Source organism: Granulicella paludicola (genome assembly GCF_025685545.1).
Lineage (GTDB): Bacteria > Acidobacteriota > Terriglobia > Terriglobales > Acidobacteriaceae > Granulicella > Granulicella paludicola.
The window spans coordinates 920,422-978,092 of the sequence record NZ_JAGSYC010000026.1 but is presented as its reverse complement, the minus strand read 5'-3'; the positions used below and the strand labels follow the sequence as shown (position 1 = coordinate 978,092).

Annotated in this window: 47 protein-coding genes (2 of these 47 only partly in view); 22 read left to right on the top strand and 25 right to left on the bottom strand. The window is 61.0% G+C overall.

The window, feature by feature from the left end; genetic code table 11:
* On the bottom strand, positions 1-564 hold the start of the coding sequence (locus tag OHL14_RS19665; RefSeq protein WP_263381076.1) for an SGNH/GDSL hydrolase family protein. 678 nt of this gene lie to the left of the window's left edge; 564 of the gene's 1,242 nt are visible here — the first part of the coding sequence; it begins with the start codon at positions 562-564; its stop codon lies off the left edge, out of view.
* 19 nt (positions 565-583) lie between these two features.
* Between OHL14_RS19665 and OHL14_RS19660 the strand changes: the two genes are divergently transcribed.
* The 13 genes from OHL14_RS19660 (at position 584) to OHL14_RS19600 (ending at position 19,653) form a co-directional block, all read left to right on the top strand.
* The gene (locus tag OHL14_RS19660; protein ID WP_396271435.1) at positions 584-2,029 is read left to right on the top strand and encodes a TldD/PmbA family protein; all 1,446 of its coding nucleotides are present in this window, start codon (positions 584-586) and stop codon (positions 2,027-2,029) included.
* A gap of 40 nt (positions 2,030-2,069) precedes the next feature.
* Positions 2,070-3,614, top strand: a complete 1,545-nt coding sequence (locus OHL14_RS19655; RefSeq protein ID WP_263381074.1) for an N-acyl-D-amino-acid deacylase family protein — start codon at positions 2,070-2,072, stop codon at positions 3,612-3,614.
* Positions 3,615-3,751: 137 nt separating this feature from the next.
* A complete protein-coding gene (locus OHL14_RS19650; RefSeq protein WP_263381073.1) occupies positions 3,752-4,816 on the top strand; it encodes an SDR family oxidoreductase in 1,065 nt (354 codons plus the stop codon).
* Between the two features lie 74 nt (positions 4,817-4,890).
* Positions 4,891-6,510 carry an excinuclease ABC subunit C gene (locus OHL14_RS19645; protein ID WP_263381072.1) on the top strand — a complete coding sequence of 540 codons (1,620 nt, stop codon included), beginning with the start codon at positions 4,891-4,893 and terminating at the stop codon, positions 6,508-6,510.
* A gap of 34 nt (positions 6,511-6,544) precedes the next feature.
* Positions 6,545-8,320 (top strand): glycosyltransferase family 39 protein, encoded by a 1,776-nt coding sequence (locus tag OHL14_RS19640; protein ID WP_263381071.1) that lies wholly within the window; start codon positions 6,545-6,547, stop codon positions 8,318-8,320.
* Between the two features lie 87 nt (positions 8,321-8,407).
* On the top strand, positions 8,408-9,085 hold the full coding sequence (locus tag OHL14_RS19635; protein WP_263381070.1) for an RNA polymerase sigma factor: 678 nt from the start codon (positions 8,408-8,410) through the stop codon (positions 9,083-9,085).
* Positions 9,082-9,843 (top strand): zf-HC2 domain-containing protein, encoded by a 762-nt coding sequence (locus OHL14_RS19630; protein ID WP_263381069.1) that lies wholly within the window; start codon positions 9,082-9,084, stop codon positions 9,841-9,843. The genes OHL14_RS19635 and OHL14_RS19630 overlap by 4 nt, the downstream gene beginning before the upstream one ends.
* Positions 9,844-9,895: 52 nt before the next feature.
* Positions 9,896-10,480, top strand: a complete 585-nt coding sequence (locus tag OHL14_RS19625) for an OmpH family outer membrane protein (protein WP_263381068.1) — start codon at positions 9,896-9,898, stop codon at positions 10,478-10,480.
* A gap of 55 nt (positions 10,481-10,535) precedes the next feature.
* Positions 10,536-11,210, top strand: a complete 675-nt coding sequence (rpe, locus tag OHL14_RS19620; RefSeq protein ID WP_263381067.1) for a ribulose-phosphate 3-epimerase — start codon at positions 10,536-10,538, stop codon at positions 11,208-11,210.
* A 111-nt stretch (positions 11,211-11,321) separates the two neighbouring features.
* Positions 11,322-13,106, top strand: a complete 1,785-nt coding sequence (gene bamD / locus OHL14_RS19615) for an outer membrane protein assembly factor BamD (RefSeq protein WP_263381066.1) — start codon at positions 11,322-11,324, stop codon at positions 13,104-13,106.
* Positions 13,107-13,237: 131 nt separating this feature from the next.
* Complete coding sequence (locus OHL14_RS19610; RefSeq protein WP_263381065.1) at positions 13,238-16,240, top strand: valine--tRNA ligase; 3,003 nt, start codon at positions 13,238-13,240, stop codon at positions 16,238-16,240.
* 251 nt (positions 16,241-16,491) lie between these two features.
* Positions 16,492-17,118 carry a peptide-methionine (S)-S-oxide reductase MsrA gene (msrA, locus tag OHL14_RS19605; protein WP_263381064.1) on the top strand — a complete coding sequence of 209 codons (627 nt, stop codon included), beginning with the start codon at positions 16,492-16,494 and terminating at the stop codon, positions 17,116-17,118.
* 123 nt (positions 17,119-17,241) lie between these two features.
* Positions 17,242-19,653, top strand: coding sequence for a patatin-like phospholipase family protein (locus tag OHL14_RS19600; protein WP_263381063.1), 2,412 nt, complete (start codon positions 17,242-17,244; stop codon positions 19,651-19,653).
* A 67-nt stretch (positions 19,654-19,720) separates the two neighbouring features.
* On the opposite strand, the gene OHL14_RS19595 is transcribed toward OHL14_RS19600, so the two are convergent.
* The 3 genes from OHL14_RS19595 to OHL14_RS19585 form a co-directional block, all read right to left on the bottom strand.
* Positions 19,721-20,476, bottom strand: coding sequence for a metallophosphoesterase family protein (locus OHL14_RS19595; RefSeq protein ID WP_263381062.1), 756 nt, complete (start codon positions 20,474-20,476; stop codon positions 19,721-19,723).
* A gap of 84 nt (positions 20,477-20,560) precedes the next feature.
* The gene (locus OHL14_RS19590; RefSeq protein ID WP_263381061.1) at positions 20,561-21,445 is read right to left on the bottom strand and encodes an ATP-binding cassette domain-containing protein; all 885 of its coding nucleotides are present in this window, start codon (positions 21,443-21,445) and stop codon (positions 20,561-20,563) included.
* Positions 21,446-21,463: 18 nt separating this feature from the next.
* Positions 21,464-23,050 (bottom strand): nucleoporin FG repeat-containing protein, encoded by a 1,587-nt coding sequence (locus OHL14_RS19585; protein WP_263381060.1) that lies wholly within the window; start codon positions 23,048-23,050, stop codon positions 21,464-21,466.
* 124 nt (positions 23,051-23,174) lie between these two features.
* Here OHL14_RS19585 and OHL14_RS19580 point away from each other — a divergent pair, with 124 nt between their 5' ends.
* A complete protein-coding gene (locus tag OHL14_RS19580) occupies positions 23,175-24,239 on the top strand; it encodes an LLM class flavin-dependent oxidoreductase (RefSeq protein ID WP_263381059.1) in 1,065 nt (354 codons plus the stop codon).
* Between the two features lie 404 nt (positions 24,240-24,643).
* Here OHL14_RS19580 and OHL14_RS19575 read toward each other — a convergent pair whose 3' ends face one another.
* From OHL14_RS19575 to OHL14_RS19565, 3 genes are all read right to left on the bottom strand, one after another.
* Complete coding sequence (locus OHL14_RS19575) at positions 24,644-25,180, bottom strand: cupin domain-containing protein (RefSeq protein ID WP_263381058.1); 537 nt, start codon at positions 25,178-25,180, stop codon at positions 24,644-24,646.
* A gap of 62 nt (positions 25,181-25,242) precedes the next feature.
* Entirely contained in the window at positions 25,243-25,692 is a 450-nt protein-coding gene (locus OHL14_RS19570) for a DUF1772 domain-containing protein (protein ID WP_263381057.1), read from the bottom strand.
* A gap of 53 nt (positions 25,693-25,745) precedes the next feature.
* The gene (locus tag OHL14_RS19565) at positions 25,746-26,126 is read right to left on the bottom strand and encodes a DUF4267 domain-containing protein (RefSeq protein ID WP_263381056.1); all 381 of its coding nucleotides are present in this window, start codon (positions 26,124-26,126) and stop codon (positions 25,746-25,748) included.
* A gap of 125 nt (positions 26,127-26,251) precedes the next feature.
* Between OHL14_RS19565 and OHL14_RS19560 the strand changes: the two genes are divergently transcribed.
* Positions 26,252-26,842: a TetR/AcrR family transcriptional regulator gene (locus tag OHL14_RS19560; protein ID WP_263381055.1), complete on the top strand. Its 591-nt coding sequence runs from the start codon at positions 26,252-26,254 to the stop codon at positions 26,840-26,842.
* A gap of 312 nt (positions 26,843-27,154) precedes the next feature.
* The gene (locus tag OHL14_RS19555) at positions 27,155-28,459 is read left to right on the top strand and encodes a geranylgeranyl reductase family protein (protein ID WP_263381054.1); all 1,305 of its coding nucleotides are present in this window, start codon (positions 27,155-27,157) and stop codon (positions 28,457-28,459) included.
* Positions 28,460-28,749: 290 nt separating this feature from the next.
* Here the strand turns inward: OHL14_RS19555 and OHL14_RS19550 are convergent, their stop codons facing one another.
* The 3 genes from OHL14_RS19550 to OHL14_RS19540 form a co-directional block, all read right to left on the bottom strand.
* Positions 28,750-29,742: a rhodanese-like domain-containing protein gene (locus OHL14_RS19550; protein ID WP_263381053.1), complete on the bottom strand. Its 993-nt coding sequence runs from the start codon at positions 29,740-29,742 to the stop codon at positions 28,750-28,752.
* Positions 29,743-29,845: 103 nt separating this feature from the next.
* A complete protein-coding gene (locus OHL14_RS19545; protein WP_263381052.1) occupies positions 29,846-32,998 on the bottom strand; it encodes a porin family protein in 3,153 nt (1,050 codons plus the stop codon).
* 198 nt (positions 32,999-33,196) lie between these two features.
* Positions 33,197-36,601, bottom strand: coding sequence for a TonB-dependent receptor (locus OHL14_RS19540; RefSeq protein WP_263381051.1), 3,405 nt, complete (start codon positions 36,599-36,601; stop codon positions 33,197-33,199).
* Positions 36,602-37,010: 409 nt separating this feature from the next.
* On the opposite strand from OHL14_RS19540, the gene obgE reads away from it, so the two are divergent.
* Positions 37,011-38,156, top strand: a complete 1,146-nt coding sequence (obgE, locus tag OHL14_RS19535) for a GTPase ObgE (RefSeq protein ID WP_263381050.1) — start codon at positions 37,011-37,013, stop codon at positions 38,154-38,156.
* A 92-nt stretch (positions 38,157-38,248) separates the two neighbouring features.
* Here obgE and OHL14_RS19530 read toward each other — a convergent pair whose 3' ends face one another.
* From OHL14_RS19530 to trpB, 10 genes are all read right to left on the bottom strand, one after another.
* Positions 38,249-38,755 (bottom strand): DUF4142 domain-containing protein, encoded by a 507-nt coding sequence (locus OHL14_RS19530; protein WP_263381049.1) that lies wholly within the window; start codon positions 38,753-38,755, stop codon positions 38,249-38,251.
* Between the two features lie 337 nt (positions 38,756-39,092).
* Positions 39,093-39,977 carry a prephenate dehydrogenase gene (locus OHL14_RS19525; RefSeq protein WP_263381048.1) on the bottom strand — a complete coding sequence of 295 codons (885 nt, stop codon included), beginning with the start codon at positions 39,975-39,977 and terminating at the stop codon, positions 39,093-39,095.
* Positions 39,974-41,335 carry a glutamate-5-semialdehyde dehydrogenase gene (locus tag OHL14_RS19520; RefSeq protein ID WP_263381047.1) on the bottom strand — a complete coding sequence of 454 codons (1,362 nt, stop codon included), beginning with the start codon at positions 41,333-41,335 and terminating at the stop codon, positions 39,974-39,976. The genes OHL14_RS19525 and OHL14_RS19520 overlap by 4 nt, the downstream gene beginning before the upstream one ends.
* Complete coding sequence (proB, locus tag OHL14_RS19515; RefSeq protein WP_263381046.1) at positions 41,332-42,162, bottom strand: glutamate 5-kinase; 831 nt, start codon at positions 42,160-42,162, stop codon at positions 41,332-41,334. Before proB ends, OHL14_RS19520 begins: the two co-directional genes overlap by 4 nt.
* 24 nt (positions 42,163-42,186) lie before the next feature.
* Positions 42,187-42,903 (bottom strand): endonuclease/exonuclease/phosphatase family protein, encoded by a 717-nt coding sequence (locus tag OHL14_RS19510; RefSeq protein ID WP_263381045.1) that lies wholly within the window; start codon positions 42,901-42,903, stop codon positions 42,187-42,189.
* 114 nt (positions 42,904-43,017) lie between these two features.
* Positions 43,018-44,061, bottom strand: a complete 1,044-nt coding sequence (gene aroF / locus OHL14_RS19505) for a 3-deoxy-7-phosphoheptulonate synthase (RefSeq protein ID WP_263381044.1) — start codon at positions 44,059-44,061, stop codon at positions 43,018-43,020.
* Positions 44,062-44,091: 30 nt separating this feature from the next.
* The gene (pheA, locus tag OHL14_RS19500) at positions 44,092-44,349 is read right to left on the bottom strand and encodes a chorismate mutase (protein ID WP_263381043.1); all 258 of its coding nucleotides are present in this window, start codon (positions 44,347-44,349) and stop codon (positions 44,092-44,094) included.
* Between the two features lie 96 nt (positions 44,350-44,445).
* A complete protein-coding gene (trpA, locus tag OHL14_RS19495) occupies positions 44,446-45,213 on the bottom strand; it encodes a tryptophan synthase subunit alpha (RefSeq protein WP_263381042.1) in 768 nt (255 codons plus the stop codon).
* Positions 45,214-45,216: 3 nt separating this feature from the next.
* Positions 45,217-45,624 carry a hypothetical protein gene (locus OHL14_RS19490; protein WP_263381041.1) on the bottom strand — a complete coding sequence of 136 codons (408 nt, stop codon included), beginning with the start codon at positions 45,622-45,624 and terminating at the stop codon, positions 45,217-45,219.
* Positions 45,621-46,832, bottom strand: coding sequence for a tryptophan synthase subunit beta (gene trpB, locus OHL14_RS19485; protein WP_263381163.1), 1,212 nt, complete (start codon positions 46,830-46,832; stop codon positions 45,621-45,623). The genes OHL14_RS19490 and trpB overlap by 4 nt, the downstream gene beginning before the upstream one ends.
* Before the next feature lie 547 nt (positions 46,833-47,379).
* Between trpB and OHL14_RS19480 the strand changes: the two genes are divergently transcribed.
* Positions 47,380-47,550: a hypothetical protein gene (locus tag OHL14_RS19480; RefSeq protein ID WP_263381040.1), complete on the top strand. Its 171-nt coding sequence runs from the start codon at positions 47,380-47,382 to the stop codon at positions 47,548-47,550.
* 67 nt (positions 47,551-47,617) lie between these two features.
* Here the strand turns inward: OHL14_RS19480 and OHL14_RS19475 are convergent, their stop codons facing one another.
* Genes OHL14_RS19475 through trpC form a run of 3 tightly spaced genes read right to left on the bottom strand, consistent with a single transcriptional unit; the run spans position 47,618 to position 49,809 of the window.
* Entirely contained in the window at positions 47,618-48,226 is a 609-nt protein-coding gene (locus OHL14_RS19475; RefSeq protein WP_263381039.1) for a histidine phosphatase family protein, read from the bottom strand.
* A 48-nt stretch (positions 48,227-48,274) separates the two neighbouring features.
* Positions 48,275-48,964: a phosphoribosylanthranilate isomerase gene (locus tag OHL14_RS19470; protein WP_263381038.1), complete on the bottom strand. Its 690-nt coding sequence runs from the start codon at positions 48,962-48,964 to the stop codon at positions 48,275-48,277.
* A 41-nt stretch (positions 48,965-49,005) separates the two neighbouring features.
* Positions 49,006-49,809: an indole-3-glycerol phosphate synthase TrpC gene (trpC, locus tag OHL14_RS19465; RefSeq protein ID WP_396271434.1), complete on the bottom strand. Its 804-nt coding sequence runs from the start codon at positions 49,807-49,809 to the stop codon at positions 49,006-49,008.
* 189 nt (positions 49,810-49,998) lie between these two features.
* Between trpC and OHL14_RS19460 the strand changes: the two genes are divergently transcribed.
* Both OHL14_RS19460 and OHL14_RS19455 read left to right on the top strand, forming a co-directional pair.
* A complete protein-coding gene (locus OHL14_RS19460; RefSeq protein WP_263381036.1) occupies positions 49,999-50,475 on the top strand; it encodes a DUF6916 family protein in 477 nt (158 codons plus the stop codon).
* A gap of 55 nt (positions 50,476-50,530) precedes the next feature.
* Complete coding sequence (locus OHL14_RS19455) at positions 50,531-51,139, top strand: TMEM175 family protein (RefSeq protein WP_263381035.1); 609 nt, start codon at positions 50,531-50,533, stop codon at positions 51,137-51,139.
* A gap of 33 nt (positions 51,140-51,172) precedes the next feature.
* Here the strand turns inward: OHL14_RS19455 and acnA are convergent, their stop codons facing one another.
* Positions 51,173-54,067, bottom strand: a complete 2,895-nt coding sequence (acnA, locus tag OHL14_RS19450) for an aconitate hydratase (protein ID WP_263381034.1) — start codon at positions 54,065-54,067, stop codon at positions 51,173-51,175.
* Between the two features lie 438 nt (positions 54,068-54,505).
* On the opposite strand from acnA, the gene OHL14_RS19445 reads away from it, so the two are divergent.
* Both OHL14_RS19445 and OHL14_RS19440 read left to right on the top strand, forming a co-directional pair.
* On the top strand, positions 54,506-55,738 hold the full coding sequence (locus OHL14_RS19445) for a YXWGXW repeat-containing protein (RefSeq protein WP_263381033.1): 1,233 nt from the start codon (positions 54,506-54,508) through the stop codon (positions 55,736-55,738).
* Between the two features lie 169 nt (positions 55,739-55,907).
* Complete coding sequence (locus OHL14_RS19440; RefSeq protein ID WP_263381032.1) at positions 55,908-57,497, top strand: YXWGXW repeat-containing protein; 1,590 nt, start codon at positions 55,908-55,910, stop codon at positions 57,495-57,497.
* A 90-nt stretch (positions 57,498-57,587) separates the two neighbouring features.
* Here the strand turns inward: OHL14_RS19440 and OHL14_RS19435 are convergent, their stop codons facing one another.
* Positions 57,588-57,671: the end of an Nramp family divalent metal transporter gene (locus tag OHL14_RS19435; RefSeq protein ID WP_263381031.1), read on the bottom strand. 1,338 nt of this gene lie beyond the right edge of the window; 84 of the gene's 1,422 nt are visible here — the last part of the coding sequence; its start codon lies beyond the right edge, outside the window — the gene reads right to left on this strand; it ends in the stop codon at positions 57,588-57,590.

Here is a 57,671-nt window from a genome sequence, read left to right as displayed (position 1 = left end):
GGTCAGCGACGCCGTCAGCGCCTGGCTCCAGTTCGCTAGGCATCCCGCGCCGCCCCCGCAGAAGTGCGCGTCGTTCGTGCCGATGAGTACCGTATATAACTGCCCCTGCCCCAACACAGGCTCTGCATTCGGATACACCCACAGCCGAGCCATGTCCGCTGCCATGTCTCCGCCGCGGCATAAATTCTTCGCTACGCCGCCCACCTCTGCATCCAGCAGCGTCGCATATCCCTCATTCGAATACATGTACCCCGCGCCGTCGTTCGGCAGCGCATAGTACCCACAGGTAATCGAATCACCGAAGTTTGTGACCTCTGCGACTCCCGGCGCAGCCGCAGGCGGCGGCGTAGTCGTGGTCGTAGTGGTTGTCGTCGTGGTCGTCGTCGAGGGCGTTCCCGAAGTGGGGGTCGTCGACTCGGTCGAGCCGCCGAGAACCAGCGGGTTCACCTTAGTCCCGCAACCGCTTATCGCGCCTGCCAGCGACCACACCGCGACGACTACAATCAACCTGAGCAGACCGTTACTGAGACCCTGTGCCGACCAACGCCCTCGACCGTAACGCATCGTAAACCTCACTGGAGACCTGTTGAAGACTGCAACCTCTCACGCCCCGGCCCCTGCGAATCGCGAACTCCTCAGCCTCTCCGAAGAAGCCGTCGCCCTCGCCCTGCGTGCCGGTGCCGCCGATGCCGAAGCCGTCGCGTTTGAGTCCGACGACTTCGCTGTAAATGTTCGTCTCGGCCAGGTCGAACAGCTCACCGAATCCGGTTCGCGCGCCCTGGGCCTGCGTGTTTTTTTTCACGCAGCCGAAGGAGGTCAACGCACAGCGAGCACCTCCACCTCCGATCTCTCCTCCGACGGCATCGCAAAACTCGTCAGTGGAGCAGTGGAACTCGCCAAAGTCACCGGGGCTGATCCCTTTGCAGGACTTCCCCAGGCTGACCTCTTCGGTAGTCTCGATATCGACAACCTCGCGCTGTACTTTAGCGATGTCGATGAAATTCCTCCTGCCGAGCGCATCGAGATCGCTCGCCGTTGTGAGGCCGCAGCTCTGGGCTTCGACGCTCGTATTCAAAACACCTCCGGCGCGCACTTCGATGTCTCCACCGCCCAGCGTGTCATGGTCAACTCTCGCGGCTTCTCCGGGTCCTACCGCCGCAGCTACTGCGGCTTCTCGGTGACCCCCATCGCGCAGGATGCCGACGGCGCCATGCAGCGCGACTACTGGTACTCATCCGCTCGTTCTTCCAAACTGCTTGCCTCACCGGAAGAGGTAGGCCGCATCGCTGCCGAGCGCGCCCTCCGCCGTCTCGGCGCTCGCCGCGTTCCCACGCAGAAGTGCCCCGTCGTCTTCTCCGCCGACATCGCCCGCAGCCTGATGCACAACCTCATCAGCGCCGCCGATGGCGACTCCATCTACCGCAACGCCAGCATGTTCGCAGGCAAGCTCGGCGAGCAGGTCGCCGGTGAAAACATCACCATGGTCGACGATGGCACCATGGTCTTCGACCACATTCTCCCCGACGGCAGCACCCTCCGAACCGGCGGCTTCGGCACCTCGCCCTTTGACGGCGACGGCCTGCCCATCCGTCGCACGGTCATCATCGAAAACGGCATTTTGAAGAACCTGATGCTGAACACCTACACCGGCCGCAAGCTCAACATGCCCTCCACCGGCAAAGCCTCGCGCGGCCTCGCCGGAGCCCCCGGCATCGGCGGCGGCAACTACTTCCTCCAACCCGGCATGCTCACACCGGAACAGATCATCGCGGACATCCCCAACGGCCTTTACGTCCTCAGCACCATGGGCTTCGGCGTCAACCTCGTCACCGGAGATTACTCGCAGGGTGCCAGCGGCCTCTGGATCGAGAACGGCGAACTCGCCTACCCGGTCGAAGAGATCACGATCGCCGGAAACCTGAAGGATATGTTCCGCAACGTCTCCGCCATCGGCAACGACCTGGAATTTCTCAGCTCCGGCGCCGTCCCCACCGTCCGCATTGAAGGCATGACGATCGCTGGCAGCTAGAATCTTCTTACTCATCTGAATCTGTAAGGAGACCCACCGCGTGAAGCCCCGTCATCTCTGCCTCGCAGCAGCCCTCGTCGCCTCGTCGCTCCTTCACGCGCAACATCTCGATCTCCTCCTTCGCAACGGCACCGTCATCGACGGCTCCGGCGCACCCGCGCTGAACACCGACATCGGCATCTCCGGCGATCGCATCATCTTCATCGGAGCTTGCGACAAAAAGCCAAAGACCTGCCAGGCCACCCGCACTCTCGATGCCACCGGCCTCATCATCGCTCCCGGCTTCATCGACCCCCACACGCACACCGCGAGCGACCTCTCCGACCCGAAGCGCGCACAGAACACTCCGTATCTCATGCAGGGCGTCACCACCGTCGCCACCGGCAACGACGGCGACAGCCCCACCGACATCGGCGCGACCCTCTCCAAATGGCATCAGCAGGGCATCGGCACCAACGCCGTTCTCTTCATCGGTCAGGGCACCGTCCGCAGCGAAGTGATGCAGATGTCCGACGCAGCGCCGACACCCGCACAGCTCAACCGCATGAAGGCACTCGTCGACACCGCCATGAACGAAGGTGCCATCGGCATCTCCACCGGCCTCTACTACGCGCCAGGCAGCTACTCCTCCACCGAAGAGGTCATCGCGCTGTCCAAGATCGTCGCCCAGCAGGGCGGCATCTACGACACACACATGCGCGACGAGAGCAGCTACACCATCGGCCTGCTCGCCAGCGTGAAAGAAACAATCCGCATCTCCCGCGAAGCCCACATCCCCGTCATGATCTCGCACATCAAGGCCCTCGGAGCGGACGTCTGGGGACAGAGCTCTGAGGTCATCGCTCTTATCGACGCGGCGCGCAACGAAGGCCTCAACGTCACCGCCAGCCAGTACCCATATACGGCCTCCGGCACCAGTGTTACCGCTTCGCTCGTCCCGCGCTGGGCTGAGACCGATGGCAAGCTCCTGCAGAACGTCGCCGACCCCGCTCTGCATGATCGCCTCTACAAAGAGATGAACGAAAACCTCGTCCGTCGCGGCGGTGCCGACACGCTGCTCATGACCTCAGCCAAAGACAAATCCATCGTCGGCAAGAACCTCGCGCAGATCGCCACCGAGCGCCACATCGATCCCATCACAGCCGCGATTCAGATCATCCAGGCAGGCGGCTCCAATGTCGCCAGCTTCAACATGAAGGAGGCCGACATCACCGCCTTCATGCGCCAGCCCTGGATGATGACCTGCTCGGACGGCTCGCCCGGCCACCCGCGCAAGTACGGCACCTTCCCCAGGAAAATCCACGAGTATGTCTACGAAAAGCACACCATCTCCCTCGAAGCGGCCATCCGCAGCAGCACCTCGCTGACCGCTGAAACACTCGGTCTCAAGGACCGTGGTCTCCTCAAGCCCGGCTACTTCGCCGACGTCGTCGTCTTCGATCCCGCCACCTTCAAGGACAACTCCACCTACGAACAGCCCACCCTTCTCGCCAGCGGCGTCCGTTACCTCACCGTCAACGGCAAGCTGGCCATCGACAACGGCAAGCTCACCTCCACCCTCGCAGGCCGCCCGCTCAAACACTAGCGCCGTTTAAATTGTCATCCTGAGCTCAGCGAAGGACCTGCTTCTGATTTTGCGAGAGCCGCAGGCGCAAGCGTACATGCACCCAACGCAGCACTCCCTCATCTAACTCTCAGGCGTCTCCGCGCCGAAGGAGCTTCATGTCCAGAAACACAGCACTCGTCGTAGGCGCCTCCGGCATCGTTGGCCGCAACCTCTCCAAGCTCCTCGTGGAAAGCGATTGGGCCGTCTACGGCCTCGCTCGTCGGCCCATCGAACAGACCGGTGTCCTTCCCGTCGCTGCAGACCTTCTCTCGCCCGAATCCTTAGCCTCCGCGCTGATAGACATCGCGCCCACCCACGTCTTTCTCGCGACCTGGATGCGCCAGCCGACCGAGCTCGAAAACATACGCGTCAACTCCGCCATGGTGCGCAACCTGCTCGAAGCCGTCTCGTACTCCCACTCCGTCCAGCACACTGCGCTCGTTACGGGCCTCAAGCACTATCTAGGGCCCTTCGAAAGTTATGGCAAGGGTGTCCTCCCCGCTACGCCATTCCGCGAGGAGCAGCCTCGCCTCCCCGTCGATAACTTCTACTACGCACAGGAAGACGAGGTCTTCGCCGCCGCCGCCCGCGATGGCTTTACCTGGTCCGTCCATCGCCCGCACACCATCATTGGCTACGCTGTCGGCAACGCCATGAACATGGGCGTCACCCTCGCTGCCTACGCCACCATATGCCGCGAAACCGGTCGCCCGTTCCTCTTCCCCGGCTCCGCCAAACAGTGGAACAGCCTTACCGACATGACCGACGCCACCCAGCTCGCGAAGCACCTCCGCTGGGCCTCCACCACCCCTGCCGCGTATAACCAGGCCTTCAACATCGTCAACGGAGACGTCTTCCGCTGGAGCTGGATGTGGTCGCGCCTCGCCGAATACTTCGGCCTCACGCCAGCGCCCTTTCCCGGCGAAGGCACGCCCCTCGAAACGCAACTCGCCGACGCTGCAACCATCTGGCAGACCATCGCCGCCAAGTACAACCTCGCCGAGCCCAACCTCTCCACCCTCATCTCCCCCTGGCACACCGACGCCGATCTCGGTCGCCCCATCGAGGTCGTCACCGATATGTCGAAGAGCCGCAAGCTCGGCTTCCTCGACTATCAGCCCACCGACGACAGCTTCTTCGCACTCTTCGATCAACTTCGTTCGGCGCGCCTCATCCCCTAGCACTATCCCTGACGTGCGAGTGAGCCACGCGAGGCACCTGCGTCCCGCGTGGCTCACCATCTACAATCGCTCCTGTGAGCGCACCACCGATCTTCGAGCACCACCTCGACTTCACCCCTGAGTCCGCCGACGAGATCCTGCGCTCCATCCCTGCCGCTCCCGGCGTCTTCTCTCTGCGCGGACCGGATACCCCGGACGGCAAGCCCGGCGAACCCTACCTCACCCGCACCGCCGATCTTCGCCGCCGCCTGCGCCGCCTCCTCGCACCTCCCGAAGCCCTCGACGAGAAGGGCAACGCTGTCCTCAGCAAGCGTCTCAACCTCCGCGACCGCGTCCGTACCATCGCCTACACGCGCACCGGCTCTGACTTCGAATCCACTCTGCTCCTCTACCACGCCTCGCGTCTTGCCTTCGGCACCGAGCAGGCCCGCAAACGCCTCCGCCTGCACACTCCATACCTGATCCGCGTCACCATGTCGCATGAGCACCCACGCGCCTACGTCACCAATCGACTCAGTAAAAAGTCTGTTGAAGAATCCTTCGGTCCCTTTCCTTCACGCGCCGCCGCCGAACGCTACTGCGACGCCGTACTCGACCTCTTTAAACTCCGCCGCTGCTACGAAGACCTCACCCCGCACCCCGACCACCCCGGCTGTGTCTACGGCGAGATGAACAAATGCCTCATGCCCTGCAAAGGTGCTTCGGCGGAAGGCGAACCCGCTAACCCCGCAGCCTGCACGCCCGAGCAATACACAGCCGAAGCACAGCGTGTCCACAGCTTCTTCACAACCCGCGGCGAATCCCTTCTCACCGAAATCGCCGCTCAACGCGAACTCGCCAGCGAGTCCATGGACTTCGAGTCCGCCGCCGCCCATCACAAGCATTGGGAAAAAGTTCGTGCCGCCGCCCTGCTCTCCGACGAACTCGTTCGCCCCGTCACCGAACTTCGCGCCCTCATCCTGCAGGAGGCCGCCCCACGAGACGACGAGCCGCAGTCCTTCTCCTCGCGCGAAGACGCCGCCGTCTTCCTCTTCGCCAACGGTCACCTCACCACTCCCACACGTCTCTCCACGCTCGGCGTCCGCGCCGTCCGCGAGCAGACCGCCGTCGGCAGCAGCCTTTTCGCCCAGCCGCTGATGCTCGCCCCCGTGCCCCTCGACGAACCAGTGGCCCCGCCTCGTGCTGCTGTCATCTCGACCGAAGCGCAGCGAAGTGGAGAGCCCCCAGTATTTGTTGTGGCGAAAGATGAAGGTGCGAACGTGCCCTCTCCTCTCTCCTCTACTCCCACTCCTCTGTCCTCCCCCGAGGACCGCACCCGCGCCCTCATCACCCAGCTCACCGAGCGCACCGGCGAGCCAGCCATCCTCGACGAACTGTGCGACTCCCTTTCTCTCTTCCGCCGCTGGTACTACCGCCCCGAAAAGCAGCGCCCCGGAGAAGTCTTCCTGCCCAATGGAGCCGTCAGCACAAACGATCCAGCTACTGCCTGGCCCATCCGCCGCATCCTCAACGGAGCTGCCCGCGTCGTCCTCGGTCCCCCGACTGAAGCCTCTCCGATCGATCGTGAAGCAGCCAAGGCGCACAAGACCAAGATCCTTCACCCTGGCCGTGAAGGCATTGAGCGCGAAGTCCCCGTGTTGCCGAAGCGCACGCGCGCCCGCAAAGCCATTACCCCCACCGACGTCCTCGAATAGCCACGCCTATACTCTCCCTCAGAGACCCCAAAGCATGAGCACGCCCCAAAAAACCTGGCAACGCGCCGACACCTTCATCCTCGCCGCGCTCCTAGCCATCGCCGCCTTCTGGACCGCGTTCCACATCCACTGGCCCTGGACGCCGATGGAAGACGCCGCGATGCTGCTCCGCTACTCGCAGCATCTCGCGGCCGGGCACGGCATCCGCTGGTCACTCAATCAGGCCCCCGTCGACGGCGCCACCGACTTCCTATATATGGCGCTCATCGCCGCCGTCTCGCGCCTCACGCATCTCGATGTTGTCACCTCCAGCCGTTGGATCAATATCGTCGCGCAACTCCTCAGCGTCGCCCTCATCTATCGCGGAGCCCGCCGCCTCAATGCCAGCCGCTGGCTCGCCGTCGCCGCCGCACTCTACCTCACCACCGGCCCCTTCATCGGACTCACCAACGCCTGCTTCGGCGCTCCCGTCTTCGGCTTCTTCCTTCTCGCTTGCTGGCACTTCGGCCTCCGCTATGCCCTCGAAGCTCGCACCTGGAGCAACGCCTTCGCAATGGCCGCCTTCGGCCTTCTCGCCGGACTCACCCGCCCCGAAGGCGTCCTGATCGCACTCCTCCTGCTGATCGCCACCCTCTACCTCGCCCACACCCCCAGTTTCCCAACGCCCACAGACCTGTCATCTCGACCGAAGGCGGAGCGCAGCGCAGCGGAGAGACCTGCAGTTGAAACCACCACCCATCTCCTCCTCAGCTATCTCCTGCTCTTCGGTCTTCTCGGCGGAGCCTACTTTGCCTGGCGCTGGCGCTACTTTGGCTATCCCCTGCCAAACCCCTTCTACATCAAGGGCGACGGTCACCTCTATCCCGACAGCGTCCTGCACGCCGCGATGAACCTCATTACCCTGCTACTACCGTGGCTCCCGCTGCTTCCCCTCGGCTGGCTCAACCCCGCCACGCGCCGCCTCACCAACGCGCTGCTCATCGTCCTGATCCCTTTCACCCTGATGTGGGTTCTGCTCTCGAACGCGAACAACCATCTCTCGCGCTTCCAGTACGCTATCGTCCCGCTAGTCCTGATGACCCTCCCTGTCCTCTTCCCCCTCGAATGGCTCGCACAACTTACCACTCCGGGCGCCCCCTCTGCGCCAACAGTTTCATCGTCGGCCAAGGTGGGTTTGCAGAATCCCTCCCCGACGAACAGCTTCGCCCTCAAACTAGCCGCCGTCCTCGCGATCGTCGCCTCCACCCTCTACGTCTCCCGCATCACCGACTACACCGAGACTGCCTGGGGTATGCGCACCTTCGCCCAGCGCCTAGCCCCGCTCGCTCCCCGCGGCTACACCATGGCCGTCACCGAGGCCGGCGCTCTTCCGCTCTACTCCGACTGGAACACGGTCGACATCATCGGCCTCAACGACAGCTACATCGCGCACCACCACCACATCGACGCCGCCTACCTCGACCGCACCCACCCCGAGCTCATCATGGTCCACATCGACCGCTCCGTCCCCGAGCAATATCTTCCCAACGGCTTCGCGCAGCCGCCCCACCCCGGCGCGGCCTACAACGCCGAGTTCGCCAACCTCTACGCCGTCACCCACGGCTACACCCTAGCCGCCGCCTGGGGAGCCGACCAGTGCAACCTCCACCTCTACTGGCTCCGCCCCGGCTTCCCCGACTACACAACCGTCCTCGCCGACATCCGCGACCACCCCTACATCTTCCTCGACGACGCCTACCTCTCCCACGACTACCGCAACGACATGGACAGCATGCGAGGCTGCGCTGCACCGGAAGGGCCAACGCCTTGAGTTAAAAAATCTTTTTGCGGTTGGGGAAAACCCTGCACTCGACGTGCACACACCTGTAGAAAGATCTCAGCTTCATGGAGAATCGCGGTGAGCTCACGTTTGCTGGAACTCGTTCTGAACACGAGCCCCTCGGGAGCCGAGGACCGCGCCCAGTCTGTCTTCTCCCGGACAGGCCTGCTGCAGCTCCTCCCGCTCTCGCTTCGTCCCGATGAGGAACTGGCGCGCGCGCTTCGTCAGGGCGACGGCGACGCTCTGGCCGTTCTTTTTGAGCGGCATCACAAACTCGTCTACCGGATCGCGCGGCGTATCGTACGGAACGACGCAGAGGCCGAAGACACCGTTCAACAAATCTTTCTCGATGTATTTCGTTCCATCGACCAGTTCAATCCCGAAAAAGCCTCCTTCAAAACCTGGCTGCTCATGTTTGCCTACCATCGCGCATTGAATTGCAGGCGTTCGCTCATGGCCCGCCATTTCTTCGCGACGGACCCGTTCGAAGAGTCTCTGCTGGGAACCAGTCCTCTCCACCACGCCAACCTCCAGCACCGCATTTACCTCCAGCAGGCGCTGCGTGAACTCAAGCCGCATCAGCGACGCACCATCGAGCTCACCTATTTCGAAGGCCTCACCGCTGAGGAGATCGCGTCGCGCACCGGCGAAAGCGTGCGGGTAGTACGGCACAACCTGTATCGCGGCCTCGACAAGATGCGGCATTTCCTGTGCGCCTCCACACCCCGGCATTCCGCGAAAGGAGAAGCCAAATGAATCACGAACGCTATGGAACCTACGCAGCTCTGCACAGCAGCGGCCAGCTTGGACCGCGCGAGCAACAGGACTTCGAGGAGCACGCAGCAGAGTGTCCTTCATGCCAGGAACTGGCTCAGGAGTTCTCTTCAATCAGCGGCCTCATGTTCTCCGCGAAAGCCGCCAGCCTTGCAGACTCCTCCAGCGAACAACTGAAGCGTTTTCGCGAGCGCGCACTCCGCGAAGGAGTGCTTGTAGGAAGTCGTTCTCCCGATATAAGCCGCTCCCTCGTGGTGCTGTCCCTCTGCCTCGTCCTGCTCGTCGCTTCCTTCGCCTATCTGCATAACCTCCGCCCGTCTTCCACGAATGAGCAAGCCATCGACTCTCATCAGCAGACCTCCGCTAACACACCTGGCCCTGCCTCCGCCAGCGGCAACCTGGCGACCGCTACCCCCATCCGGATCATGACACGGCGGCGCAGAGCATCAGCGTCCGCGCAGACTGACACCCCGCTGGTGCGCGACACACTGCCGCAGGACTTTGCTCACCTCACCCCCAGATTCCAGCCGCTTACGGCGTCCGGTCGCAAAACTCTTGCCGCTCTGGAGCCGTCTGTAGCTACGTTTCAGCCAGTCTTCACCCACGACTTCCCGGACACGTCGTACCTGACCGTCGGCGCGGCGCAGCTTGAATACCCCGATGACATGCACATTCTGCAGCCCCACGATTTTGCAGCGAACATGCGCCAGCTTCACTTCCGCCTGCCGATAACTCCCTAAAGCCACAAACCTCCTCACCTGATTTAGCAGCCCCTAAAAGGAGTTCGCAGCCATGCGTTCATGCACCCTCGCGTCTTACGTTCTTTGCCTCATGACAACAACCACCTTCGCACAAGCCCCCTCCACCAGCCCCAATATCCGTATCGCTGTCGTAGCGTTCAACGCGGCCGTGCTGCAAACGTCGGAAGCCCAGCACGAATTGGCAGCCATGCAGACAAAGTTCGGCCCGCGACAGGCCCATCTCGAAAGCCTCAATACGCAGATCAGCTCTCTCAAGAAGGAGCTGAGCGATGACACCAAAACGCTCTCCGAGCCTGAAAAGACCGCGAAGATCAAGTCGCTGGACGCGCAGGAGCGGCAGCTGCAGCGCGAAGTCGAAGACTTCAAGAACGACACCGACACGGCCTCGCAGCAGATGTTTCAGAACGTCGCCCAGAAGCTCTTTAGCTTCCTGAATCAGTACGCAGAACAATACGGATACACCATCATCCTCGATCGTGGGCCCAACGAAGCGCCCGCAATCTGGTACACCGCGAAGGGCATCGACATCACCGCCGATCTCGTAGGCGCCTACAACTCGAAGGCATCCTCTGCGCCGTCGGCCGCCCTGCCATCAGCGCCCGCACCGCACAACTAGCCGTGGGACCGACATGCACCTCTGGGCCCCGCCTCCTGCATTTACACTGTTGCAGATGATCGAACTAGCCTTCTCCATCCTCGCCGCCGACTTCGCTCACCTCGCCGATGAGATCGCCCTCGCCACATCCGCAGGCGGCACCATCGTCCACGTCGACGTCATGGACGGCCACTTCGTCCCCAACATCACCTTCGGCCCACCCGTCGTCAAGGCCATCCGCCCCATCACGCAGCTCCCACTCGACTGCCACCTCATGATCGAGGACCCCGACAAGTTCATCCCCGACTTCGCCGCCGCCGGCGCCGACATGGTCTGCGTCCACGTCGAGGTCTGCCGTCACCTGAACCGCACCCTGCAGCTGATCGCCGACCACGGCATGAAGCCGGCCGTCGTCCTCAACCCGGCCACCCCCATCGAGCACCTCATCGAAGTCCTCCCCATGGTCCACCACGTCCTCGTCATGAGCGTGAACCCCGGCTTTGGCGGCCAGAAGTTCCTGCCGCGCTCCATCGACCGCATCCAGCACCTCGTCCACCTGCGCCAGAAAATGGGTCTCGACTACCGCATCGAAGTCGACGGCGGCGTAGGTCACGACACTGTCGCCTCGGTCGTCAAGGCAGGCGCGGACATGCTTGTAGCCGGTTCAGCCATCTTCGAGAAGGGCAAAACCGCTGAAAACGCTCAAGCCTTCCTCAAAATCGCCCGCGAAGCCGCTCTTTCGAACGCATAGGCGACGCCCCAGATTCCTTCCGGCGACCCGCACAATCCTGTTCACCCGTCTAAAATAAGAGTCACGCGCGCTGCTCACAGCGGCCGCCCAGTTGGAGTCTTAACTATCAGCATGATGACCTTCTTCCCCAGTAATCGCGCCGCCCTCGCTGCCGCACTGTCTGTAGTCCTCGCCGCCACCCCTCTACTCCGTGCACAGGACGCGCCTACAGCGCCACAGACCACCGCGCAGCCTGCTCACGCTGAGGCCACGATCTCCAACGATAAGCCCCAGAAAAAGAGGAAAGCTCCCAAGGTCGCCAAGGAAGATAAGGTTGTCCAGTCCAAGGACACCAAGGCCGACAATAAGCGCCTCGCTGCGGCCAAGAAGATCGACCCCCTCGTCGGCAAGGACACCAACCTGCCCGACAAGCAGCTCTACGATAAGGCCGTCGCGCAGGAGAAGTCCGGCCACTTTGACGTGGCCCGTCTCGATCTCAACACCCTGCTCTCCACCTATCCGGACTCTCAGTACCAGATGCGCGCCAAGCTGGCCGTCGCCGACTCCTGGTACCAGGAAGGCGGCTCTGCTGCCCTCGCCCAGGCCGAGCAGGAATACAACGACTTCATCACCTTCTTCCCGAACGTCCCAGAGGCCGCCGAAGCCCAGATGCGCATTGGTGACATCTACTTCAAGCAGATGGACGTTCCCGACCGTGACTATGCTAAGGGCGTCAAGGCGCAGGAAGCCTACCGCCTGATGCTCAAGCAGTACTCGGACGCGCCCAAGAAGCTGATCGACGAAGCCCGCCAGAAACTCCGCGAGGTGCAGGAAGTCATGGCCACCCGCGAGGCTGAACTCGGTGCCTTCTACGCCACGCATAACAACTGGGCCGCCACCATTGCGCGCTACCAGACCGTCATCGACACCTATCCGCAGTACAGCCACATGGATGACGCTCTCATCGGCATCGGCGATGCCTACGAGGCCGAAGCCAACATCATCCGTAACCAACGCACCTGCGAAGGTACCGGCCCTCAGCCCGCCTGCCTGCCCGAAGGTCCCAAGGCCAAGCTGCTGGAAGAGTATGACGGCAAGGCCGCCGATGCTTACCGCAAGGTCGTCCTCGAGCACTACGCTGCTCCGCACGTTGAAGACGCGAAAGAACGCCTCGTCGGCATGAACCTCGAGGTTCCCACTCCGACCAAGGAGCAGGTCGCCGCATCCGAGGCCCTCGAAGGCAGTCGCGCGCAGTACACCATGCGTAAGCGCCTTGAGCTGCTCGTGCTGCACAAGCCTGATACCGTCAACGCTGCGGGCGTAGGTGAGCCGCCGCTCGAAGACCCCGCGCCGACCACGGCTCCGCAGATCGTGAAGTCGTTGCAGGCTGATTACCTCACCGCCTTCAATCCTGCAGCGGCCCTCGCGGCCAAGTCTGCCACGCCTGCATCCACCTCGGACGCTGACGCTCCGGCAGCACCCGCCGTTCCTGTAGCCACAGGCGCGCCGACGCTCTCGGATGTCCCGGGGCCCGGCGAAGGTGCATCCGACCACTCCACCACCACCATGACCCACGACGACACTCCGTCTGGCGGTTCCGGCACGGGTCTGGGCGTCGAGATCATCAACCACAACGCGGCAGCCGATAAGGACATGCCCGCAGCCACGGGTAAACCCGACGCCAACTACGGTCTCAAAACCGTGGCCCCGAAGGACAACACCCCCTTGCCGGCGATCGAAAAGGCCGCTGCAGCTCCTGATCAGGTCAACGAGCAGGAAGGCAACAGCCAGCCAGCCGCCCAGACGAAGAAGCCCGGCAGCAAGAAGAACCCGAAGACTCCCGCCGTCGACAAGGCCGACGAGAGCTCCAGCAAGAAGAAGCCGAAGAAGGGCATCGACAAGCTGAACCCGTTCTAAAAGCGAGTGGAAAGCGACAAGTGATACGCCGAACGGAGAGGCCACCTGCCTCTCCGTTCTGCGTTTGCGCTTACTTATCACTCACCACTTGTCACTTATCACTTGCCACCCCTGCTACCCTTAAAAGCGACATGCAAAACGAACTCCCCAAAGCCTACGACCCCGCCCTCATCGAACAAAAATGGGCTGATTTCTGGGTCAACGAAAAGATCTTCTCCGCTCCCACGCCCTCTGACCCGGCGAGCATCAACCCCTTCGTGCAGCTGCTTCCGCCGCCGAACGTCACCGGCCGCCTGCACATGGGCCACATGCTCAACCAGACCGAGATGGACATCCTCGCCCGCTGGCACCGTATGTCCGGCGACACCAGCGTCTGGGTGCCCGGCACCGATCACGCCGGCATCGCTACGCAGATGATGGTCGAGCGCCAGCTCAAGTCCGAAGGCAAGTCCCGCACCGACTTCACCCGCGACCAGTTCACCGAACTCGTCTGGAAGTGGAAGCAGGAGTACGGCGGCTACATCACTGGCCAGATGAAGCGCCTCGGCGCCTCCGTCGACTGGTCTCGCGAGTATTTCACCATGGACGACCGCCTCAGCGTCGCCGTGAAGGAAGCCTTCGTCCGCCTCTACGAACAGGGCCTCATCTACCGCGGCGCCTACATCGTCAACTGGGACCCCGTCCTCGGCACGGCCGTCTCCGACCTCGAAGTCGAGAATGAAGAACGCCTCGGCTCCATCTATCACGTCCGCTACGACCTCGCCGACGGCTCGGGCAGCATCACCATCGCGACCACGCGCCCCGAAACCATGCTCGGCGATACCGCCGTTGCCGTGAACCCGACAGACGAGCGCTACACCGCGTTCATCGGCAAGCAGCTGATCCTGCCGCTTGTAGGCCGCGAGATCCCCGTCGTTGCCGACGACTGGGCCAACCCCGAGTTCGGCACCGGCGCCGTCAAGGTCACGCCCGCGCACGACCCCAACGACTTTGCCCTCGGCCAGCGCCACAACCTGCCCCAGCCCAGCATCATGGACACGCAGGCGCGCATCAGTCTTCCGGGTTCTCCTTATGACAAATTAGACCGCTTCGAAGCCCGCAAGCGCATCGTCGCTGACCTCGAAGCCTCCGGCCACCTCGTCGCCATCAAAGACCACACGCTGACGTTGCCCATCTCGCAGCGCACCAGCGCCGTCATCGAGCCGCGCCTCTCCATGCAGTGGTTCCTGGCCGTCAACAAAACTCCTTCATCCCATTGTCATCCTGAGCGCAGCGAAGGACCTGCTTCACCGGAGTCACCACAGCAGCCACCACAGAACTCCATCGCCGCCAACGCCATCGCCGCCGTCCGCGAGGGCCACATCAAGTTCACCCCCGACATGTACTCGAAAACCTACTTCGAGTGGATGAATAACCTCCACGACTGGTGCATCTCTCGCCAGCTCTGGTGGGGCCATCGCATTCCCGCGTGGCACTGCGACGCCTGCGGCGCCATCACCGTCTCCCGCGATGTCGCCAAGGCCTGCGCTGGCTGCGGCATCACCGATATCCGCCAGGAAACCGATGTGCTCGACACCTGGTTCTCCTCCGGCCTGCTCCCCTTCACCGTCTTCGGCTGGGATGGTAGCGGCAACATCACGCCAGACCTTGCCGCCTTCTATCCCACTCAGCTCCTCGTCACCGGCTTCGACATCCTCTTCTTCTGGGTCGCCCGCATGATCATGCTCGGCACCCACTTCATGCTCGACGTCCCCATGCCCGACGGCAGCAAGCGCGACCTCGCCAACGCTGTTCCCTTCAAGGACGTCTACATCCACGCCCTTGTCCGCGATGCCGACCGCCAGAAGATGTCCAAGACCAAGGGCAACGTCATCGACCCCATCGAGATCATCACGAAGTACGGCACCGATGCCGTCCGCTTCACCCTCGCCTCGCAGGCCTCGCCCGGCACGGACATCGCCTTCAATGAGGCCCGTACCGAAGGCTACCGCGCCTTCTGTAACAAGATCTGGAACGCCGCCCGCTTCCTCCAGATGAACATCGAACGCGGCAAGGAAGCTGGCTTCAAGATCACCCTCACCACTCCCCCAATCGCTTTGAAGGGGACGGGCTTCAGCCCGTCCGTCCAAGACTCTGCGAACGAGGGGGCTTCCGCCCCGGAGGGAACCGCAACCCTCCCCGACGAAACCCCTCTCGAAACCCGCTGGATCTACGCTCGCCTCCACGCCGTCGCAGCCGAGGTTCAGAAGTCCCTCGCCGAATACCGCTTCGACGAGGCCTCCCAGGCCGTGTACCAGTTCTTCTGGGGAGAGTTCTGCGATTGGTATCTCGAACTCGTCAAGCTGCGTCTCAACTTCGACATCGCCACCGAACCTTTGTCATCGCCCACCGAACCTTTGTCATCCCGTAGCGAAGCGGAGGGATCTGCATCGGAACCCGGCGAATCCCCTACCCCCGCCGAGCTTCGTGCCGCCACAGCCCTCACGCTCGGCGCGCTCGTCTCCGTCTTCGAGTCCGCGCTGCGCCTGCTTTCGCCCTTCATGCCCTTCCTCACCGAAGAGCTCTGGCACGCGCTCTACGCCAGCGTCGGTCAGGAGTCGCCCGCGAAGTCCATCGCGCTCACCCGCTACCCGCAGCCCGCCGACTTCTACACCAACGAAAAGACGCTCGCCGCGATGGAGACGATGCAGGAGCTCATCACCACCATCCGAGCCCTGCGTAAGGACATCGCCGTACCCGAGAAGGAGTTCACTCCCATCCGTCTTCACGGTGGCGCGCGCATCCTCGCGCTCGCCCAGGTCCATGGCGAAATGCTTCACCGCCTCGCCCGCGTCAACGGCGTAGAAATCTCCGACGCCCCGCTCACCGGTGAAGGCTCACGCTCGACCGCGAACTTCGACCTCGCCATCATCTACGAGCGCCAGATCGACGTCCCCGCCGAACGCGAGCGTCTCACCAAAGAGATCGCCAAGCTCACCAAAGGACTCGAAGCCGCCAACAAGCAACTCGGCAATGAAGGCTTCATCGCACGTGCTCCAGCTCACATCGTCGAAGGCCTCAAGAAGCAGTCGACAGAAACCCAGTCCCTCTACGACAAGGCAGTCGCCGCGCTCGCAGCACTGCCCATCGAATAGGCTTTGTCTCCTACCCGACAAAGCTACAGAAGCTAAGGGCCACCGCAATCGCGGTGGCCCTTGTTCTTCTGTAGACCGTCTCAATACAACAACTTGGCAGGCTCAGGCATCGTTCGGCAGAAATCCGCGTCCAATGTTCTGTGAACCTCGGCTCACCATTCGGCGTTGCGATCCATGTGATGGAATTTGGCATCATTTTGCTGGTCGCGGTCGTCCTGTGGCGTTCCGTCACAAACAGGAGATCCAGCACCATGGCCATTGCTACCCGCCGCGAACCGATTCCCGCCGCCACACTCGACATCAATGCTCCCGAGAGCGGATGGGAGGCTGGCGAGCTTGATACCGCCGTCTTTGCCGGGGGCTGCTTCTGGGGCGTGCAATCGGTCTTCCAGCGCGTCAAAGGCGTCGTGCAGACGACCGTCGGCTACTCCGGCGGCGCAGCAGAGACCGCAAACTATCGAGCCGTCTGCGGCGAAGATACCGGCCACGCCGAGGCCATCGAGATTCTCTTCGATCCAGCCAAGGTAAGCTACGGCACGCTGCTGCGCGTCTTCTTCTCCGTCGTGCATGATCCCACGCAGCTCAATCGCCAGGGCGCGGACATCGGCACCAGCTATCGCTCGGCCATCTTCTACACCGACGAGCAGCAGCGCGAGGTCGCCGAGGCCTACGTGCGCCAGCTCGATGCAACGGGCATCTTCCACGCGCCGATCGTCACTCAGATCACGCCGCTCATCCAGTTCTTCAAGGGCGAGGATTACCACCAGGACTACGCTATGAAGAATCCGCATAATCCCTACATCCAAGTGTGCGACATTCCTAAAATCGCAGCGTTAGGCCAGCAGTTCCCGAACTTATTTCAAGAGTACGGTCGCTAACCCCTCTCAATGTCGAGGGATGTTCATACCACTCAAAGAAGCTGACATGCATCCCAGCAAGGTAGACCTGCTCTTTGTTGATGCGGCTAGAAAGCGGCTATTCCTTCTTTGGACCGAACGACCTTGAACGCTACGTGCGCCACCCCTTCCTACGCGGCCCCTTCGGCGCTTCGCATCTTCGCCAGCGGCCTTGCGTTTGGATCGCTGCTTTTTAGCAGTGCCGTCGCCCATGCCCAGAACGCGCCACCCACAAGTATCGTGGCGCCTGGACTCGGTCAGCCAAGTGCTGCTCCTAAGTCTGGCCAGGACGAGAGCTCCGCCTCAAAACCAGCAAGCGCGGGCGAAGAAGCAGCCAGCGCAACGAAGCTGAAGCTCGGCCCCCTTGCGCCCTCTGTTCCTCCCACCAACATTCCGCATGATCGCCCGGTAATCGGCGTCGCGCTTGGCGGCGGCGGCGCGCTCGCGCTCAGTGAAGTCGGCGTCCTCCGCTGGTTCGAAGAGCATCACATCCCGGTCGACGTCATCGCCGGCACCAGCATGGGTTCTATCGTGAGCGCGCTCTACTCCACCGGCCATACCCCGGACCAGATGGAGCACGTACTCAATGAGAACTCCGTCACCTCGGTCTTTCGCATTCAGCAGGCCTACACCGCGCAAAGCTTCCGCCGCCGCGAAGACTCACGCGATGTCCCGAACGCCATCACCATCGGCCTCAAGCACGGCGTCAGCTTTCGCAATGCGCTGCTCACCGACACCGGCCTGAACGAACTCCTCGACAAGGAGTTTCTGCGCTATAACGACCAGCTCGACTTCAACGATCTCCCCATTCCCTTCCGCTGCGCTGCCACCGATCTGAACGACGCCAAGTCCGTCACCTTCGCTCGCGGTAGCCTGCAGGACGCCGTTCGCGCCTCCGCATCGATCCCCGGTGTCTTCCGCCCGTTCGAACTCAACGGCCACGAATTCGTCGATGGCGCCATCCTGAAGAACCTGCCCACGCAGGACGTCAAGGCAATGAAGGCCGACGTCGTGCTCGCCGTCAGCCTGCCTCTGCAGCCTGTCGGTAAGGGCGATCTCGACTCCATCCTCGGCGTTCTGCAGCGCGCCTTTTCGGTGGGTATCGAGAACAACGAGAACTTCGAGCGCGGCTTCGCCAACGTCGTCATCATGCCTAACATCGACGGCTTCAGTGGCAGTGACTACCTGAAGGCCACCGATCTGGCCAAGCGCGGCTACGAAGCCGCCGAGGCCAACAAAGACGCGCTACTCAAGTACGCCATCAGCGACGAGCAGTGGCAAGCCTACATGGCGAATCGCCACGCGCACGAACGTGGCCCGGTTAATAACGTTCTCCGCGTCGAGGTGAAAGCATCAGACAGCGGCGTGAAGCACTTTGTGCAGAAGAACTTCGCTCCCCTCGTCGATCAACCCATCAACACCGACAAGGTCGAGAAGCTCCTGGCTGAAGTGCGTGCCGACGGTCGCTACGACGCCGACTACACCGTAGGCTACGATAGCTCCCAGCCAGCCTACGCCCAACGCCCCATCCTGCTCGTAACCGTCAGCGACAAAAAGACCGGTCCGCCGTTCCTCGATGTCGGCGTAAACCTTGCCGCTCAAACCGGCGGTGTCACCCGCGCGAACCTCGACATGATCCTGCTGTATCAGGATTTTGGAGGCTATGGCAGCGAGCTTCGCACCAAGATCGACGTCGGCTTCCTCACTCACTTCGATACCGAGTACTACCGCAAGATCGGCGAATCCGGCGTCTTCGTCGCTCCGCGCATCGATGTTTCGCGCCAGCCGTATTACATCTACAGCGGCAACACTCGCCTCTCCGAACGACAGCTTGAAACCGCCGGTGGTGGCGCCGATATCGGCTGGGGCGACGGCCGCTCGCAGGAAGTTCGCGTCGGCTGGCAGCAGCACTACACCAACTGGCAGGTCACCACAGGCTCGGACAATCTACCCAATTATTCCAACGACTCGCAGCTCGCTCGCGTTCAGTACATCTACGACTCGCAGGATCGCGCCCTGGTGCCGTTGTATGGAATCCGCTCAGTCAGCACCTTCGGCTATCTCTATGACACACCGGGCAGCGTCAACGCACCGATGTTTACTACACAGATCAGCTTTGCGCGCACCTGGGATAAGAAGAACGTCTTCCTTGCCAACCTCGAAGGCGGCACGCTCTTCGATCGCAACGTAGCTCAGCCCTTCCGCTTCACTCTGGGTGGACCGCTGCGCCTCGCTGCCAGTGCCATCGACCAGTACCGTGGCACAGACTACTTCCTGGTCACGCCAGGTTACTTGCGTCGCATTCACTCCCTGCCCGCACCCCTCGGCAGTAGCCTCTACCTTGGCGGCACCTACGAGTACGGACAGATGCGCGCGCCCTTCACGCAGACCATCAAGCGGCAGGATGTCTACTTCGGTGTCGTCGCCGAGACACCGCTCGGTGTCATCTCTGTGGCCCCCGCCTTCGGCAACGCAGGCGAACGTAAGCTGGTTTTTACGATCGGCAAACTGTTTTAGAGAAAAGAAAGTGACGAGTGGTAAGTGATGAGTGGTAAGCGCTTACCCACTTATCACTCATCACTGCTTACTTCCCACTACTCAACCTTGCCGCCAGCCGCTCCGGCAACCCCGCCTCGCGTATCGCCGCCTGCGCTGCAGCTACGTCATACGGCGTGCGATGGAAGGTCACGCTCGCCTGAGATTCATCCTCTTCGTAGATCGCAAAAGCAGCGCGCCAGTCAGCATCGCGCGGCTGTCCCACTGAGCCGGGGTTGATAAGGTGCCGTGTCCCTCGCGTCAACTCAATGCGAGCGGACACCTCTCCTTCCTTCCTCCCGTAGCGCGGACGCTCCTCTTCCCAATCGTTCACCAGCATCGAAAAGTTTCCCTGCACATGCGTATGCCCAAAGAGCGTCACGCCGGCCTCCATGCGCTGCAAGGGAGCCCACGCATCGCGCATCGAGACAATGTAATGGTCCTCATGCAACGGCGAACCGTGCGCGCACAGCACATTCGTTGCCACCTCCACCGGACCTTTGGGCATCGCGCGGACCCACGTTCTGTTCTCGTCGGTCAGCGTCTCCTTGGTCCATACAGCAGCAGCAGCCGCCACCGGATTGAATCCCTGCGGCGGCGTCAGGCCACAACACACCCGGTCATGATTGCCGCGCACATGCCGCGCAGTCAGCGCCCGCAGGCGATCCACCACCTCGTTTGGTCGAGCACCATAGCCCACAACATCGCCGAGGTTCCAAACCACATCATGCGCAGGCGCAGCAGCAAGAACCGCATCCAGAGCATGGACGTTCCCGTGGATGTCGGAGATCACTAGAGCTCGCATAAACGAATGACTCGCATTCTGACTATGAGGACAAGGACGCCAGTCTATCCCAAACAGTTGCCACATCGCATGTACATCGAATCTCTAGAGCGTCGCGAGGGGTCGCGCGCGATCGGTCATCATGGTGGGGACACTCGCCAGCAGACTGCGCGTATACGCATGTTCAGGCCGCGTCAGCACATCCATCATCGCGCCCTGCTCCACAATCTCCCCATGTCGCATCACCGCCACTTTGTCCGCCACCTGCGACACCACAGCAAGATCATGCGAGATAAACAGCATCGCCAAACCATGCTCGTCCCGAAGCTGCTTCAGCAGCGCGATAATCTGTGCCTGCACCGTGACATCAAGCGCCGTGGTCGGTTCGTCCGCAATCAGCAGCTTCGGCTTGTTGATGATCGCCATCGCGATCACAATGCGCTGCCGCTGTCCGCCGGAAAACTGGTGTGGGTAGTCGTCGATGCGGCGCTCCGGCTCCGGCAGTGCCACCTCGCGCATCGCGGCCAGCACACGCTCCCGCAACTCACTCCGCGATGTCTTCGGAGCATGCGCCAGCAACGCCTCCGCAATCTGCCGGCCCACCGTCATCACCGGGTTCAGCGCAGTCATCGGCTCCTGAAAGATCATCGCAACGCTCGATCCTCGCAGCCGACGCATGGACGACTCCGGTAACGTTAGAAGGTCCACCGCTTTAGATGCCCAATGTCCAGACTCTCGGACATGGGAAGAACCACCACCACTCTCGACCGTCAACCGCACCTCGCCCTGAACCGTCGCGCTCGGCGGTAGCAGCCGCATCATCGCAAAGCTGGTCGCCGACTTGCCCGACCCGGACTCGCCCACCAACCCCAGCGTCTCGCCCGGCGCGATCGCAAACGAGACGCTACGTACGGCCTCGTGCTGACCGAATGCGATACGCAGATCGCGCACTTCTAATAACGGCAGTCGACTCTGTTCGGCAAAGCTCACACTCCGAGCATAGCGGAATCAGTGCCCCGACACCGTAAACGTGCGCCAGCCCGTCATCACCAGCACGCCACCACGACCTACACTCCACACCCGCCAGCGATACCGATTGCCATCGCGAGCAAACATGGCTGTCGTTCTGGTCTGCAGATGCGCATCCGTATCCACCACCGGCATCAACTGGCTCGCCGTCCACGTCCCCGCCAGCGCGCGCTGCCACTCCACGACCTGCAGTCGCGCCGAGCCGCTGTTGTCCCACCACAGGTCCGGGTGCTCCGGCCGCACATCGCCATCCTCCGGCGTCGCCAGCGTCACCGGCTTCATCGGCCCGTCCGACTTGCCTGCCGTAGCAGACGATAGATCACTATACGCAGCGCCGCGCTGGTCTGTAGGCAAATTCGGCGATACCTGCAGCACCCGCCAGCGGGCATCCGCTCCCTTGCGCAAGACCACCAACCCGTTCAACACCCCATAGCTATCCGACGAAGAGATATTCGCACGCAGCGAAACCGCCGCGACATTGCCCGACGCAAAGCCCGCAATCGTCTCCATCTGCACCTTCACATCGTTGCCGCTCACACCGCCACGCGAGAACGATGCCAGCGCCATGCCCGAAGCCTCCTGCAAACCAAACGGAGCTGCGTCCGCATCGGCGTCCGCTCCCAGCGCCGCACCCGCCAGCACACGTCGCATCGCAGACTGCGCCAGCACCACTGGCACCTCCGTCGCAATCGCTCGGCCCTCGCCACAGTCCATGCACTGCGAAGCTCCACTCACCCATATCCAGAACGCCTTCGCCACATCCATGTGCGGAGCGCTGCGCAACAGATCGATCGTCGCAGGCACGTAAAAACCATTCCCCGTCATGCCCTCCGACATCATGCGCTCGCCCAGCAACGTCATCCCTAGCCCGCTCTGCCACCACCAGTTCGTGTACTGCACCCCTACCACCACATCGGGATACCCACCCGCACTCTTCGCAGCCGTCAGCCTGTCCCGCAGCTCCAAATCCGTAACGTCTTCAACATGCACCACAAGCCCCGGAAACGCATGGCTCAGCTCCGCAACCAGCGCATCCTGCTGCGCGTCCTGCACATGCCGCGCCTCAGGTTGCAGCTTGTTCGTATCACTTGCCGCTGTGCCGTATGTGCTGGCCGTCTGCCCAAAGCTCCCCGCCGTCTGACCATACGTACTTGATGTCTGCCCATAGTTACTCGAAGCCGTGCCGACATTGCTTGTCGACGTTCCATACGAGCCTGCCGTCTGCCCCGTGTTGCTCGCCGCCGTGCCAAAACTCCCAGACGTCTGCCCATAGGTGCTCGACGTCTGCCCCACATTACTCGAAGCCGTTCCAAAATCTCCGGTCGTCTTCTCGACGATCACCTTGCTCGGCTGAATCTGTGCCGTCAGCCGATCGCGTCCGATCCGCAGCTTATCGTCGGTCGTCGCCTTCGAAACCATCCACACCGTCAGCGTGCCGTGCTGCAACGCTACCTGCCACCACGGCCTTGGCGCCTCCGTCGACGCAGCACTTACACCGCCGCTCTGAGCGATCGCGCTGCCCAACGCCAGCGCCACACAAACGATCGCCACTCCCCGCACGCGCAAAGTCAGCCTCCGAACCTAAGTCGATTCCATCACGGTTCTGCCTATTGGACGCCTTATTGCTCCCGAAGGACCACAAAGAGGCCATAAGAGTCGCCACCCTACCCGCGCTCATCCAATCCACTGTATGAGCGCCCTCCGCATCTCCGTTCTCGACCAGGCACCCGTCCCCGACGGCTTCACCGCCGCGCAGGCGCTGGACAACTCCCTCTCGCTGGCCCAGCACGTCGACAAGCTCGGCTACACCCGCCTCTGGTACTCCGAGCATCACGCCATGCCGCTGCTGGCAGGCTCCGCGCCGGAGATCCTCATCACCCGCGCCGCCGCTGCCACCCAGCGCATCCGCGTCGGCTCCGGCGGCATCATGCTGCCCCACTACGCCGCTCTCAAAGTCGCCGAGGTCTTCAGCACCCTCGCCACCATGTTCCCCGACCGCATCGATCTCGGCCTCGGCCGCGCGCCCGGCGGCGGCCAGCTAGAAGCCTTCGCCCTCCGCCGCAACCGCCAAGGCCCCGTGCCCGACGACTTCCCGCAGCAACTCGCCGAACTCCGCGCCTACCTGCACCCCGAGCGCTGGGCACTCCACGCCGACGTCAAAGGTCCTCACCCCTTCTCCAAAATCCACGTCGCGCCGCAGGCCTCCATCGCTCCGCAGATTTGGCTGCTCGGCTCCTCCATGTGGTCCTCCGTCACCGCCGCCGCTGAAGGGCTCCCCTACGCCTTCGCTCACTTCTTCGCAGGGCAAGGCACCCGCCAGGCCATCGAGCACTACCGCCGCAACTTCCAGCCCTCCGACGCCCTCTCCGCTCCCAACGCCGCCATCGCCATCGGCGTCATCTGCGCCGACACCCAGGAAGAAGCCGACCACCTCCACGCCTCCGTCCGCCTTCTGCAACGCCGCATCCGCATGGACGACCGCCGTCCCGTCGCCACACCCGAAGCCGCGCTCCTTGAGCTGAACGAAAAAGCCACCGCCCCCAACCCGCTCTTCGGCTTCACCGCAGGCTCGCTCGACCAGCCCGAAACCGAGTTCCCCCGCTATGTCGTCGGCACGCCCAACAAAGTACGCGATGAACTCCTCCGCATCTCCCGCGAACTCGAACTCGACGAACTTATCGTCAACACCATCACCCACTCCCACGAAGCCCGCCTGCGCAGCTACACCCTGCTCGCCGAGGCGATGTCCCTGTAACCCTCGCCCCCACTGCAAAGCCGCTTCCTCCTCCTCCCCTTCGTTGTCATTCCGTAGCGAAGCGAAGGAAACTGCATTTTCGCAGGATCACCCCAACAGCCCGTCATTGCGAACGTTCCCCTAGCGCCGAAGATGTTCGCGGCAGATGATGAATTTTTTGTGGGAACAGAGGATATTTGCGGAAGACAGAGGATGTTCGCGGAAGCGATGAACATCCTCCGTCCAACAGGCCAAGCCCCCGGGCAAACATCAATTTCGACAAGAGCGTTTGTCGGGAGTAATCCAGACTCAATGAGTGCTTCGGCCTGTTCTCGTTCTTCCAGATTTCATGGCGCTCGCGTTAGGTAAACCCGAGTCGGCGTATCGAAGCCACATGGCATCTGTTCGTAAAGCTATTGGTCTCTCTAAGCTCGGTCCAGAAGTTCCGTGCCATACTTCGCTGCAACAGCCTTCGCCTTCTTCGCAAACTCGGCCATCTGCATCGCGTCGAGCTTGGGTGGTGCTGTAGTGCGCGTCGCTACAGGCACACCGAGCTCGACGAAGAACCTTTCGTTGCCCGCTGGAGCGCAGATGCAGATCATCCTGGCTGGGCTTGTCGATACGTTGTGAAACTGGTGGGAAGCATTGGACGGAACGTTGACCGTGTCACCCGCCCGAACGATGGACTTCGCCCCGCGAAAGGTCATCTCCACCTCGCCTTCCAGCAGGATGAATGTCTCTTCAAAGTCGTGACGATGCGGCCCCGGCCCGCCACCAGGCGGCACATGCATGTCGATCACACAGAAGCGGCCGTTGGTATCTTTACCGGCGACGGTGATCGTATACGTGTTTCCAACCAGGCCAATATGCTGTGCAGTTGGACTATCTAGCTGGGCAAACGCCAGCGCGCGGCTAAGATCATCGGCAGGCAGTGGAGCGTTAGTGGTTGCGATCTCTGACATGGGATTCTCCTCCTTGTGGTTCAGTTGGTCCTGCAGACGCTTCGTGCCCGCAAGAACGTTGGCTACAAAATGCCCACGATGAGCAACACTAAAGCTGTCGTGAGCACGAAAACGCGCCAGCGGTGAAGCAGGTCCCATCGGCTCCGGTAACGCTTCCAATCGGCAGGCGGCGTGGACGTCTCCCACGATGCAATTCGGTTGTTGATCGGCACGAGAATCGTGACCGTACACACAATCACCAGCATCCACAAAACAGACGATGCAACGATCCAGATAGGTAAGTGGCCAGAGGTATGCCAATAGATCCCACCCTCGACCACGGTCAGTAGGAGTGTAAGCGCGTACCAAAACGGCATGGCTGCTCCCATCACCCGGGCGATAGCACTTGCTGCCGACAGATGCACTTCCTCTGGAAGCCTATCCAGAGTTGGGTGGATAAACGCGGCAATGGAAAACTCACATCCAACCATCAACCCAGCGACAACGATTGCCACAACATTCAGAACTTCCATGATGATTCCTCCAGAAAAAATCGGATTTGCAAGCTACTACCGCCGCACGTCTCTCAAAGGGCATGGGTCAACAACAGGCCGACGACAAGCATTGCCACACAGGTAACGCCATGAATCGAGAACGCCGCCGACTTCGACCCACCCGACCGCAGAACAACCGACATGTCGCCAAAAGGGGTGATCGCCAGTACGAGCAGAGCGACGCCTACCGAGCGAGAACCAGTAGTCAGCATCAGGGCCAGCACAACCAGCCCGGACGCGATGTCCCGAACCCCCTTCAGGCGCAGCCAGGCACGAGTGTCAGCATCAGCCGCTGGGAGCTTGAGTCCGAACGATCCAATCATTCGTTCCGGGGAAAAGAGGTAGAAGCCGCCGATAACGAGGATCGCCACCGCCATAAGAACAGCGAGAGAAAGCAAAATCGTGTTGAGCATGAAAATCTCCTTGTTAGAAAATCTAGCAACGCTATTTATAATGCACGACGTTGCCCTGCGACGCAAGAGCATCCGTAAATATTTTTACAACGTGTTAGACTTTCTAGCGGTGCTATACTCTGTGCATGGAGACAACCGCCGTACCGAACCGCATTGCAGAACGAAAACTACGTGACAGAGAGGTCCGACGGGCACAGATTATCAGTGCCGCAAGGCGAATCGCGGAGCTGGAGGGCTGGCCTAACGTCACTGTTCGGCGGCTGTCCGACGAAATCTCTTACAGCCAGCCCGTCCTGTACGGTCACTTTGAAAGCCGCGAAGGCATCCTCGCTGCGGTGGCTATCGAAGGCTTCCAGGAGATCGGCCTGGCCTTGGAGAAGGCACGCAAACGGGCCAAGCCAGGGAAGATTGTCGAAGCAGTCGCAACCGCCTATCTGGAGTTCGCCACGTCCTCACCGGCACTCTACGAGGCGATGTTTTCGCTCAGTCTCAGCATTCCCTTCGCTGACGCTAACACACCTCCAGAGCTCCGGTTCGCGTTCGCACAACTCATGGAGCTGTTTCAAGGACAGGGCTCGAAACCGGAGGTCCTGACAGAACTCTTCTGGGCAGGCCTCCACGGAATCGCCGACCTCACAAGAACCAAGCGATTTCCACCCAGCCGCCAGAAGGAGCGCGTGAAAATGTTCGTCGAGCTCTTCGCTTTCCCAAGTTGAAGCGGAACAAGTGCTGAAAGTGCCACGACTGTTAGAGGAGTGCCCTCGTCTCGCACCAGTCCGGTGACGGTTTTCCCAGAATGGCGCTTTTGGCTTTACGCATAATCGCCAATGCGCTCACCGACCCAGATTAGTAACGGGAAGCCGACTTACGGGAAGCGACTCGCCAATCATCTCCGCTCATACCTACGGGCCAATGCACGCCTCAACCATGGCCCGTATCGCTCTTCCATCATGACTCCTCTAAACGCGGACGCCAGAACTTGCACATCCTCAACTCACACCTTCACGCCCGGCCATAAACTGAACTAGATGCACCTCGACTACGACACCCTCATCATCGGAGCAGGCCCCGCAGGCTGCGCTGCTGCCTATGATCTAGCGCAAGCCGGTAGGCGCGTGCTCCTCGTGGACCGCCGCACCTTCCCGCGCCCCAAGGCCTGCGCCTGCGGCCTCACGCGCAAGACCCTCGACGCTCTCCGCTACTCCGTCGAACCCGTCAGCGAGCGCATCTGCTACGAGATCGTCCTGCAGCAGGCCTCCGACGACACCAGCAAGCGCGAGGTCAAGGTCCGCGCCAAAAATCCTATCTGCGCCATGGCCGTCCGCGAACGCTTCGACGCCTTCTGCCTCGCCCAGACACTCGCCGCCGGTCGCAACGGAGGCAGCGCCACCCTACGCAAGATCGAACACATCACCTCCATCGACGAGCACCCCACCCATATCGTCCTCACCGTAGCGACAGCCACCGGCCCCGAAACCTTCACCGCCCCTGTCCTCATCGGTGCCGACGGCTCCAACGGCCAGACCCGCCGCATCGAAGCCTCTCTCCGCAACAGTGGTGAAGCCCAGTCGCCCTCGGCGCCGCACTGGTACGAGAAGGGCTTCGCGCTCGAAGCCTGCGTGCCCTACAGCGCATTGCCTTCCTCTCTCCCCGCAGGCGACGCCCCCACCGACCTCGTCTTCGACTTCGCCCCCCTGCCCGGCGGCTACGGCTGGCTCTTCCCTAAGGGCGACCACATCAACATCGGCGTCGGCGCCTTCGCCCCCACCGCAGACGATGCCTCTACGCAATTGAAGTCCGTCACCCGCGACCTGCTCGATCAGTACACGCAGCACAAACTCGGCGTCTCGCTCGCCGCTCTCGGCGCAGCCATCACCGGCCAGTACCTCGGCATGGGAGGCCACGCCTACATCCCCCACGGCCGCGTCCTCCTTACCGGAGACGCCGCCGGCCTCGTCGACCCCCTCACAGGCGAAGGCATCCACTCCGCACTCGTCAGCGGACAAGCCGCCGCCGCCGCCATCCTGGAGTCGATAGAAAAAGTCGAAGAAACGGAAAGAGCGGAACTGGGTGCCCCATCTTCGCCGACAGCTTCATCGTCGACCAAGGTGGGCTCGGAAGCTTCAAAGATCGCCACCGCCTACGCCCGCCACCTGCAACCCCTGCAGCAGACGCTCGCCTTCTCCGCCCGCGCCGCCCGCGCCTTCTACCGCAACCCTGAGCGCGGCTTCCGCGCCATGCGCAACCCCTTACTTCGCCCGCTCATCCTGAAGACCTACGCCGATGGCCTGCCCCACACAAAGCTAATCACAGCCTTGGCAAAGTTCGTTTAGAGAACCTGCATCCACCGCAACCCACTCCAATTCTTGTCAAGCCCCGAAAACCCTTAACTGCTTGATTTAAAAGACGATAAAAATTGCACGATTACCCGTTCCCATTTGCTATCCTTTAAATAGGGGCAAAAGAAAGGGTCGGCTACGGAAAGCAGCCAACCCTTTCTTTTCAAGAATTTCTCGCTAAACCATTCAAAATAAATGCTTTAGCGCACTTTCTCTTACCTTTCGAACTTAACCCCCACCTTTTCAGTACTTTGCCCAAAACAAGGGGGGGAGGGGGGGCCCACCTACTCAAACTGCGGTAGATGTTCCATCTCACTCAGCGGAATCGGCTCAGTCGGTCCACCAGCTTTCACCCAGGCCTTCAAACCGCCGCGAATCACCTTCGTCTGGCAGTTCTCCTGCTCCAGCATCTTTGCAACACGAACACTCGTAGCCTCGCGCGCGCAGCTGCAATACAGATAGATCTCGCACTCAGGCTGCATAAACTCGCGCAGCGCGACCAGCTCCTCATGCAGCCGATTCGGCTCCACGCGGATCGAGTTCTTGATCCTCTGCATTCCCGGATCGTAGTAACCATGCGAGCGCACATCCGCAATGATCACCAGGCTTTCATGCGAAGCCGCACGCACAATCTCCATACGATCCAGCAAATCCTGCGCGCCCACCCGCGAGATGCCCGCATACTTCGAATCCCGCAGCGAGTTCACCGTCAGCCAGCACGCATACGCAACTACCGCGACAATCACCACGGTCAGCGCCGCATGACCTAGCTGCTGCACAACGCCCACAACCGTTCGCAGCACCGGAGCGCACACAAATCCAACAGCGGTCCACGCCGTCACATACAGCGCAACGCCCGCTCCATCCAGCCGCAGAAACCGCCCCAACCGCATGTTCAAACTGCCTGCCAGAGGAGCTGCAACCGTTCCCAGCCCCGGCACAAACTTGGCTATCAGCAACGTCTTTGGACCGCGTTCATAAAACGTATGCGCCGAGCTGAAGATGCAAACATCGGGATTCATACTCACCTTGCAGAGCCCCGCCAGCAGCCACCAACCTGTGTAGCGTCCACCGAAAAACATCAGAGTATCGCCGATCACCGCAGCCAGCCACGCGCTCAGTAGCACCAGCCAGAAGTTCAGGCTGCCGCCATGCGCCGCCGCACCCGCTGTCAAAAGCACCACCGACATCGGCAGCGGCAGCCCGCACGCACCTATGAAAAAGGCGATAGCTGTCACCACGTAGCCATGGTGTCCGATCGCGCTTAGCAAATCCATCGCGTGCCCAACTCCAGTTCTTCTGCTTTTGGAACGATTCTAAGCGGTAGGATGCAAACCGCATCTCATATGTAAGACGGCTCTGCGCAAAAACTTCGTGACACTAAAACTCCAGCCGCAAGCCAAACTCCACACGCCGCTCCCGGCTCATTCCCGTAGTCGATGACGTTCCAATTCCGAACGCCCGGGTCGTCAGACCTTCTGTCGCGATCGCTGCGGCATCCTGAAACACCAGTGGTGTCAGCCCACCTGTCGTCGCCGGCGTTCCCAGCAGAAACGCTCGCGTCTGCACCCCGCTTACATTTCGTTCATTCAACAGGTTGAACGTCTGCGCGAAGGCGCGGATTTTCAAACGGCCTCCGAGGGCAACTTCTCGCTCCACGCGCATGTCCACCTTTCCGCGCGGAGGAAGCCGCAGCGTATTCCTGCCTACAGTCGGTAGATAGGTCGCTCCACCTGCCCCGTTGATCGACTCATGTCCGCCTGCCAACCGCGTACCGCCAAAGATCGCATAACTGTACGGCGCGCCACTACCCGCCGTCGCAATCGACGCCACCCGCCATCCGCTCAGTAGTCTCCGCTCCCGCGCCGAGCCGCGCTGCCAGCGAGACACATACTGCAGCTCCCCCGCAAACCGCTGCGGAAATTGCAGGCTGGACAGGCCTTTGTCGTAACCAATCGCAAAGGGATCGAACTGGCTGCTCAGCCGCGGCGTCGCACCCTGCAGTGGCCCATCGTCGATCGCTCGTGAAAACGTGTAACTGCCCCGCAACGATAACCCGCGGACGTTTCGCCACTCCATCTCCAGCGTGCCCGCGTTCATGTACGCATTCGCGTTCGACTCAACCTCCGTCACCGCGCCATACTGCGCAATCCGCCGCTGAGTGTAGAGCGGCACCACGAACGTCTCGCCCGTGTGGAGCCCCGGATAGTGCTCGCCGGCCGCATCCCCTCCTTGCAGCACATACTCCACCAGCCCGGTTGATGGCGCAATGTTCACGTCCGTCGTCGCAGGCAACTGCACCCCGTACGAGAGCGCATACCCTACCCGCACGTGCAGTCCCCTCGCGACCTCGTCCGATACTGTAAACGACCCCCGCTGCACCATCGGCGCTCGGAAATTCTGTGCGAACAGCGTTGCCGAAGTCGTCTGCGCCACAGCTGCAGGAGGCATTGTCGTAAACGCACACGGGTATCCAAAGCCCTGCGACACAGTCGTCACCTGCGGGCACTGCGCAATCGTCGTTGGCGTGATGCGTATGTGCTCAGTCGTCGAAGCCATCGCCGTATCGGCCAGTGCAGCACGCAGGGTTCCTCCCGGCACGCGCCCGAAGAACAAACCGTACCCCGCTTCCACAGTCGCTCCATGCAGACGCTTCGGTGACCACGTCATCGCCATTCGCGGCCCCACGTTGTTCCTGTCCTCCGGAAACCGCGAGGTCGCTGCCGTGACGCCAGCCGCTGCAAGCGCCCCATCTAGCACCGGGTTCGGAGCCTGCGGCAGCGGCAGCAGCGTGTAGTCGTAGCGAACCCCCATCGTCACCATAAGGTCTCGCCTCACCCGTAGCTCGTCTTCCGCAAACCCCGCAAACTCATGCGTCACAAACTCTGTCTGCTGCGTGCCGAAGCCCTGCGTATACGTTCGAAAGCAGAAGTCATGCACCGCCGCATTGATGCTCGGACAGCCACCGTTCGGATACGCATGCACGTTGAAGGTGTAGTCAGTGATCCAGTCCACCAAACCTCCGTCGTGACCTCCCGTCGTGCCGCTGTCGTAGTCGAACGCCCCTTCCTGCGCATCGATGCTTGCGATGCGGTCATGCATGCGACTCCAGTCGCCGCCCAGCGTCAGCAGGTTGCGCCCCAGGGTCCATCGCAGCGTGTCCGCGAGTTCAACCCGCTGCTCATCGGGATATGCGATCCTCCCCAGCGTCGAAGGTGTTCCATACGCAAAGCCATCCGGCCCAATGGACACCTGCGGAGCCAGTCCACCGACGCTGATCGCCGGTTCCTGCGGCGCGGGTGCTCGCGCTGCCTCATACTCCAGGTCGTGCACAACCTGTCCGCGCACCTCGTTCTCCATGTGCGAGGTCAATCTCCGGATCCACTGCGCACTCAACGCCTCCACATTCACATAACTGTCCCCAAGGCTCCCTATGCCTCGCGCTACCACGGCATCCGAAGCCTGACCCAGCGCCGTTCCAGCCACAGCGTCCACGCGGTTCCCATGGAACGATACCGACACCTGATCCCGCGCGCTCACGTCCGCATCGGCACGCACGGTTCCCGTAAGCCGATATGCGCCGCGCAACGTGGTCCCCGTCAGGCTGCCGAGATAATCGAGAGCACCCACCGTCGCAGCACCACCTACTCCACGATTTCCCAGCAGCGCCCGCTGCTCCGCGGTCAGAGTGAAGAACTGCGGATCGCTCGGCGATGACACCACGCTATCGCGGTGCAACTGTAGATCGACCGCGCCAAAAATCACTGCATTTGTGCGCAGCCGCTGCGGCACCCAGCCCGCCTTCGCCGAGAAGAGAGGCAGTCCCGCCGTCACGCTCAACTGATTCATCCATCCGCGCGGCTTCACCAACTCGCTCGACTCCACGCCGTTGCTGTAGGTGCTCACCACCGAATACGGGTTCGTTGCCGCCAGCGCACTCGCCTCCATCAGCCACTGCACAGACCCACGCAGCTGAGGTGTCCCAGCCCGGGTGATCGCTGTCGTTCGCCCGCCCGCGCCGCCATACTGTGCAGAGAACATGTGCAGGCCATCACGCTGCGCTCCTCGACCGAAGCCCTGCAAACCACGCAGGTTGTAGATCGAATCCCCACGCGCGCCCTCGGCAGCGCCTCCGCGAGGCCCTGCCCGGAAGCTTTGTCGTACACTCAACCCGTCAAGCGTGGCTTCGTTCAGCGTCGTCGGCAGACCGCCATAGCTCAGCTCACTCGCCGCACTGCCGTCTCGAACGGTGCTTCTTTGTGCCTGCTGCTCTTCATCCGCATCACCGATGGTGCGACCCGCAAGTGCCGCGTCATTTGCCTGCGAATCCAGCGCCTGCAAAGACTCCACGGCGTCGTCCAACAAGGGTAGGCCCATGTCCACTTCAGAGCTCTGTTGCTCGGTCGAGATCACAGGCGCACTCTGTATTGCAGGCTTCTTCTGTCCGTTGGCTTTTACCGCGAACAGAAGCACAAAGAAGCAGCCCGTAAGCCGCACCCCGCCGACACCCCAACCCACACGTGCTCGCAGCAACACTCGTCTTCACTCCGCCCCGGAGAGATGAAAGGTAGGCCGGGGCTCCTCGTTCCAGCAGGAGTCAACATCCAACAACAGTTTGCGTGTCCTCGCAGCCTAACGAACTCCAGCCGCTTTGGGAAGACTTTTCGTTAGGCACAAACAGAAAGGGTGGCAGCCGAAGCCACCACCCTTCCAGCTATTTTTACGATTCGGTTAGAACTGCAGACGAGCCATGATCTGGAACTCACGCGGAATATAAAGGAATCCGCTGTCGTTCGCAGTGCTGTGCGATGCAAAGCCAACCGACGGCGCCGTCTTCGACTGATACGCAAGAACGCCCGTTGAGGAGAACTTGTACTCCGCCGCACTGAAGTCCGACGTGCTGAAGTTCTCATGGTTAGCCGCGTTATACATATCCGCACTCAACTCCAGATGCGCACGGTCCTTGATCGGGAACGACTTCTGAACGCGAACATCGTCCACAATCGCACGCGGTACCTGATTGGTATTCAGGCCGATCACCGGCAGGAACGCCACGTTCTGCGGAGCTCCGTTCCACGTCGAGTTCAAAGCAGTGGAAATTGGCTTTCCGCTGCTCAGAGTCGAAGTGTACGGAAGACCATTCTGCATCTGGAACGTGTCGTTGATGCTCCAGCCATTGGCTACATACTTCAGCCAGTTGCCATCGCGAACACCTGGGAATGTGTACAGCACATAGCCCACAAAGCGGTTGCCCACGTTGAACTGCGAGGTGCCGTAGTTCTGGCGGGGATTGCCGTACGGGTCCAGCCAGTTGTTCGTGTTGGTTGCAGCTGATGCGTTCTGGTTGTAGTCAAGAGCATGCGACCAGGTGTAGTTCGCATCGAACACGAACCCGTGGATGCCACGGTTGCTGATGTCGAAGCTCAGCGCGTTGTAGTTCGAGTTGATGTTGCTGATCACCTCGGTGATGTTGGTGAAGTTCGGATTCAGGTAGCCCGTGGGGTGCAGGCAGGTAGCACTTGCCGTGCAGGTCGCGAAGACCGGCACCTGGTAGGTTGTGCCCACCGGCAGCGGGCCGGAGCCAGCCGCAGCACTCGTCGGAGCACCCACTGTTACCGTCGCGGTCGTCTGCGCCGGTGCAAGGTTCGTGTCGAGGAAGTTCGGCAACGTGCGGCCGAGTGCTCCCAGGTAATCAATCTGCAATACGGTTCCCTTGCCCAGCGCCTGCTGCACGCTCAGCGTCATCTCCTGCACCGAAGGGTTCTGAAGGTTCGGAGCAAAGTAGTACGACGAAGGCGTAATGGTGCTGGCCGATGCAAACGCATTCGGGAAGCGCGGAGCGCCTGTCGCTGTCGGAGCGGTCTGCGCCGTCTGGAACTGGCCGTTCGGGCTGCCCGTGCCGAAGATCGTGCTCATGATCGTACCGTTCAGGACGCGGCCATAGTACAGACCGTAGCCGCCACGCAGCACCGTCTGGCCGCTGCCGAATACGTCATATGCAAATCCAATACGCGGACCGACGTTGTTCTTGTCGCTCGGGTGATTGTTCAGAGCTGCATACGGCGTGAAGAAGCTCACCGCCGTCGTCAGTGCACTCGAGACCATCGGAAGCTTTTCATAGTCGTAGCGCACGCCAAGCTCCAGCGTCAGGCGAGGGGATACCTTCCAGTTGTCCTGGACGAAGCCAGCGTAATCGAACGTTGCAGCCGAAAACTTCGTGGCTCCAAAGTCCTGGTAGGCATACGAGTAGCAACCCGTGGTGCCGCCCGTCGCGCTGCCGCCGACACCCGTACCTGCCGAGTTACAGCTCTGCGCGCCGGTCGCCTTCGTCAACAGATCGCTGACGTAGTTCGGCAGTGTCGTGTAGTTGTAGTAGCCGTAGTAGTAGGGCTGCTGGTTGGTCAGGTCGATGTTGTGCAGAATATCGCCGCCAAAGCGCAGGCTGTGATTGTGCAGGTTGTAGTACAGGATGTCCTCGACCTGCCACTTGCGTTCATCAGGGTACGCTGGACGATAGCCGTAGTATGGAGCGCCGAGATTGAAGCCGATCGACGTATCCAGACCGATGTAGGGGACGGTGCCTGCAGCGGACGTGAGGTTGTTCTTAGTGTAGGCGCTCTGCGGCTGCTGCGTCTCATCCAGCAACTCGCGGCTGTACTGGTACAGCACCTCGTTGCTGATGCTGCTCGTCAACGTGCTCTCGAGCTTAGTGAGGCCATAATCGAGCTTCACGAAATCGTTGCCGAACGAGTCAACGGCGTACGCCAGCGCGCTGGCCGTCTGCACACCGCCGGGCGAATCCCAACGAAGGCGATGGTATAGGAAGCTCACCCGCTCCTTGCTATTGATCTGGTAGTCCAGCTTCGGCGTGTTGATCTCCTGATCGCCGATACGGGGCACGTTGCCCAGGTCCGACGTCAGTCCACCTGTACCGCTGATAGCAGCGTTATATGCATTCACAGCCTGCGTGTAGGCAGCCGCAGAAGCCGCTGCTCCCAGTGTTGGGGCGTAGCCAAGGCGGTAAGCCAGGGCACACACCTGCGCGTCAAGTGTCGCGTGGTTCGTTGCGCCAGTAACCGTTACCGCACCGTTCGTCGCCGCCGCCGTACAGCTGGTCACCGTAGCATCCGGCTGTTCGAGGAAACCACCCACCGTGTTCGCATTGCCATAGCTGGCAGCCTTCGCGATCGCCGGAAAGATGTGCGTTGCCTGATCATAGGTGTACATCCAGAACAGCTTGTCCTTCAGAATCGCGCCGCCAATGGTGCCGCCGTAGATCTTGCGCAAATCCTTGGGCTTCAGCGGAGTGCCCGTCGGGCTGACCGATCCCGGAACATACGCACCGAAGCCGCGATCCAGGTCGTTGAAGAACAGTTCGCCATGCAGCGTGTTCGTGCCGCTCTTGGTGACCGAGTTGATGACGCCGCCGGCGGCGCGTCCATACTGCGCCGAGTACACACCGGTGTTGATCTCAAACTCCTGGACTGCGTTCTCTGAGGTCGAGTACGCTGCACGGGTACGGCCGCGCTCTTCCGAGAAGTACGCGTCGTTATCGTCCGCACCGTCGATCTCGACGTTGTTCATCAGCGTGCTCATACCGCGGATGCTCACCAGACCGAAGCCGCTCGAATCGGCAACGACGCCGGGCGTCGTCAGCGCGAGAGCCGACCAACGGCGGTTCGCTACGGGAATATTGTCGATTGCCTGGCGCGGAACGACGGACGAAACATCCGGGCTCTCGAAGTTCAGCGTTGCCGCATCGGCGGAGATGCTAACCGTCGTCTCCGTGCTACCCGCAGCCAGCTTAGGCATCAGCGTGGTCGCCTGGCCGACCTGCACCAGAACGGACTTATCCACTTCCTTACCGAAGCCCGCAGCTTCGATCGTGACCGTATAGGCACCGGGCTCCACCAGCGGGGCGGTAAAGTTGCCGCTCGCGTCTGCGGTGAGCTTCTTTTCGGCGTTGGTGCCATCGTTATGAATCGTGATCGAGGCGCTGGGAACAGCAGCGCCGGTCACGTCACTGACGGTACCTGAAATGGCACCCTGCGTCGTCGACTGGGCAAAAGCTGAGCCGGTCAGCAGTGCTGCTGCTGACAACAGAACCGCCTTTCGGAAGGTTTGAGTCCGCGTCATGTGTGTCTCCTGAAGTTTCCGTACTGGTTGCATGGCGTATCGTGTGGTGTCACTCGGGTCCGGTGCTTGACCTGCGGCCCGGAGCGGTCTCGGTGCCACGATCGCTGATCTGGCCTGCCTCGATCTACAGTCGTCCCAGCGTCCTTGCTGGGCTGTACGGCAGGCTCTTTGACTGGTTATGCACCCAGTCTATCAGCCGAAACCTCAAATTCATTGCTGTTTTCGTGAACTGGATGAGGCCACTTCGTGAATAGTCCTTGAATATCGCGCATCCCCATGATTCTTCACGCAGTCTGTACACTTAAAACAGTGTGCGCGAACTCTCGCGCCCAAAACTTTGAATGGGCTGGCGATTTCCTCGCTGCAGCCCTCTGTCGAGGCTCCTCATGCCTCGACCTTTGAGGCACTTATGTTTATCGATGAAGCACGAATCCGCATCAAGGCTGGCGACGGTGGCAATGGCGCCATGGCCTTCCGACGCGAAAAGTTTGTACCCCGCGGAGGTCCCTCCGGTGGGGATGGCGGTCATGGCGGCGACATCCTCATGCAGTCGTCGCTCTCCCACAACACCCTCGTTCACTTCCGCTTCAACCCGGAATGGAAGTCGCAGCGCGGCGGCCACGGCCTGGGTTCCAATATGTCCGGAGCTGCTGGTGAGCACCTCACGCTAAAAGTTCCTGTCGGCACGCTGCTCTATGACGACGACACAGGCGAATTGATTCACGACTTCGCTCGCCCCAATGACGAGATCGTTATCGCTCGCGGTGGCCGCGGTGGTCGCGGCAACCAGCACTTTGCTACATCGACGCATCAAGCGCCGCGCGAGCACGAACTCGGTCGCGCAGGCGAGGCCAAGAATTATCGCCTCGAACTGCGCCTGCTCGCCGACGTCGGTCTCGTCGGCTTCCCCAACATCGGCAAGTCGACTTTGATCTCCCGCCTCTCCGCCGCGAAGCCAAAGATCGCCAACTACGCCTTCACTACCCTCGAACCGAATCTCGGCGTAGTGCAGATCGGCGACGCCCCCTTCGAGCGCTCCTTTACCGTCGCGGACATGCCTGGACTCATCGAAGGTGCCCACCTCGGCGCGGGCCTGGGCATCCAGTTCCTCAAACACATCGAACGCACCAGCGTGCTTTGCCATCTCGTCGACGTCTCCGACACCGCGATCACCGCCGAGGAGAACCTCGCCCCAGGTGAAACCGCCGACCCCGTTGAGAACTACAAGGTCATCACCGAAGAGCTGAAGTCCTTCGACCCGGCTCTCGCCGCGAAGCCGACTATCCTCGTTGCCTCGAAGATCGACTCGGCCAATCCCGAAAAGCTCAAGAAGCTGACAGCCTTCGCCAAGCGCAAGAAGCTGCCGTTCTTTCAAATCTCTTCTGTCACCGGAGAAGGTCTCGAAAAGCTGAAGTTCGCTCTCGCTGATGCCGTAGAACTCCACCGCACCATTGATCCAGCTGCGGTCACCAAACCAGAGCCCGCGATCGAAAAAGCGCCCAAGCGCAAGGCCAATTACCCACCGCCAGCCCCCAGCGCCAAACGCCGAGGTTGAACACCACAGCAGCAAATCGAAACGCCGCAGCCATCGATGTCAATGCTGCGGCGTTTGCCATTCCGTCTCATCACTACTGTTTGATTTCCACCTTACATAGTGTTCAGCCAACCAAGATGCGCCTTCACCAGCACCGCCGTCTGATGGCAGAACTCCTTGTAAGGATCCGTGCCTTCCTTCGATTCCTGCAGAAACAAGCCTTCGTCCTTGTTATGGATCTGCTTCATGTCATCCAGATAGAACGAGTCGAACTTGTCCGCAGGCACGCTCTTCAACTTTGCCAGCCGCGCTGAAAACTCAGCATTCAACCCCGGCGCAATTGGCACACCTGTCTCAGCAGCCGCCTTCTTCAAGCCGGCACCAACGCCCATGTGATCATGCGTCTCCATCACACCAAAATCGCGAATAAATGGCGTCGTCCCGCGCATTGCCGCGACTTTTCCGGCTTCAACTTCATAGGCTCCGCCCTGCGAAACCTTGCCGACAAACGCCTTGTCCGCGTCCGAAGCCGAACCCGCAGCCATCACCCCACCCGTTGTTACCGTGAGCGCAGTCCCCACTCCGACTACAGCCACTACCGCCAGCAAAATCTTCTTCATCGCACTCTCCCGTCGCCCGTAGCTATCAGACGCAGTCATTAGGATGCGCAAATCCGAGATCGAAGTCGCATGCCAGCGCGATCCACCTGCCACGCGAACAGAGAAGCCCGATTTTCGAGCCACCGCAAAGCGATGTCCTCAAATCGGGCCTTCTACTTCCACCTGAATCCAGAATCTAGTGCATTGGATGAAACAGCGCGACCGTAAAGATAAACGTGGCGCCGATCGCGATCAGGATCAACGGGAAAAAACGGTCAATTGTCTTGGGCTTCTCATGCGAACTCATCTATCTTCCTCCTGATGCACATCTAAATCCTAACCGACACAGCCGCCGCACTCAAGCTATCGAGCTCTCGCTCGCCTGCTTGCTGCTGCGAAAGCGATTCGCCGTCGCAAACTCTTCGCGAAGTTCCGGCGTCCGCAGATTCTCGCGCAGATGTGCCAGTCGCTGCTCCAGCGCCAGCAGCGTCTCCGTAATCGGCTTCGTGTTCGTCATCGCGATATCGCGCCACATGCTATACGGGCTTGAGCCCAGCCGCGTCGTCTCTCGCAAGCCGCGACCGCCGATCGCCTGCACCGCAGCCATGCCCTCGGCGTCGTGCGAGAACGCATCCTGCAGCAGCGCAGCCAGCGCCGTCGACAGCATTTGTGGCAGGTGCGAAACCCACGCGCAGACCTCATCATGCTGCACCGGATCGAGATCGCGCGCAACGGCACCAAAGCCTGTTACAAGGTCACGCCACTCCAGTTCCAGCGCACTCTCTTCCCCGAACGGAGTGAACAGCCACGTCGCCCCATTGAACAGTGACGGCTCGGCCAGAGCAGCACCGCCTGATTCCTTGCCTGCCATCGGATGTCCCGGCAGAAACGCAGCCTTACCGCTTCCACTGAACAGCGTCTCCGCCAGCAGGGTAATTTCGCCCTTCGTGCTGCCTACGTCCGTGATCAACTGCCCGTCGCCTGTTACCGATGCCAGTGCGTCCATCCAGTCCAGGATGGGCAGCACCGGCGTCGCCAGCACATAAACGTCCGCTTTCGTCGCCAGCACCGCAGCGCGGCTCTCCAAGGCCTTATCGATAGCCCCGCCCCGAAGCGCTTCGTTCAGCTCAGCAGCGCTCGCGTCCCATCCCAGCACCTCACCGCTAAACTGACCAGCCTTCAGGGCAAGCCCAATCGACGCACCGATCAGCCCGGTTCCGACGATGACGATGCGTTGGATCACTTGCTCTCACCCGAGACACGACGATGTGTAAACGCCCGCCCCTGCGCGCCACGATAATCGCCAGCCACGTGTCCATGCCCGCGGACCACATATTTGTACGTCGTCAGCCCTTCAAGTCCAACCGGACCCCGTGCATGAAACTTGCTCGTTGAAACCCCGACCTCTGCTCCAAAACCATAGCGGAAACCGTCTGCAAATCGTGTGGAAGCGTTGTGCATCACGCCCGCGGCATCCACCTCGCTCAGGAAGCGTTCTGCAGCCTCTTCGTTCTCCGTGATGATGCTCTCCGTGTGCAGCGAACCATGCCGATGAATATGTTCCATCGCCGCATCGAGTGACTGCACCACACCCACCGAGATCCCGAGATCGCCATATTCTGTATGCCAGTCGCTCACCGCATTCACATCGCGCACCAGCGCTGCGCACACCGCTCGATCTCCGTGCATCGTCACATGCCGCTCATTCAAACGACTCTCCAGCTTCGGTAGAAATTCATGCGCAATCGATCGGTGCACCAGCACCGTCTCCACCGCATTGCACGCCGCAGGATAATCCGTCTTCGCATCATCGATGACGCGGAGCGCTAGCTCCTGGTCGGCTGCGCTATCCACGTAGATGTGGCAGATCCCCTCGGCATGACCCAGCACCGGAATCCGCGTGTTCGCCTGCACAAACTCCACCAATTGCTTCGATCCGCGTGGAATCACCATATCCACCAGCGACTGCATCGCCAGCAGCTCACCGACCCGCTCTCGGCCCATCAGCAGTGTGATCGCATCCTCGGCGATTCCCTGCGCGACCAGCGCCGCCCGTAAGACCTTCACGAGCGCGGTCGCCGTCTTCTCCACCTCCCGCCCTGGCTTCAGAATCACCGCATTGCCCGACTTTAATGCCAGCGCCGCAATCTGCGTCACCGCGTCGGGCCTCGCTTCAAAGATCACCGCCAGCACACCCAGCGGCACACTGATCTTTTGCATTCGCAGACCGTGCTTGGGAACAACGACGCCGTTCGCGTCCTTATCATCGAGCTCAACCAACTCCAGCGTTCGCCCCAGCGGATCAGCCAGAGTAGCCACGGATCGAATCTGCTCGATCATCTCGCGCAGCTTGCCTTCGGTGAGCTTCAAGCGCGACAACGTCGCCGCCGACAAAGCCTCATCTCCACTTAGCGTGATAGCAAGCTTCAAATCTTCTTCATTGGCCGCGTATAGCTCCGCGCTCGCTGCCTCAATCGCAACGGCCATGGTCTCCAGCGCAGCATTCCGCTTCGCCTCCGCCATCGGAGCCAACGTTCGCGACGCGGCCTTCGCCGCATGGGCAATCTCCAGCGTCGAGAACTCCGCCGAGACCACACTCATCGCAGCGACTCCGCCATAGCCGCGCTCTGCACCGAGACCGGCGCAAACCGTGTCCCTACAGCCTCACCCGCCACAATCCGCTCCAGCACCTGCGGCGTGCGGCCATTCGCGATAATCACCGGCTTGCCCGCACGCACCACAATCCGCGCACTCTCGAGCTTGGAGATCATGCCGCCACGCCCACGGCCATTGCCACCATGCGCCAGGCCGAGAATCTTCTCGTCGATCTCCGCGACACCCTGCAGCATCGTTGCTCCTGGCTCGCTCGGATTGCGGTCGTACAATCCATCCACATCGGACAGCAGCACCAACAGGTCCGCGCCGATGTGCTTGGCCAGCAGCGCCGACAGCTTATCGTTGTCGCCAAAGATCCGCTCGCGCTGCGGTAGATTGGCGGCGCGATCCAGCTCTTCCGTCGAGACCGTGTCGTTTTCGTTCACAATCGGAATCACACCCAGAGTCAGCAGCGCATCCAGAGTCGCACGCAGGTTTGCATGACGTGCCGGATCACGGAAGTCATCCTCGGTCAGCAGCACCTGAGCAATCGGGCAGCCCAGCCGGTCGAACGCATCGTCATACAACGACATCAGTCGTGACTGCCCGATCGCCGCACACGCCTGCACCTGCGCAACCACGGTCGGTCGCTTCGTCAGCGCCAACCGTTCCATGCCTAGTCCAACAGCGCCTGAAGACACCATCAGGACTTCGATGCCCTGCATCCGCAGCGCAGCCACCTGCTCCACCAGACCGCACAGCAGGCCCAGAGCCACCTTGCCATCCTGACGCATGATGACGTTTGTTCCGAGTTTTACGACAATCCGACGCACGATACTAAACCCCGTTCTCTTCTTCTAATAGGCTCTATTGAGCTGAGGGAACTCTAGAGTTACACAAACTCCCATATGGTCGCTTAGCTTCGGTTTCCGAAGCTTTTTCTGCGTGTTCCATTTTCTTGGATCAGCGTCGTACCTCGCGTTTTCCAGAAAAGAACCTGAGATCGCGATGTGATCGATGTTGCTTTCAACATCGCGGGTCAAGTTGAGAATTCCTAGCTCTTCAAAACATCTGTCAATTTCTTCTCTACCCGTCTTAGGAAATTTCTCCCCATTCCAGCAAACATTGAAGTCACCAATAACGGCGATATTGCCCTGCTCACTGCTGATTTTCTTCCAGTCCTGTATCTGCTCGCTTAGATTCCGCAGAAAATCGTCTTTCGCGCGTCCAATTGGGCCAAGAATTCCAATAACCGTGCCATAGACACTCAGATCTCCATTTGGAGTTTGCACCTTTGCGCAAGTAGTTATTGACGGATGCTGCGTCTGGATACGACTGAGAGGATACCTGCTCCAAATAGTAGTTTGGTTCTCTCCATGCGTGTACTTGTAAAGTCCGGGAACAGGTAACAGGTCCGAAAATAGTGGAGTATATTTCTCGCCCGGATCAATCACAAAGTTTGTTTCGGTCAAAATCAAGATATCCGCATCCACGTCTTTCAACTCTTGCAAAAGTTGCAGGTTCTTTGGAGATGAAGTTGTCGGTCGATCCAAATTCCACGTGGCAATCTTCATATCTATAGCCTCCAACCGAGAACCTATGCGGTAATATCGCAGCGGCTAAAACCGCCTTCAAAGGGTGCGATAGTGGCGCGGCTAAAGCCGCGCCCTACCGATTCGGCGAGGTACCTACGCGTGTACTTTTTCGACCGCCGGAGCGATACTGCGGTCCATCACAGGAGCGAGTTTGCGTAGCTGTTCTACCAGCTTCGTCAGCTGCTCCGGCGTCAGCGACTGAGCACCATCGCTCATTGCCTTGTCCGGATTCGGGTGCATCTCCATCAGCAGGCCGTCTGCGCCTGCAGCGACGGCGGCGCGTGCCATCGGCGGAACGAACTCGCGGATACCGACACCGTGCGAAGGATCGCCGAAGACCGGCAGGTGCGTCAGCTTCTTCAGCACCGGGATCGCCGAGATGTCCATCGTATTGCGCGTCGCCGTCTCGTAGGTGCGGATTCCGCGCTCACACAGCATCAGGTCATAGTTGCCGCCGCTCAGAATGTACTCCGCCGACAGCAGGACCTCTTCAATCGTCGCGGCAATACCGCGCTTCAGCAGCACGGGCTTGCGGACATGGCCGAGCTCGCGCAGAAGGTTGAAGTTCTGCATGTTGCGCGCACCGACCTGAAAGCAGTCGATGTATGGGAGCATGGTTTCGATCTGCGAGATCTCCATTACCTCGGTGATGACGAGCAGGCCGTTTTCATCGGCAGCCTCACGCATGATCTTCAGGCCTTCGACGCCCATGCCCTGGAAGCTGTACGGCGAGCTGCGTGGTTTGTACGCGCCGCCACGCAGGAACTGCGCGCCTGCAGCGGCCACCTGCTTCGCGCTCAGGCGAATCTGGTCGCGGCTTTCGACAGAACACGGACCTGCCATGATGACGATCTCCTCACCGCCAACCACCACGCCGTTGGGGAAGGTGATGCGTGTGCCTTCAGGACGGAAGCCACGCCCAGCAAGCTTGTACGGCGACGAAATGCGATACGCCTGGTGTACGCCCGAAAGCACCTGGAACTCTGTCACCTCGAAGTGGCCGGGAGTTCCCACGCCCGCGAGAATAGTCTGCGTCTCACCAGTCGTCCGGTGAACGTTGAAACCAAGTTCAACCATGCGCTCGATTACATTCTGAATCTGTTCATCTGTTGCCTGGTCCTGCATTGCGACGATCATCACGAAGTTCCCTCTCTTAATCTCTTGTCGTTACTGCTTTTGCAGCGAGCGCATCAGGTCGATGATGCGCTCATATACGTCTCGTACCTGTCCGCCGGTAAGCGGGCCCGGGTTCACCTGCTGCACATGCTCGAAGACCCGCTCTTCCCGCTTCGGTTCATACACGGGAGAGCTGACCTTCGCCTTTAATTTGCCAATCTCCACGGCCGCAGCCGCTCGCTCATTCAGCAGACGAACAATCTGTTCGTCCAGGTCATCGATCTTGTTACGCCAGTCGGCGATCTCCATAAAACCTCGTGCAAAAGATGAGTAGGAACGTTGCCCGCTCGTCGCGCGGTCCCTACGATGATACGTTTCCGGCAGCGCACCTCACAGCCGATCTGCTTAGGAACCCGACTTCAGGCTGCGGACAAAATCGCCCACGGCCTTGGCCGCGTCGGCTGCAGGAGTCTTTTCAACCAGCGCCACAATCGCGCTGCCAACCACTGCCGCATCCGCAAACTCCGCCACCGCCCGCACATGCTGCGGCGTAGACACGCCGAAGCCCAGCGCAACCGGCAGCTTTGTAAATCGCTTGATGCGCTCGACCAGCCCCTGCGCATCGTTCGCCAGCTCGGTCTGCGCGCCCGTAATGCCGACACGCGAGATGGCATAGACAAAGCCCTGCGAAGCCTCTGCGATAGCCTTCAGTCTAGAATCCGGCGACGTTGGCGCAGCGAGAAAGACTGGTGCAAGATCGTACTTCTGCATCAACGGCAGATACCCGCCCGCCTCCTCAACGATCAAGTCGGTCAACAGCACACCATCCGCGCCGGCCTCCTTCGCGGCCTTCGCAAAGGCCTCCATGCCGAATCGAACGACAGGGTTGAGATAGCTGAAGAGGATGATTCCCGCCTGCGGACGTGCGTCGCGAATCTCCTTGCAGATACCGAGCACATCACTCAACCGCGTGCCCTTCGCCACGGCGCGCTCGCTGGCCCGCTGAATCACAGGCCCATCGGCAAGCGGATCACTGAACGGCACACCAAGCTCGATAACATCCGCACCACTATCGATAGCGGCAATCGCCATGTCGCGCGTGGTGCTGAGGTCTGGGTCGCCCGCGGTGAAGTAGATGACCAGGCCAGGCTTATTTGAGAAGTCTATCGGCATTAGCTATTCGTTTCCTCTGCGTGATATGGGCTCGTCGATAACTTCCCAACTTTCCGCCAGTGTTTCAAAGCAACCCACACTATCCGTGTAGATCATGTAGTGATGAACTTCAGTCGCACGAGAACGCTTCTGCGCGCTAGGCGTGAACCATTTTTCTCGCCATGCCGACTGCTCGACTTCAACCAATTTGTCATAGCTGCCTTCGATTTGTTCGAGGTTGCAGAATGATTCGGCAGTCCGCAAGATCATCATTGGCCGCGTGAACTTGATTGCAACATGCCGTACTTCCCCGGTGTCCTTTTTCGCATAAACAAAGCAGTAACTGGAGTCCTTCCAGTCGGCTTCTTTGAGAAATCCAGTTGAAGGAACTGGCACTTCATAGAGAGTTTTAGTTACAAGCTTGGAGGTCAACCCTTGGCCTCCCCACTCAAATCCATCTCCGCGCGCAGAATCCCAAGGTCCTTATCGCCGCGACCGCTGACGTTCACCATAATGATCTTGTCCTTGCCCATCGTCGGCGCCAGCTTAATCGCCTCGGCCACAGCATGCGCCGACTCCAGCGCAGGGATAATGCCCTCCGTACGCGAGAGCACCTTCACCGCATCCAGAGCTTCAGCATCCGTCGCGCTGGTATACGTCGCGCGGCCCGAGTCATGCAGCATCGCATGCTCCGGTCCGACACTCGCGTAATCCAGACCCGCCGAGACACTATGCGTCGTAGCCACCTGCCCTGCGTTGTCCTGCAACACATAGCTGTACGTTCCCTGCAACACGCCCGGAACTCCGCCGCCGTTCTTCTGGAAACGCGCCGCATGCTCACCCAGAGCCGTGCCACGCCCGCCAGCCTCTACGCCGATCAACGCGACACTGGCATCCGGGATGTACTCATAAAATGCGCCGATCGCATTCGATCCGCCGCCGACGCACGCCACGATCGCATCGGGCAGACGGCCTTCCTGCTCTAGGATCTGCTGCTTCGATTCCTTGCTGATCACGCGGTGGAAGTCGCGCACCATCGTCGGATACGGGTGCGAGCCCAGCGCCGAGCCGAGGATATAAAACGTCGAGCGCACGTTCGTGACCCAGTCGCGCATCGCCTCGTTGATCGCGTCCTTCAGCGTCGCCGAGCCGGAGTTGACGCCGCGCACCTCGGCACCCAGCAGACGCATACGGTAGACGTTCGGCTCCTGGCGGCGCATATCCTCTTCGCCCATGTACACAACGCACTCCAAGCCGAACAACGCACAGACGGTGGCCGTCGCAACACCATGCTGGCCTGCGCCCGTCTCCGCGATGATGCGGTGTTTGCCCATGCGCCGCGCCAGCAGAGCTTGTCCCAGCGCGTTGTTGATCTTGTGCGCGCCGGTGTGCAGCAGGTCCTCGCGCTTCAAATAAATCTTTGCTCCACCCAGCGTTTCGCTCAACCGCTTCGCGTAGTACAGCGGCGTAGGCCGACCTACATAGTTCTTCAGCAGACCATCAAGCTCGGCGTGGAACGCTGGATCTTTCTGCGCCGCCTCATACGCGGCATCAAGCTCCAGCAGAGCGGCCATCAGTGTCTCAGGAACATAGCGTCCGCCGTAGACACCGAAGCGACCGGGCGTGGAGGACGCGGGCATCGGCGCAGGGCTAGTGAGTTGACTCGTACTGTGGGCGGTGGTGCTCATAACCGTCTTCCTCTTCTTTCAAAGCCTTCAAATACATACAGAGTGCTAAAACACGAAAGCCGCAACCTTGTGGGGTCGCGGCACGGGGAGGAGAATCTTGAGAATCGCTCTAGGAACTTCGGTTCCGCGCGATGCTACTCCACCGATGCCGCTACGAGAGGCCAGTAGCGGAACGAAGGGGTAAATCGCGGGCTGAAGAAGTTTTGCATTACCTGACCACCTTACACCCGTCTGGCTTTTCGCTGCAAGCAGAGAAACGCCAGCTTAGAAATATCCCAGCCCGGCAATCATCAGGGCCGCAGCGAACCACACTCGTAAACAACACGATGCTAGGACATGCGAATACACCCCGCGCTACTTATTTCCGTAGTCTTTCCTCAATCAATATGCGTTTGCGGATATGAATTCTGTTCACAAAAAGTTGCTTCGCTCTTCGCAATTTTCTGAATCCAGTCAGTACCCTGTGGCGTCCTATGGATGTAGCACAGGAGGTCACACAATGAAGAGCATCAAGTCTCTTGCAATGATGATCACCCTGGCTGTGGTGGCCGCTCCCGTGGTTGCGTATGCTCGCCCGACACTCGGTGCCCAGCACTCGCATACTTTGACCGCCCATGATCACACGGAGCAGGCGCACACCAGGACGATTCCCGCCCACCAGACGCACTAAGGCGTCCTAATTGGAGACCTCGCGATGAGCGCTCATCGCGAACACTCTCTCCAAATACCTTCAAAATCTAATCAATCTTCCACAGAGTTCCATTGAATGCTGCAGTTACGACCTGCGTGTTTTGCACCCAGTAGGCGTCGTCAAAAGCACGAAATTCGCGCATTTTCTTGGTAGGCGTCCACTCTGGGTGCAAGACCGTCAGGCGCAAGGCCTGGATGAAATGTCCGTGCGTGAAGACCATTACGGGTGATGTCACCTCCAGCCCCGCAAGCTGGTTGAATGTGTTCTCCGCCCGATGCAGCATCATCGCAAAGCTCTCCGCCCCGCCGCCATACCGCAAATCTGGATCGGCCGTCATCCAATAATGGTCGACCTCGTGCATCATGTCCTTCGGCTCTCCGCCCGTCCAATGCGCGGGGTCCCAGAAAGTGAACTCGTAGATAGGCCAAGTCTCAACCGGCGCCTCAGGAAATCGAGCAATGGTCGGAGCAGCGGTCTGCTGTGTCCTCAGGAACGGCGAAACCGCAATCAGGCTCGGCGTAATTGTCCACTTTGCCGCCAGCTCGCGAGCCTGCTGCTTTCCAAGCTCCGTCAGCGGAACCTCCGAGAACACCTTCGTGGGTTCGCCAACATTGGCCGTGCTCTGTCCGTGCCGAATGAAAAGTACGCTCGTCATCCCTACCAGTGTACGGCGGTCCGATAGCGCGTTTCGTGAAAGAACCAGCTAGCTAGCCGACTTTGCGGCCCTCAGAAAGGCACGCAGCTTCTGCGGATCTTTCTTGCCGGCTTCCGCTTCGACACCGCTGGCGACATCCACACCCCACGGCTGCAGTGTCGCAATGGCCCCTGCCACGTTCTCCGGATTCAACCCGCCCGCCAGGATCACATGCGGAGCCTCATCCCCAAAGGCAGCCCGCGTGCGCTGCACAATTTTTCCTGCGCGCTCCCAGTCAAAGCTCACGCCCAGTCCGCCGGAGTTGCCCGATTTCGCAGCATCCAGCAGTACCGCCCACACCTTCGGCTCGCCAAACACCAGTCGCAGTGCAGCCTCGAACCGCGCGTCGTGGTCCTCGCGGTCCGTCGGCTCCAGCTCATACGCCATCATCTGAATAATCTTGATCTTGGGCAGCTCTTCGGCCAGTTCATGCACCAGCGTCGCGTTGAACGTCCCATGCAGCTGCACGGCAGTCAGACCCGCCACCTGCACTGCCCCTTCGATCTGACCGGCGTCGTCCGTTGCGAACACGCCAACCTTCTCCACCCGGGCAGGCAGCCGCTTCACAATCTCACATACCTCTTCAGGTGTCACCTGCCGACGGCTCTGGGCAAACACAAATCCCAGCGCGTCTGCACCCAACTCCACGGCCAGCAGGGCGTCGTCAACATTGGTGTTCGCGCATATCTTGGCCCACATATAGCTTTCCCTCTAGCCCCAGCTGGTCTCTTCGTATCTGATTATCGTGCTGCTTCTAACAGACGCTTTAATCCGTCTCCGGGATGCTGCTGCCGCATCAGAGATTCCCCAATGAGGAACGCCTCATACCCCGCCGCGCGCAGACGCTTCATGTCTTCAGACGAGTGAATCCCACTCTCCGCCACCTTCACCGACGACTCCGGCAGCCGCGACGCCAGCTCACACGCTCGATCCAGCGACACCTCGAACGTCTTCAAATCGCGGCTGTTCACGCCCACACACTCGCACTCCAGCGAGAGAGCACGCTCCAGCTCATCGCCATCATGCACCTCGCACAACACATCGAGCTCCAGTGCCTTCGCCGTACTTCGCAACGTCCGCAACTCCGAGTCGTTCAGCGCCGCCACGATCAGCAGAATCGCATCAGCGCCGTTCGCGCGCGCCTCCAGCACCTGGAACGGGTCCACCATGAAATCCTTGCGCAGACACGGAATCGTCACCGCTGCGCTGGCCCGCCGCAGGTTCTCGAGAGACCCCTGGAAGAACCGTTCATCGGTCAGCACCGAAAGCACTGCCGCTCCACCAGCCTCCATCATCGGAGCCAGCTCCGCCGCCTCAAAGCCTTCGCGGATCAACCCCTTCGATGGCGAAGCCTTCTTCAGCTCCGCGATCACGGCGAGTCCTTCCGCGCTAGCCTTCGCTCGTAGCGCTCGCGCGAACCCTCGCGGCACATGGGTCGCCGCCGCCTGCTCCAGAGCCGAGAAATCTGCTGAAGCCTTCCGCTCAGCCACTACCGTCCGCGTATGCGCCAGTATCTCCGGCAGGTACATCGTCTTTTCGGTCATGATCGCCATACCCTCCCATGCTAACGGCCAGCCAACCCACCTGCCTATCCCAGACGACTAAAAGCATCTCCGAAAATCCCTAACCCACACCTTTTCCGCTTTTTAGATGCACTCCGCCTCCCGCTGTCGTATGATGAGGCCACTCCTCAAGCAGAGCCTTACCAACTTTTCAGTATCCCCGGGTCCTCCATGGCTACACGTCGGCATTTTCTCGCGCTCTCCTCGGCCGCGCTCGCCTGGGCAGCTTCAACACGGAAGCTCTTTGCTCAAGCCAGCAACCGGCTCGGCATCCCTCGCTTCTCGAACGCCGCTCTAGGCGCCTATCAACAAGGCTTGCTTACGCGAACAAACTTTGAGTCCGTCGTCGGCTCCAGCTTCCATATCTACATGGACAATCAGCAAATATCTGAACTGCAGCTGGCCGTGGTAACCAGTCCATACGACACCACGGTCACCGATCAGCCCACACGACCCGGCGCCATCCCCATCAAGCGCCCTTCCCCTAAGCAGACCTTCGCCGTCAAGTTCACCTCCGGCTCGACCTCGGTGCCACAGGACTCCTATGTGGTCGATCACGGTACACTCGGCAGTTTCTCTGTCTTCCTCGTGCCCGGCCCCAAGTCGGCCAACGCCAACACCTGCACCGCCACCTTCTACTACCTCTAAAGCTTCCCGGCAGAAGATCATTGCCGCCGCTGCCGCCTTGCCTCAGAATGGGGCCATGTACAAAAAGCAGCGTATCGAGGCACTCAGCGACGGCATCTTTGCCATCGCCATGACGTTGCTTGTACTCGACCTCAAGGTCCCCACCACCTTCCCCCACGGCCAGGTATGGGCCGCCATCAAGCCCGAGTGGGAGCAGTGGATCAGCTTCGCACTCACCTTCGGCCTCGCCGCCCGCTTCTGGACCTTGCAGCACGACGTCTTTCAGGCCGTAGAAACCGTGGGCCGCAGTGCGCTGATCTCCACCTTCGCCTTCCTCGGCCTCATCTCCATCCTGCCCTACACCACCTCCCTGCTCGGCGCCCACTTCTCCGACCCCTCCGTACTCACCCTCTACTTCATCCACGAGTTCGCCATCGCCGCCGTACTCGCTCTCAAGCTCGAGCTCTGCAGCGCCCACGGCCACATCCATAACGACGCCAACCTGTTGCCACTCCGCGTACGCCTCTACGGCATGTGCGCCTCGCTGGTGGCCTGCCTCTTCGGCGTCTGGCTCCTGCCCCTGCGCTGGCTCTTTGTAGCTCCTGTCGGCATGGGTGTGCTTGAACGGAGAATCAGTGCCCACCTTCGCCGCAACGAAACCAAACGGCAAAGCCTCCCGGAGTGATCCGGGAGGCTTCGCTGTGTTCTTTTCCTGATCTTACGCCTTGCCCGCCAGCTGCCGCAGCACATACTGCAGAATGCCGCCATGCTGGTAGTACAGAATCTCCTGCGGCGTATCGATACGCACCGTCGCAGTAAACTCTGTCTTCTTCCCGTCCGCAGCGGTCGCAGTGACTTTCATCTCCTTGCCACCGGCGAACTTGTCATCGAGCATCGCCTTCAGCCCACTCAGCGAGAACGTCTCCTCACCCGTTAGTCCAAATGACTCGGCATGCTCACCCGCTTTGAACTGCAGCGGCAAAATTCCCATGCCGACCAGGTTGGAGCGGTGGATGCGCTCATAGCTCTCAGCGATCACAAACTTGATGCCCAGCAGCCGAGGTCCCTTGGCCGCCCAGTCGCGCGACGATCCAGAGCCATACTCCTTACCCGCCAGGATCGCGAGCGGCGTTCCACGCTTGGCATACTCCACCGACGCATCATAGATCGACATCCCGGTACCCTCCGGCAGAAGGCGCGTCACGCCGCCCTCCGTGCCCGGAGCCAGCTTGTTGCGCAGGCGAACGTTCGCAAATGTGCCCCGCACCATTACCTCGTGGTTGCCACGACGGCTGCCGTAGGAGTTGAAGTCGTGCGGCTTTACGCCGTTCTCGCTGAGGTATTTGCCCGCCGGTCCGTTCAGCTTGATCGAACCCGCCGGAGAAATATGGTCCGTCGTCACCGAATCGCCCAGCACTGCCAGCACCCGTGCGTCGGCGATCTCCGTCACCTCTGCCGGTGTCGCAGGCATGCCGTCGAAGTACGGAGCCTTGCGGATGTAGGTCGAATCCGTCTCCCAGCCATACACCTCACCGCTCGGGAACTTCAAGTTCTGCCAGTTCGCATCGCCATCGCTCACCGTCGCATACTGCGTGCGGAACATCGTGGAATCGATGCAGCTTGCCACCGTATCCGCGACCTCCTTCTGCGTCGGCCAGATGTCCTTCAGGTAGATCGGATGGCCGTCCTGGTCGTCGCCGATGGGATCGTTCACGAAATCATGTGCGATATGTCCTGCCAGCGCATACGCCACCACCAGCGGTGGGCTCATCAGGTAGTTCGCCCGAACCTCCGGCGAAATACGGCCTTCGAAGTTACGATTGCCCGACAGCACCGACACCGCAACCAGGCCTTCCTTCTCGATCGCGCTCGAAACATCCGTAGGCAGAGGGCCAGAGTTGCCGATACAGGTCGTGCAGCCATAGCCAACGACCTGGAACCGCAGCTTGTCGAGATACGGCAGCAGCCCAGCACGGGTGTAATAGTCCGTCACCACGCGCGATCCCGGAGCCAGCGACGTCTTCACCCACGGAGGCGTCGTCAGCCCCTTCTCGACGGCTTTCTTCGCCAGCAAACCGGCGGCCATCATCACATATGGATTGCTCGTGTTGGTACAGCTCGTAATCGCTGCAATCACAATCGAACCGTCGCAGAGATACTTCTCCGGGTCGACACCAAACCGCGCCTGTACCGAATGCGCTGTCTCCGTAGTTCCAACCGAGGCACCATCGCCGCCGCGATCTTCATGCGTCGTCGTCAGCACCGTCACCAGCTCCGGAACCTCTGGCGCGGGTGAGCCCTTGCTACTGGCAAGATCGCCGCTCAGCGAAGTATGCCCACCCTCACCCTCCCAGCGCACCATCTGTTTCACGACCGCCTTATTCGCGTTAAGTCCTTGCAGCGCAGGCAGCTGCTTCGCAAAGCTGGCAGGCGTCTCTGACAGCAGCACACGGTCCTGAGGGCGCTTCGGTCCAGCCACGCTCGGCTCTACCGTGCTGAGGTCCAGCTCCAACGTCGCCGAGTACTCCGCCTCCGCCGCCTCTGCCGTGTGGAACATGCCCTGCGCCTTGTAGTAATCCTCCACCAGCGTAATCTGCTCGTCCGTACGTCCCGTCAGCTTCAGGTAGCGCAGCGTCTCCGCATCCACCGGAAAGATGCCGCAGGTCGCGCCGTACTCGGGAGCCATGTTTGCAATCGTCGCGCGATCTGCCAGCGGCAGCTCGCTGATGCCAGGCCCAAAGAACTCCACAAACTTGCCGACGACACCCAGCTTGCGCAACGCCTCGGTCACTGTCAGCACCAGGTCCGTTGCAGTCGTGCCTTCCTTCAGCTTCCCGCTCAGTTTGAAGCCCACCACCTGCGGCACCAGCATCGACACCGGTTGTCCCAGCATGGCAGCCTCTGCCTCGATGCCGCCCACGCCCCAGCCCAGCACGCCCAGGCCGTTCACCATCGTCGTGTGCGAATCCGTGCCGACCAGCGTGTCCGGGTACGCCGTCACCGAACCATCTTCTTCCGTCTTCGTGAAGGTCACCCGGGCAAGGTATTCCAGATTCACCTGGTGACAGATGCCCATGCCCGGCGGCACTGCGCTGAAGTTGTTGAACGCCGTTTGTCCCCACTTGAGAAACGCATAGCGCTCACGGTTACGCGTGAACTCCAGCGCCGCATTCAGGTCATACGCGTTCGGCGTGCCATACTCATCCACCTGCACCGAGTGGTCAATCACCAGCTCCGCTGGCTGCAGTGGATTGATCTTCTCCGGATCGCCGCCCAGCACCTTCATCGCATCGCGCATCGCGGCCAGATCCACGATCGCAGGTACGCCGGTGAAATCCTGCATCAGCACACGCGCAGGCATATACGCGATCTCGCGGCTCGGCTCCGCCTTGGCATCCCAGTTCGCGAGGAACTTGATGTCATCGGCCGTAACGGTCTTGCCGTCCTCGCAGCGCAGCAGGTTTTCAAGCAGAATGCGCAACGAAAACGGCAGCTTCGCAAGCTTCGTATCCTTCAGCGCTGCAAGGCTGTAGTAATTCACGGTCTGGCTGCCGCTCTTCAGCGTGGCGGCGGCGTTAAAGCTGTTGGGGTGAGTCGACTTTGCTTCTGACATGACGCGGGTCTCCTGATCTATCGCGGGGAGTTCTGCGCTTCAAACGCAGAACCCGGGATGATGCGGCTTTAGAGGTTTCCGGGGGCCGCTGCGACGCCTACGTAGGCTCTCAGCGGCAAATATTTTGTAAGGGGTACGGGAAAGTCGCGGCTCTAGCTGCGACCGCGGTCATGTCGTCCGCGGCGAAAGCGCTTGACGCGCGGTGCCTGCACGGCGCGCGTGCGGCTGTCGAGGTTTGCCGGTCGTTCGCAGCTCGTCATGCCAAGATTTTACCCCCACCCTTCGACCTTTCGCATCCGCCAACGTCTTTCTGCTGAACGTCCTTCCGCTGATACCCTGTAACCCTCAACCGCATCTCAAGAAAGCGTGCCTCCGTGCCCGGTAAACAGCCCGGCACAGAAACTTTCCCCCGGCACGGGAGTTAGAAAGACTATGACGATGACGACTACGTCCGCTTCCAGCAAGTTTCTCCGCCGCTTGCCCCATCTCGCTGGCCTCGCAGCCGCGCTGGCCTTCGGCACCGCCGCCTACGCCCAGCAGACTGCTCCGTCGCCTGACGACTCCGGCCCCGATCCCGCACTGGCCAACATGGCCCCCGGCGATGCCGCCGCTGCCCAGCAGCAGTTGTCTCCGGTCGTTGCCCAGCCAACGACCAATCAATATGCCGCGCCCCAGAATCAGCTCAGCGGCCCTCCGCCACAGCAGGCCCCTGCTCCCATCGTCCGCAGTGCTCCCAGCCCACAGCAGCCGGTAGCTGGCTCGCCTGACGACTCATACAACGCTCCGCCCACCGACGTCACCGACCCCCAGGCCGACACCCAGATCGCTGCCGGTCAGCAGGCGCTTGACGACGCCGACATCTCCTCAGATCAGGCGCCCCCCGCACTCCCCGACTACGACCAGCCCGAAGCCCCCGGCGACAACTATCTCTGGACACCCGGCTACTGGGGCTACGGCGATGTCGGCTACTACTGGGTCCCCGGTGTCTGGATCGTCCCGCCTTACTACGGCGCTCTCTGGACCCCCGGCTACTGGGGCTGGTACGGCGGCCGCTACCGCTGGCACGGCGGCTACTGGGGCCTCCACATCGGCTTCTACGGCGGCATCAACTATGGCTTTGGCTACATCGGCACCGGCTACTTCGGCGGTTACTGGCATGGCAACGCCTTCATCTACAACCGCGCCGTGACCAACGTCGGCGCTCGCGTCTCGGTCACCAACGTCTACAACCGCACCGTGGTCTACAACCACGTCACCTACGGCGCGCGTCCCACCGTGCGGGTCAGCTACAACGGTGGACACGGCGGCATCAACATGGCCCCTCGCCCCGGCGAAATGGCCGCGATGCACGAGGCGCACACCGCCGCTCTCCCCGGTCAGCGCAACCTGCGTAACAACGCCGCCCAAAACCCGCAAGCCGCCTTCAACAACAACCATGGGCGTCCGGCCATGACCGCCCAGCAGCAGCCGCTCGGCGCAAATCGCCCCATCGCCAACAATGCTGGCACCTTCCAGCAACGCCAGCAGGTACAGCAGAACCGCGCTCAGCAGCAGCCGCAGCAGGCCCATCAGCAGGGCGCACAGGGTCGTCAGCAGCCGCAGCCTCGGATGCAGCAATCCAGACCTGCAGCCCAGCACCCGGCACCCCACGAAAGCGGCGGAAAGCACTAAAGCGATGCTCAAACCGAAGCGGCCGCCTCCGTTCAGAGGGCAGGCCGCTTTTTCTTGCCACGAAAACGATCTTCCGAACACCCCCCAGCGAACCTCTCGGCATCACAAGACAGTGCATCAAAAGCAGCCGCACCCAGCTGCTCCACGTAAGCAAGGAGCTGTACGTCCCATGAAATCTCATCAGCGCAACACTCGCTATCTCGCCGCAGCCACACTGGCTCTCTCCTCCGCGTTCATCGTTGGTCTCTCGGGCTGCAACGGCTGTGCCAGCGGCAGCAACAGCGCCCCCATCATCTCCGGCAACGGAGGCGTCGACCCCGCAGCCGCCAACATGGCCGCCCCCGTCGCCTCTGGCTCGACCAGTGGTCAGTCCTCCGCCGTCATGGGCACCAGCGCCTCCTATGCCCCGCAGCAGCAGAGCGAAACCTACGGCGAACAAGCTTTGGCCGACACGCAGGGCGGCGATCAGAACTACGCCTACAACGCGCCTCCCCCATCCGACAACGGTGCCGACGCGCAGTACGAATACGCCTCGCAGGCACCGCCAGAGCTTCCTGAATACGATCAGCCACCTGCTCCCGATCCCAACTACCTTTGGACGCCCGGCTACTGGGCCTGGGGTGCTGACGGCTATTACTGGGTTCCCGGTGCCTGGTGCGCCCCACCGTACTATGGCGCTCTCTGGACACCTCCCTACTGGGGCTACTACGGTGGCCGCTACGCCTTCCATCACGGCTACTGGGGACCGCATGTAGGCTTTTACGGCGGCGTTAACTACGGCTACGGTTACATCGGCATAGGCTACTTCGGCGGCTTCTGGCACGGCAACAACTTCTACTACAACCGCAGCGTCACCAACGTAGGCCGCATCAACAACAGCTACGTTTACAACCGCAATGTGGTCTATAACGGTCGCTCTTACAACGCTCGTCCTGACAACCGCGTCAGCTTCAACGGCGGACGTGGCGGCATCAATGTGCGTCCTCGTCCCACCGAACTGGCCGCACGCGGTGAGCAGCATGCTGGCCCTGTCGCTGCCCAGCAGCAACTCCGCCAGTCGTCATTCCAGAACCCGCAACAGCGCTTCAGCGCCAACAACGGTCGTCCGGCTCAGGCCTTTGCCGCTCGCGGTGTCGGCGAAACGCGCGGCATCGCCTCCGCTCCACGCCAAGTGCAGCAGCAGGAGCAGCGCAGCGTAGCCGTGCAGCAACAACAGCAGCAGCGGAACGGGCAGGAACAACAGCGCAACGTTCAGGAACAGCAGCGTAACCAGAACCTGCAACAGCGCAACGAAGTCCAACAGCAGCGCAACGGTCAAGAGCAACAACGTAATGTTCAGGAGCAGCAGCGCAATCAGCAGCTTCAGCAGCATAACGTGCAGGAACAGCAACGGACCCAGCAGGTGCAGCAGCAACAGCGCACTCAGCAAGTGCAGCAGCAGGAGCGTACTCAGCAAGTGCAGCAGCAACAGCGTACACAGCAGGTGCAGCAGCGCAATCAGCAGGTGCAGCAACAGCAGCGTCAGCAGGTCCAACAACAGCAACAGCAGCGAGTTCAGCAGCAGCAGGTACAGCAGCGGCCACAGCAGATGCAGCAGCAGCGCCAGCAGCAGGTTCAACCGCAGCGTGAAGTCCAGCAGCAACGGCCCGAACAGCAGGCTCGCCCTGCCCAGCAGTCAGCGCCGCACGTAGAAGCGCCGCACGCTGCTCCCGCCGCACCCCACGAGGCTCCGCACGAAGGCGGCGGTCACCCCCACTGATCCTCAACCATCCATTAAAAAACGAAGGGCTCGCCATCAGGCGAGCCTTTTCTTTTTCTACTTCCTACTGCCTACTCCACGCTACCTGTCTCAAAGCACCTGCACCAGCAGAACCGCATTCAAAGCCAGAATCACCGCCGTCACCACCCACCCTGCCACCTTCGTCCTCGCCGC

Coding starts and splice junctions, on each gene's coding strand:
- OHL14_RS19650 (WP_263381073.1), top strand. CDS start 3,752: ATGTCCAGAAACACAGCACTCGTCGTAGGCGCCTCCGGCATCGTTGGC.
- OHL14_RS19640 (WP_263381071.1), top strand. CDS start 6,545: ATGAGCACGCCCCAAAAAACCTGGCAACGCGCCGACACCTTCATCCTC.
- OHL14_RS19630 (WP_263381069.1), top strand. CDS start 9,082: ATGAATCACGAACGCTATGGAACCTACGCAGCTCTGCACAGCAGCGGC.
- OHL14_RS19625 (WP_263381068.1), top strand. CDS start 9,896: ATGCGTTCATGCACCCTCGCGTCTTACGTTCTTTGCCTCATGACAACA.
- rpe (WP_263381067.1), top strand. CDS start 10,536: ATGATCGAACTAGCCTTCTCCATCCTCGCCGCCGACTTCGCTCACCTC.
- bamD (WP_263381066.1), top strand. CDS start 11,322: ATGATGACCTTCTTCCCCAGTAATCGCGCCGCCCTCGCTGCCGCACTG.
- OHL14_RS19610 (WP_263381065.1), top strand. CDS start 13,238: ATGCAAAACGAACTCCCCAAAGCCTACGACCCCGCCCTCATCGAACAA.
- msrA (WP_263381064.1), top strand. CDS start 16,492: ATGGCCATTGCTACCCGCCGCGAACCGATTCCCGCCGCCACACTCGAC.
- OHL14_RS19595 (WP_263381062.1), bottom strand. CDS start 20,476: ATGCGAGCTCTAGTGATCTCCGACATCCACGGGAACGTCCATGCTCTG.
- OHL14_RS19580 (WP_263381059.1), top strand. CDS start 23,175: ATGAGCGCCCTCCGCATCTCCGTTCTCGACCAGGCACCCGTCCCCGAC.
- OHL14_RS19575 (WP_263381058.1), bottom strand. CDS start 25,180: ATGTCAGAGATCGCAACCACTAACGCTCCACTGCCTGCCGATGATCTT.
- OHL14_RS19570 (WP_263381057.1), bottom strand. CDS start 25,692: ATGGAAGTTCTGAATGTTGTGGCAATCGTTGTCGCTGGGTTGATGGTT.
- OHL14_RS19565 (WP_263381056.1), bottom strand. CDS start 26,126: ATGCTCAACACGATTTTGCTTTCTCTCGCTGTTCTTATGGCGGTGGCG.
- OHL14_RS19560 (WP_263381055.1), top strand. CDS start 26,252: ATGGAGACAACCGCCGTACCGAACCGCATTGCAGAACGAAAACTACGT.
- OHL14_RS19555 (WP_263381054.1), top strand. CDS start 27,155: ATGCACCTCGACTACGACACCCTCATCATCGGAGCAGGCCCCGCAGGC.
- OHL14_RS19550 (WP_263381053.1), bottom strand. CDS start 29,742: ATGGATTTGCTAAGCGCGATCGGACACCATGGCTACGTGGTGACAGCT.
- OHL14_RS19540 (WP_263381051.1), bottom strand. CDS start 36,601: ATGACGCGGACTCAAACCTTCCGAAAGGCGGTTCTGTTGTCAGCAGCA.
- obgE (WP_263381050.1), top strand. CDS start 37,011: ATGTTTATCGATGAAGCACGAATCCGCATCAAGGCTGGCGACGGTGGC.
- OHL14_RS19530 (WP_263381049.1), bottom strand. CDS start 38,755: ATGAAGAAGATTTTGCTGGCGGTAGTGGCTGTAGTCGGAGTGGGGACT.
- OHL14_RS19520 (WP_263381047.1), bottom strand. CDS start 41,335: ATGAGTGTGGTCTCGGCGGAGTTCTCGACGCTGGAGATTGCCCATGCG.
- OHL14_RS19510 (WP_263381045.1), bottom strand. CDS start 42,903: ATGAAGATTGCCACGTGGAATTTGGATCGACCGACAACTTCATCTCCA.
- aroF (WP_263381044.1), bottom strand. CDS start 44,061: ATGATCGTCGCAATGCAGGACCAGGCAACAGATGAACAGATTCAGAAT.
- pheA (WP_263381043.1), bottom strand. CDS start 44,349: ATGGAGATCGCCGACTGGCGTAACAAGATCGATGACCTGGACGAACAG.
- trpA (WP_263381042.1), bottom strand. CDS start 45,213: ATGCCGATAGACTTCTCAAATAAGCCTGGCCTGGTCATCTACTTCACC.
- trpB (WP_263381163.1), bottom strand. CDS start 46,832: ATGCCCGCGTCCTCCACGCCCGGTCGCTTCGGTGTCTACGGCGGACGC.
- OHL14_RS19480 (WP_263381040.1), top strand. CDS start 47,380: ATGAAGAGCATCAAGTCTCTTGCAATGATGATCACCCTGGCTGTGGTG.
- OHL14_RS19475 (WP_263381039.1), bottom strand. CDS start 48,226: ATGACGAGCGTACTTTTCATTCGGCACGGACAGAGCACGGCCAATGTT.
- OHL14_RS19470 (WP_263381038.1), bottom strand. CDS start 48,964: ATGTGGGCCAAGATATGCGCGAACACCAATGTTGACGACGCCCTGCTG.
- trpC (WP_396271434.1), bottom strand. CDS start 49,809: ATGACCGAAAAGACGATGTACCTGCCGGAGATACTGGCGCATACGCGG.
- OHL14_RS19460 (WP_263381036.1), top strand. CDS start 49,999: ATGGCTACACGTCGGCATTTTCTCGCGCTCTCCTCGGCCGCGCTCGCC.
- OHL14_RS19455 (WP_263381035.1), top strand. CDS start 50,531: ATGTACAAAAAGCAGCGTATCGAGGCACTCAGCGACGGCATCTTTGCC.
- acnA (WP_263381034.1), bottom strand. CDS start 54,067: ATGTCAGAAGCAAAGTCGACTCACCCCAACAGCTTTAACGCCGCCGCC.
- OHL14_RS19445 (WP_263381033.1), top strand. CDS start 54,506: ATGACGACTACGTCCGCTTCCAGCAAGTTTCTCCGCCGCTTGCCCCAT.
- OHL14_RS19440 (WP_263381032.1), top strand. CDS start 55,908: ATGAAATCTCATCAGCGCAACACTCGCTATCTCGCCGCAGCCACACTG.